Annotated in this window: 49 protein-coding genes (2 of these 49 cut by a window edge); 14 read left to right on the plus strand and 35 right to left on the minus strand. The window is 59.5% G+C overall.

The window, feature by feature from the left end:
* Together rcsC and gyrA are read right to left on the minus strand one after the other, a co-directional pair.
* Positions 1-921, minus strand: the 5' end (the start) of a protein-coding gene (gene rcsC / locus K5R89_RS09770) for a two-component system sensor histidine kinase RcsC (RefSeq protein WP_023290484.1). The gene continues 1,920 nt to the left of window position 1, outside the view; 921 of the gene's 2,841 nt are visible here — the first part of the coding sequence; its start codon is at positions 919-921; the stop codon falls past the left edge of the window.
* Positions 922-1,052: 131 nt separating this feature from the next.
* Complete coding sequence (gene gyrA, locus K5R89_RS09775; protein ID WP_004201688.1) at positions 1,053-3,686, minus strand: DNA topoisomerase (ATP-hydrolyzing) subunit A; 2,634 nt, start codon at positions 3,684-3,686, stop codon at positions 1,053-1,055.
* A gap of 146 nt (positions 3,687-3,832) precedes the next feature.
* Here gyrA and ubiG point away from each other — a divergent pair, with 146 nt between their 5' ends.
* The 4 genes from ubiG (at position 3,833) to yfaE (ending at position 8,677) form a co-directional block, all read left to right on the plus strand.
* Positions 3,833-4,561 (plus strand): bifunctional 2-polyprenyl-6-hydroxyphenol methylase/3-demethylubiquinol 3-O-methyltransferase UbiG, encoded by a 729-nt coding sequence (gene ubiG / locus K5R89_RS09780; RefSeq protein WP_171879157.1) that lies wholly within the window; start codon positions 3,833-3,835, stop codon positions 4,559-4,561.
* A gap of 344 nt (positions 4,562-4,905) precedes the next feature.
* On the plus strand, positions 4,906-7,191 hold the full coding sequence (gene nrdA / locus K5R89_RS09785) for a class 1a ribonucleoside-diphosphate reductase subunit alpha (RefSeq protein ID WP_048297918.1): 2,286 nt from the start codon (positions 4,906-4,908) through the stop codon (positions 7,189-7,191).
* 101 nt (positions 7,192-7,292) lie between these two features.
* Positions 7,293-8,423 carry a class Ia ribonucleoside-diphosphate reductase subunit beta gene (gene nrdB / locus K5R89_RS09790; protein WP_004140835.1) on the plus strand — a complete coding sequence of 377 codons (1,131 nt, stop codon included), beginning with the start codon at positions 7,293-7,295 and terminating at the stop codon, positions 8,421-8,423.
* Positions 8,423-8,677, plus strand: a complete 255-nt coding sequence (gene yfaE / locus K5R89_RS09795) for a class I ribonucleotide reductase maintenance protein YfaE (RefSeq protein WP_004201692.1) — start codon at positions 8,423-8,425, stop codon at positions 8,675-8,677. Before nrdB ends, yfaE begins: the two co-directional genes overlap by 1 nt.
* A 71-nt stretch (positions 8,678-8,748) precedes the next feature.
* Here the strand turns inward: yfaE and glpQ are convergent, their stop codons facing one another.
* Both glpQ and glpT read right to left on the minus strand, forming a co-directional pair.
* On the minus strand, positions 8,749-9,819 hold the full coding sequence (glpQ, locus tag K5R89_RS09800) for a glycerophosphodiester phosphodiesterase (RefSeq protein WP_217259338.1): 1,071 nt from the start codon (positions 9,817-9,819) through the stop codon (positions 8,749-8,751).
* A 9-nt stretch (positions 9,820-9,828) separates the two neighbouring features.
* Positions 9,829-11,175, minus strand: a complete 1,347-nt coding sequence (gene glpT / locus K5R89_RS09805; RefSeq protein ID WP_023290488.1) for a glycerol-3-phosphate transporter — start codon at positions 11,173-11,175, stop codon at positions 9,829-9,831.
* Between the two features lie 272 nt (positions 11,176-11,447).
* On the opposite strand from glpT, the gene glpA reads away from it, so the two are divergent.
* Genes glpA through glpC form a run of 3 tightly spaced genes read left to right on the plus strand, consistent with a single transcriptional unit; the run spans position 11,448 to position 15,494 of the window.
* Entirely contained in the window at positions 11,448-13,070 is a 1,623-nt protein-coding gene (gene glpA / locus K5R89_RS09810) for an anaerobic glycerol-3-phosphate dehydrogenase subunit A (RefSeq protein ID WP_186976759.1), read from the plus strand.
* On the plus strand, positions 13,060-14,319 hold the full coding sequence (gene glpB, locus K5R89_RS09815) for a glycerol-3-phosphate dehydrogenase subunit GlpB (RefSeq protein ID WP_186976760.1): 1,260 nt from the start codon (positions 13,060-13,062) through the stop codon (positions 14,317-14,319). The genes glpA and glpB overlap by 11 nt, the downstream gene beginning before the upstream one ends.
* Entirely contained in the window at positions 14,316-15,494 is a 1,179-nt protein-coding gene (gene glpC, locus K5R89_RS09820) for an anaerobic glycerol-3-phosphate dehydrogenase subunit GlpC (protein ID WP_023290491.1), read from the plus strand. Before glpB ends, glpC begins: the two co-directional genes overlap by 4 nt.
* Before the next feature lie 21 nt (positions 15,495-15,515).
* Here glpC and yfaU read toward each other — a convergent pair whose 3' ends face one another.
* The 7 genes from yfaU to K5R89_RS09855 all read right to left on the minus strand — a co-directional run bounded on the left by yfaU (position 15,516) and on the right by K5R89_RS09855 (position 22,912).
* Positions 15,516-16,319, minus strand: coding sequence for a 2-keto-3-deoxy-L-rhamnonate aldolase (gene yfaU / locus K5R89_RS09825; RefSeq protein ID WP_023290492.1), 804 nt, complete (start codon positions 16,317-16,319; stop codon positions 15,516-15,518).
* A 14-nt stretch (positions 16,320-16,333) separates the two neighbouring features.
* Positions 16,334-17,623 carry an MFS transporter gene (locus K5R89_RS09830; protein ID WP_032453561.1) on the minus strand — a complete coding sequence of 430 codons (1,290 nt, stop codon included), beginning with the start codon at positions 17,621-17,623 and terminating at the stop codon, positions 16,334-16,336.
* Between the two features lie 41 nt (positions 17,624-17,664).
* A complete protein-coding gene (gene rhmD, locus K5R89_RS09835; protein WP_217259339.1) occupies positions 17,665-18,870 on the minus strand; it encodes an L-rhamnonate dehydratase in 1,206 nt (401 codons plus the stop codon).
* Positions 18,871-18,880: 10 nt separating this feature from the next.
* Entirely contained in the window at positions 18,881-19,666 is a 786-nt protein-coding gene (locus K5R89_RS09840; protein WP_023290494.1) for an IclR family transcriptional regulator, read from the minus strand.
* Positions 19,667-19,869: 203 nt separating this feature from the next.
* Positions 19,870-21,066, minus strand: a complete 1,197-nt coding sequence (locus K5R89_RS09845) for a nicotinamide mononucleotide deamidase-related protein YfaY (protein ID WP_217259340.1) — start codon at positions 21,064-21,066, stop codon at positions 19,870-19,872.
* A 102-nt stretch (positions 21,067-21,168) separates the two neighbouring features.
* Positions 21,169-21,711, minus strand: coding sequence for a YfaZ family outer membrane protein (locus K5R89_RS09850; RefSeq protein ID WP_004201712.1), 543 nt, complete (start codon positions 21,709-21,711; stop codon positions 21,169-21,171).
* Positions 21,712-21,994: 283 nt separating this feature from the next.
* Complete coding sequence (locus K5R89_RS09855) at positions 21,995-22,912, minus strand: Rpn family recombination-promoting nuclease/putative transposase (protein ID WP_048336233.1); 918 nt, start codon at positions 22,910-22,912, stop codon at positions 21,995-21,997.
* Between the two features lie 138 nt (positions 22,913-23,050).
* Here K5R89_RS09855 and nudI point away from each other — a divergent pair, with 138 nt between their 5' ends.
* Positions 23,051-23,476: a nucleoside triphosphatase NudI gene (nudI, locus tag K5R89_RS09860; protein ID WP_044524255.1), complete on the plus strand. Its 426-nt coding sequence runs from the start codon at positions 23,051-23,053 to the stop codon at positions 23,474-23,476.
* Here the strand turns inward: nudI and K5R89_RS09865 are convergent.
* Positions 23,468-24,874: a sensor histidine kinase gene (locus K5R89_RS09865; protein WP_102005774.1), complete on the minus strand. Its 1,407-nt coding sequence runs from the start codon at positions 24,872-24,874 to the stop codon at positions 23,468-23,470. The genes nudI and K5R89_RS09865 overlap by 9 nt on opposite strands.
* On the minus strand, positions 24,861-25,538 hold the full coding sequence (gene tctD / locus K5R89_RS09870) for a transcriptional regulator TctD (RefSeq protein WP_032453566.1): 678 nt from the start codon (positions 25,536-25,538) through the stop codon (positions 24,861-24,863). Before tctD ends, K5R89_RS09865 begins: the two co-directional genes overlap by 14 nt.
* A gap of 133 nt (positions 25,539-25,671) precedes the next feature.
* On the opposite strand from tctD, the gene K5R89_RS09875 reads away from it, so the two are divergent.
* Genes K5R89_RS09875 through K5R89_RS09885 form a run of 3 tightly spaced genes read left to right on the plus strand, consistent with a single transcriptional unit; the run spans position 25,672 to position 28,628 of the window.
* On the plus strand, positions 25,672-26,652 hold the full coding sequence (locus K5R89_RS09875; RefSeq protein ID WP_023290500.1) for a tripartite tricarboxylate transporter substrate binding protein: 981 nt from the start codon (positions 25,672-25,674) through the stop codon (positions 26,650-26,652).
* Positions 26,653-26,667: 15 nt separating this feature from the next.
* A complete protein-coding gene (locus K5R89_RS09880; RefSeq protein WP_023290501.1) occupies positions 26,668-27,099 on the plus strand; it encodes a tripartite tricarboxylate transporter TctB family protein in 432 nt (143 codons plus the stop codon).
* Between the two features lie 11 nt (positions 27,100-27,110).
* On the plus strand, positions 27,111-28,628 hold the full coding sequence (locus K5R89_RS09885; protein WP_023290502.1) for a tripartite tricarboxylate transporter permease: 1,518 nt from the start codon (positions 27,111-27,113) through the stop codon (positions 28,626-28,628).
* On the opposite strand, the gene menE is transcribed toward K5R89_RS09885, so the two are convergent.
* From menE to K5R89_RS09920, 7 genes are all read right to left on the minus strand, one after another.
* Positions 28,625-29,986, minus strand: coding sequence for an o-succinylbenzoate--CoA ligase (menE, locus tag K5R89_RS09890; protein WP_217259341.1), 1,362 nt, complete (start codon positions 29,984-29,986; stop codon positions 28,625-28,627). The genes K5R89_RS09885 and menE overlap by 4 nt on opposite strands.
* Positions 29,983-30,948 carry an o-succinylbenzoate synthase gene (gene menC / locus K5R89_RS09895; RefSeq protein WP_117132566.1) on the minus strand — a complete coding sequence of 322 codons (966 nt, stop codon included), beginning with the start codon at positions 30,946-30,948 and terminating at the stop codon, positions 29,983-29,985. The genes menE and menC overlap by 4 nt, the downstream gene beginning before the upstream one ends.
* Positions 30,948-31,805: a 1,4-dihydroxy-2-naphthoyl-CoA synthase gene (menB, locus tag K5R89_RS09900; protein ID WP_004201730.1), complete on the minus strand. Its 858-nt coding sequence runs from the start codon at positions 31,803-31,805 to the stop codon at positions 30,948-30,950. The genes menC and menB overlap by 1 nt, the downstream gene beginning before the upstream one ends.
* A 14-nt stretch (positions 31,806-31,819) precedes the next feature.
* Entirely contained in the window at positions 31,820-32,578 is a 759-nt protein-coding gene (gene menH / locus K5R89_RS09905; protein WP_110237470.1) for a 2-succinyl-6-hydroxy-2,4-cyclohexadiene-1-carboxylate synthase, read from the minus strand.
* Positions 32,575-34,245, minus strand: coding sequence for a 2-succinyl-5-enolpyruvyl-6-hydroxy-3-cyclohexene-1-carboxylic-acid synthase (gene menD / locus K5R89_RS09910; protein ID WP_023290506.1), 1,671 nt, complete (start codon positions 34,243-34,245; stop codon positions 32,575-32,577). Before menD ends, menH begins: the two co-directional genes overlap by 4 nt.
* Before the next feature lie 82 nt (positions 34,246-34,327).
* The gene (gene menF / locus K5R89_RS09915) at positions 34,328-35,617 is read right to left on the minus strand and encodes an isochorismate synthase MenF (RefSeq protein WP_102005772.1); all 1,290 of its coding nucleotides are present in this window, start codon (positions 35,615-35,617) and stop codon (positions 34,328-34,330) included.
* Positions 35,618-35,752: 135 nt separating this feature from the next.
* Positions 35,753-36,214 carry a GNAT family N-acetyltransferase gene (locus K5R89_RS09920; RefSeq protein WP_032428946.1) on the minus strand — a complete coding sequence of 154 codons (462 nt, stop codon included), beginning with the start codon at positions 36,212-36,214 and terminating at the stop codon, positions 35,753-35,755.
* Positions 36,215-36,271: 57 nt separating this feature from the next.
* Here K5R89_RS09920 and rnz point away from each other — a divergent pair, with 57 nt between their 5' ends.
* Positions 36,272-37,192 carry a ribonuclease Z gene (gene rnz / locus K5R89_RS09925; protein ID WP_049013205.1) on the plus strand — a complete coding sequence of 307 codons (921 nt, stop codon included), beginning with the start codon at positions 36,272-36,274 and terminating at the stop codon, positions 37,190-37,192.
* A 56-nt stretch (positions 37,193-37,248) separates the two neighbouring features.
* On the opposite strand, the gene nuoN is transcribed toward rnz, so the two are convergent.
* From nuoN to K5R89_RS09995, 14 genes are all read right to left on the minus strand, one after another.
* Positions 37,249-38,706, minus strand: coding sequence for an NADH-quinone oxidoreductase subunit NuoN (gene nuoN / locus K5R89_RS09930; protein WP_004201737.1), 1,458 nt, complete (start codon positions 38,704-38,706; stop codon positions 37,249-37,251).
* A gap of 6 nt (positions 38,707-38,712) precedes the next feature.
* Entirely contained in the window at positions 38,713-40,242 is a 1,530-nt protein-coding gene (nuoM, locus tag K5R89_RS09935) for an NADH-quinone oxidoreductase subunit M (protein ID WP_048297929.1), read from the minus strand.
* A 298-nt stretch (positions 40,243-40,540) separates the two neighbouring features.
* Positions 40,541-42,382, minus strand: coding sequence for an NADH-quinone oxidoreductase subunit L (nuoL, locus tag K5R89_RS09940; protein ID WP_048297930.1), 1,842 nt, complete (start codon positions 42,380-42,382; stop codon positions 40,541-40,543).
* Positions 42,379-42,681 carry an NADH-quinone oxidoreductase subunit NuoK gene (nuoK, locus tag K5R89_RS09945; protein WP_004865088.1) on the minus strand — a complete coding sequence of 101 codons (303 nt, stop codon included), beginning with the start codon at positions 42,679-42,681 and terminating at the stop codon, positions 42,379-42,381. Before nuoK ends, nuoL begins: the two co-directional genes overlap by 4 nt.
* A complete protein-coding gene (gene nuoJ, locus K5R89_RS09950) occupies positions 42,678-43,232 on the minus strand; it encodes an NADH-quinone oxidoreductase subunit J (RefSeq protein WP_004201743.1) in 555 nt (184 codons plus the stop codon). The genes nuoK and nuoJ overlap by 4 nt, the downstream gene beginning before the upstream one ends.
* Positions 43,233-43,242: 10 nt before the next feature.
* Positions 43,243-43,785 carry an NADH-quinone oxidoreductase subunit NuoI gene (nuoI, locus tag K5R89_RS09955; RefSeq protein WP_002913152.1) on the minus strand — a complete coding sequence of 181 codons (543 nt, stop codon included), beginning with the start codon at positions 43,783-43,785 and terminating at the stop codon, positions 43,243-43,245.
* A gap of 14 nt (positions 43,786-43,799) precedes the next feature.
* The gene (nuoH, locus tag K5R89_RS09960) at positions 43,800-44,777 is read right to left on the minus strand and encodes an NADH-quinone oxidoreductase subunit NuoH (RefSeq protein ID WP_023290510.1); all 978 of its coding nucleotides are present in this window, start codon (positions 44,775-44,777) and stop codon (positions 43,800-43,802) included.
* Positions 44,774-47,500 carry an NADH-quinone oxidoreductase subunit NuoG gene (nuoG, locus tag K5R89_RS09965; RefSeq protein WP_044524268.1) on the minus strand — a complete coding sequence of 909 codons (2,727 nt, stop codon included), beginning with the start codon at positions 47,498-47,500 and terminating at the stop codon, positions 44,774-44,776. Before nuoG ends, nuoH begins: the two co-directional genes overlap by 4 nt.
* Positions 47,501-47,533: 33 nt before the next feature.
* Complete coding sequence (gene nuoF / locus K5R89_RS09970; protein WP_002913158.1) at positions 47,534-48,871, minus strand: NADH-quinone oxidoreductase subunit NuoF; 1,338 nt, start codon at positions 48,869-48,871, stop codon at positions 47,534-47,536.
* On the minus strand, positions 48,868-49,368 hold the full coding sequence (nuoE, locus tag K5R89_RS09975) for an NADH-quinone oxidoreductase subunit NuoE (RefSeq protein WP_002913160.1): 501 nt from the start codon (positions 49,366-49,368) through the stop codon (positions 48,868-48,870). Before nuoE ends, nuoF begins: the two co-directional genes overlap by 4 nt.
* A gap of 2 nt (positions 49,369-49,370) precedes the next feature.
* A complete protein-coding gene (nuoC, locus tag K5R89_RS09980) occupies positions 49,371-51,179 on the minus strand; it encodes an NADH-quinone oxidoreductase subunit C/D (RefSeq protein WP_004201746.1) in 1,809 nt (602 codons plus the stop codon).
* Between the two features lie 87 nt (positions 51,180-51,266).
* Positions 51,267-51,941, minus strand: coding sequence for an NADH-quinone oxidoreductase subunit NuoB (gene nuoB / locus K5R89_RS09985; protein WP_002913178.1), 675 nt, complete (start codon positions 51,939-51,941; stop codon positions 51,267-51,269).
* Positions 51,942-51,956: 15 nt separating this feature from the next.
* Positions 51,957-52,403, minus strand: a complete 447-nt coding sequence (nuoA, locus tag K5R89_RS09990; protein ID WP_002913181.1) for an NADH-quinone oxidoreductase subunit NuoA — start codon at positions 52,401-52,403, stop codon at positions 51,957-51,959.
* Between the two features lie 650 nt (positions 52,404-53,053).
* Positions 53,054-53,980, minus strand: coding sequence for a LysR family transcriptional regulator (locus K5R89_RS09995; protein WP_032453594.1), 927 nt, complete (start codon positions 53,978-53,980; stop codon positions 53,054-53,056).
* Positions 53,981-54,856: 876 nt separating this feature from the next.
* Between K5R89_RS09995 and alaA the strand changes: the two genes are divergently transcribed.
* Entirely contained in the window at positions 54,857-56,074 is a 1,218-nt protein-coding gene (gene alaA, locus K5R89_RS10000; protein ID WP_004201748.1) for an alanine transaminase AlaA, read from the plus strand.
* Positions 56,075-56,155: 81 nt separating this feature from the next.
* Complete coding sequence (gene yfbR / locus K5R89_RS10005) at positions 56,156-56,755, plus strand: 5'-deoxynucleotidase (protein ID WP_002913188.1); 600 nt, start codon at positions 56,156-56,158, stop codon at positions 56,753-56,755.
* A gap of 45 nt (positions 56,756-56,800) precedes the next feature.
* Here yfbR and K5R89_RS10010 read toward each other — a convergent pair whose 3' ends face one another.
* On the minus strand, positions 56,801-57,671 hold the 3' end of the coding sequence (locus tag K5R89_RS10010; RefSeq protein ID WP_044524269.1) for an SLC13 family permease. It continues 962 nt past the right edge of the window; 871 of the gene's 1,833 nt are visible here — the last part of the coding sequence; its start codon lies beyond the right edge, outside the window; it ends in the stop codon at positions 56,801-56,803.

The raw sequence follows: 57,671 nt of genomic DNA on the forward strand, positions 1-57,671 counted from the left end.
CAGCACCTGGTCTACCGAGACGGAATAGACGATGCTCAGGGAGGACGGCGCGAGGCTTTTCTTCAGCACCAGCTCGCGGAAACCCGCGCTGTAGCCAAACCACATTCGCTCCTGCATCCATTTCGCTTCGCTCTGGATTTTGCTTTCCGCGCCGGCCAGGGAGATCAGCGGCTGGCCGTTATCGTCGAAGATAGTCACGCTCATCGGCAGGCTGCCCGGCGTAAAGAAGCTTTCCATGCGGATGGTCTGCTCAACGCCGAGCATCGCCTGCAGGCGATTGGCCATATAGATCGGCGTCAGGGCGTAAAAATAGCCCACCCCGGGGCGCATGCCCTGGCTTATCCAGAACAGGTTGTTGCCGCGCTCGTTTTGCGGCGCATTGCGGTATTGCTCAATGCGTTGATGCAGGACTTTCAGCGCCTGATCGCGCTCAATCGGCACGTCACGCAGGCCAAAGTTGGCCATACAGAGATTATCGCTGCCGATGAGAAAGATGCGGTTAAGGTCATAGGCGGCGGTAAAATTATCCCGCCAGTAGCGCATAAACCACGCCAGCGATTGGAGCGAATTACGCCAGGCGCTACTCATCGCGCTGCAGTCGGAGTCAGGATACAGGGGTTCAAAGCTGGGGATCGCAATATCGCCGCTTTGCCCTTGTGCTACCGCATCCCCTGCCGACAGCCGGTTACCGGCGACGTACTTCAGCTCTTTAATCACATCCGCCGTACGCTGAATGTAGCGCTGGGCCTGATCGGCGTTGAGATTGAGCTCCTGATGGATCTCGGCTTCCCGCTCGTGCAGCGCGTTGACGATATAAAACACAGAGACAAACGCAATCAGCAGCCACAGCAATACCGCCAGCGCTCTGAACAGATAACGGGAAACCTTCAGGGTTGTGTGAAAAGAGGCAAGATATTTCAATGTGGCGATGCTCGGCCGTCAGGGACTCAACAGAATGGGGTTAAAGTAGCGGTAAACCGGCTTTGCCGCAATGTTAATGCAAAAAGGGCCGGGAGAATACCCGGCCCTTTCAGAACATTTACCTGGGACGATTACTCTTCGTCTTCGGCGATGTCGTCATCGGTATCCGCTTCCGGGGCGATATCGTCATCGCCTTCCGCCGCGCTACCGTCGATGGCGTCCAGTTCTTCGTCGTCGACCGGCTCAGCGACGCGCTGCAGCCCCACCACGTTTTCATCTTCCGCGGTGCGGATGAGGATCACGCCCTGGGTGTTACGGCCCACGATGCTCACTTCGGAAACGCGGGTACGCACCAGCGTCCCGGCGTCGGTGATCATCATGATCTGATCGCAATCATCCACCTGTACGGCGCCGACCACGGAACCGTTACGCTCGGTGACTTTGATCGAGATAACGCCCTGGGTGGCACGCGACTTGGTCGGATACTCAGCCGCGGCGGTACGTTTACCGTAACCGTTTTGCGTCACCGTCAGGATCGCGCCTTCGCCGCGCGGAATAATCAGCGAGACGACGCTGTCGTTTTCCGCCAGCTTAATGCCGCGTACACCGGTGGCGGTACGGCCCATGGCGCGAACGGCATCCTCTTTGAAGCGCACGACCTTGCCGGCCGCGGAGAACAGCATCACTTCGTCCTGACCAGAGGTCAGATCGACGCCGATCAGCTCATCGCCCTCGTTCAGGTTCACCGCGATAATGCCGGCGGAACGCGGACGACTGAACTCGGTCAGCGCGGTTTTCTTCACGGTACCGCTGGCGGTGGCCATAAAGACGTTGACGCCCTCTTCATACTCGCGGACCGGCAGGATAGCGGTGATACGCTCATCGGCTTCCAGCGGCAGCAGGTTGACGATCGGACGACCGCGCGCCCCGCGGCTGGCCTCCGGCAGCTGATAGACCTTCATCCAGTACAGACGACCGCGGCTTGAGAAGCAGAGGATGGTGTCATGGGTGTTGGCCACCAGCAGGCGGTCAATAAAGTCTTCTTCTTTAATGCGCGCTGCCGATTTGCCTTTACCGCCACGACGCTGTGCTTCGTAGTCGGTCAGCGGCTGATACTTCACATAGCCCTGATGCGACAGGGTGACCACCACGTCTTCCTGGTTGATCAGATCTTCAATGTTGATATCAGCGCTGTTGGCGGTGATTTCGGTACGACGTTCGTCGCCGAACTGGTCGCGGATCAGCTCCAGCTCTTCGCGAATCACTTCCATCAGACGGTCGGCGCTGCCGAGGATGTGCAGCAGTTCCGCGATCTGCTCCAGCAGCTCTTTATATTCGTCGAGCAGTTTTTCATGCTCAAGGCCGGTCAGTTTCTGCAGACGCAGATCCAGAATCGCCTGGGCCTGCTGCTCGGTCAGGTAGTATTTACCCTCGCGCACGCCGAACTCTGGCTCCAGCCATTCCGGACGCGCGGCGTCATCACCGGCACGCTCCAGCATCGCCGCGACGTTACCGAGATCCCACGCCTGGGCAACCAGCGCTGCTTTCGCTTCAGCCGGGGTCGGCGCGCGACGGATCAGTTCGATAATCGGGTCGATATTGGCCAGCGCCACGGCAAGCGCTTCGAGGATATGCGCGCGGTCACGGGCTTTACGCAGCTCGAAAATGGTGCGACGGGTCACCACTTCGCGGCGGTGGCGCACGAAGGCGGCGATGATGTCTTTCAGGTTCATGATCTTCGGCTGGCCATGGTGCAGCGCAACCATGTTGATGCCGAAGGAGACCTGCAGCTGGGTCTGGGAATAGAGGTTGTTGAGCACCACTTCCCCTACCGCGTCGCGCTTCACTTCAATCACGATGCGCATCCCGTCTTTATCAGACTCGTCACGCAGCGCGCTGATGCCTTCCACGCGTTTTTCTTTTACCAGCTCGGCGATTTTCTCAATCAGGCGCGCTTTGTTCACCTGATAGGGAATTTCATGCACGATGATGGTTTCGCGGCCGGATTTCGCATCCACTTCCACTTCCGCGCGCGCGCGGATGTAGACTTTACCGCGACCGGTGCGGTAGGCCTCTTCAATGCCGCGACGGCCGTTGATAATGGCGGCGGTCGGGAAATCAGGGCCAGGAATATGCGCCATCAGCCCTTCAATGCTGATGTCTTCATCGTCGACATAGGCCAGACAGCCGTTGATCACTTCCGTCAGGTTATGCGGCGGTATGTTGGTGGCCATCCCGACGGCGATCCCGGAGGCGCCGTTTACCAGCAGGTTAGGAATTTTGGTCGGCATGACGTCCGGAATACGCTCCGTGCCGTCATAGTTGTCAACGAAATCGACCGTCTCTTTTTCAAGATCGGCCATCAGCTCATGAGCGATTTTCGCCAGACGAATTTCGGTATAACGCATCGCCGCGGCGGAGTCGCCGTCGATGGAACCAAAGTTACCCTGGCCGTCCACCAGCATGTAACGCAGCGAGAACGGCTGCGCCATACGCACGATGGTGTCGTATACCGCGGAGTCGCCGTGCGGGTGGTATTTACCGATTACGTCACCAACGACACGGGCTGATTTTTTATAGGCTTTGTTCCAGTCATTGCCCAATACGTTCATGGCGTAAAGTACGCGACGGTGTACCGGCTTCAGGCCATCTCGGACATCCGGCAGCGCACGGCCAACAATGACCGACATCGCATAATCCAGATAAGAGTTCTTAAGCTCTTCCTCAATGTTGACCGGTGTAATTTCTCTCGCAAGGTCGCTCATCTAACCGCTATCCCTCTACTGTATCCCGGATTCAAAGGTCGCAAATTATAACACAGCCGCGCTAAGAGAGGTAAAGCAATACGGTTTATTCATGGCGCGCTGCTGATATACTCGCAGGTCTGAACAGAAAAGGAGTAAAAGCGCCCATGAATGCCGAAAAAACGTCGGTAGCCCCTAACGTCGATCATGCTGAAATCGCCAAATTCGAAGCCGTCGCCTCGCGCTGGTGGGATCTGGAGGGCGAGTTCAAACCGCTCCACCGCATTAACCCCCTGCGGCTGGGCTATATCGCCGAACGCTCAGGCGGCCTGTTCGGTAAAAAAGTCCTCGATGTCGGCTGCGGCGGCGGCATCCTCGCCGAGAGCATGGCGCGCGAAGGCGCGACGGTCACCGGGCTGGACATGGGCGCCGAGCCGCTGCAGGTGGCGAAACTGCACGCCCTGGAGAGCGGAATTCAGCTGGAGTATGTTCAGGAAACGGTTGAAGAACATGCCGCGAAGCATCCGCAGCAGTATGACGTCGTCACCTGTATGGAGATGCTGGAGCACGTCCCTGACCCACAGTCGGTCGTCCACGCCTGCGCGCGGCTGGTGAAGCCTGGCGGCCAGGTCTTCTTCTCCACCATCAACCGTAACGGTAAAGCGTGGCTGATGGCGGTGGTCGGCGCGGAATATGTCATGAAGATGGTGCCCAAAGGCACTCATGATGTGAAAAAGTTTATCAAGCCGGCCGAACTGCTGGGCTGGGTAGATCAGACTTCTCTGAAAGAGCAGCATATCATCGGCCTGCATTACAATCCGTTGACCAACACCTTCAAGTTGGCGCCGGGGGTTGATGTTAACTATATGTTGCATACCAGCGCCAAAAAAGCGTGACGTCAGCACCTGCGCTTATGATGATTGCGCGGCATCAAGCCGCGTGATTATTTCTTCCGATGAAGAAATCAGCACTCGATCAAATTTTCATTTTTTTTTCTGTTTTATTGACTTCTTCTCCAGGCCTTATGCGACGTGGACTTGCGGATTATTACCCTTCCGCAACCTCAATTTAACGTCAAAATCAACCCTTGTACTCAAAAGATTCCTTACTAAAATACTCACCATATAGCGTTCCTTTTATCGACAACCCCCTACATATAGTATTTATCCACAGAGTTAGTCACAACGGCCTTCTGTGGATAAACGGGGGATATTTTCTTTCACGGACAGGTAAAATCCACATGAATCAGAGTCTGCTGGTGACAAAGCGCGACGGAACCACCGAGCGCATCAATCTCGACAAAATCCATCGCGTACTGGATTGGGCGGCAGAAGGACTGAATAACGTTTCGATTTCCCAGGTAGAGCTGCGCTCGCATATCCAGTTCTATGACGGCATTAAAACCGCGGACATCCACGAAACCATTATCAAAGCCGCTGCGGATCTGATCTCCCGCGAGGCGCCGGATTACCAGTACCTCGCCGCGCGTCTGGCGATTTTCCATTTGCGTAAAAAAGCCTTCGGCCAGTTTGAGCCGCCGGCGCTTTACGATCACGTGGTGAAGATGGTCGAGAAGGGTAAATACGATCATCATCTGCTGGAAGACTACACGGAAGAAGAGTTCCAGCAGATGGACGGTTTCCTCGACCACTGGCGCGACATGAACTTCTCCTACGCTGCCGTTAAGCAGCTGGAAGGCAAGTATCTGGTACAAAACCGCGTCACCGGCGAAATTTATGAGAGCGCGCAGTTCCTCTATATTCTGGTGGCTGCCTGCCTGTTCTCTAACTACCCGCGCGAAACGCGTCTGGACTACATCAAGCGTTTCTACGACGCGGTGTCGACCTTTAAAATCTCGCTGCCGACGCCGATCATGTCCGGCGTGCGTACCCCAACCCGTCAGTTCAGCTCCTGCGTGCTGATCGAGTGCGGCGACAGCCTGGACTCCATCAACGCTACCTCCAGCGCGATTGTGAAATACGTTTCCCAGCGCGCCGGCATCGGCATCAACGCCGGCCGCATTCGCGCGCTGGGCAGCCCGATCCGCGGCGGCGAAGCCTTCCACACCGGCTGCATTCCGTTCTACAAACATTTCCAGACCGCGGTGAAGTCCTGCTCGCAGGGCGGCGTACGCGGCGGCGCGGCGACCCTCTTCTACCCAATGTGGCATCTGGAAGTGGAAAGCCTGCTGGTGCTGAAAAACAACCGCGGGACCGACGCCAACCGCGTTCGTCACATGGACTACGGGGTGCAGATCAACAAGCTGATGTACACCCGTCTGCTGAAGGGCGGCGACATTACCCTGTTCAGCCCTTCCGACGTCCCGGGCCTGTATGACGCTTTCTTCGCCGATCAGGACGAATTTGAACGCCTGTACACCCAGTACGAGCAGGACGACAGCATTCGTAAGCAGCGCATTAAAGCGGTTGAGCTGTTCTCGCTGATGATGCAGGAGCGCGCCTCCACCGGCCGCATCTACATCCAGAACGTCGACCACTGCAACACCCACAGCCCGTTCGATCCAGTGGTCGCCCCGGTGCGCCAGTCTAACCTGTGCCTGGAGATCGCCCTGCCGACTAAACCGCTGGAAGACGTCAACGACGAAAACGGCGAAATCGCGCTGTGCACCCTGTCGGCCTTTAACCTCGGGGCTATCGACAGCCTCGACGAGCTGGAAGAGCTGGCGGTGCTGGCGGTGCGTGCCCTGGACGCGCTGCTCGACTATCAGGATTACCCCATCCCGGCCGCCAAACGCGGCGCGATGGGCCGCCGTACGCTGGGCATCGGCGTGATCAACTTCGCTTACTATCTGGCGAAGCATGGCAAACGCTACTCCGACGGCAGCGCCAACAACCTGACCCACAAAACGTTCGAAGCGATTCAGTACTACCTGCTGAAGGCCTCCAACGAACTGGCTATCGAACAGGGCGCTTGCCCGTGGTTCAACGAAACCACCTATGCGCAGGGTATCCTGCCGATCGATACCTATAAAAAAGACCTGGACGGCATCGTCAGCGAAGCCCTGCACTACGACTGGGAAGCGCTTCGCGCGTCCATCAAAACCCACGGCCTGCGTAACTCCACGCTCTCCGCGCTGATGCCGTCCGAGACCTCGTCGCAGATCTCCAACGCCACCAACGGCATCGAGCCGCCGCGCGGCCACGTGAGTATCAAAGCGTCGAAGGATGGGATCCTGCGCCAGGTGGTGCCGGACTACGAAAACCTGCAGAACGCCTACGAACTGCTGTGGGAAATGCCGAACAACGACGGCTATCTGCAGCTGGTGGGTATCATGCAGAAGTTTATCGACCAGTCGATCTCTGCGAATACCAACTACGATCCAACGCGCTTCCCTTCCGGAAAAGTGCCGATGCAGCAGTTGCTGAAAGACCTGCTCAACGCCTATAAATTCGGCGTCAAAACGCTGTACTATCACAACACCCGTGATGGCGCTGAAGACGCTCAGGATGACCTGGCCCCGTCCATCCAGGACGACGGCTGCGAAAGCGGCGCTTGTAAGATCTAAGGTATTTTTGCCGGGTGGCGCTACGCTTACCCGGCCTACGATTTTGTAGGCCCGGCCAACGCATCGCCGCCGGGCAATACAGTTCAACAGGACTCACTTCAATGGCATACACCACTTTTTCACAGACGAAAAACGATCAGCTGCTTGAGCCAATGTTTTTTGGCCAGCCGGTTAACGTGGCCCGCTACGATCAGCAAAAATACGATATCTTTGAAAAGCTGATTGAAAAACAGCTCTCCTTCTTCTGGCGCCCGGAAGAGGTTGACGTCTCCCGCGATCGCATTGACTACCAGGCGCTGCCGGAACATGAAAAACACATTTTCATCAGCAACCTGAAGTACCAGACGCTGCTCGACTCCATCCAGGGCCGCAGCCCGAACGTGGCGCTGCTGCCGCTGATCTCCATCCCGGAGCTGGAGACCTGGGTGGAAACCTGGGCCTTCTCCGAGACCATTCACTCGCGCTCGTACACCCATATCATCCGCAACATCGTCAACGACCCGGCGACCGTGTTCGACGATATCGTCACCAATGAGCAGATCCAGAAGCGTGCCGAGGGGATCTCCCACTATTACGATTCGCTGATCGAGATGACCAGCTACTGGCACCTGCTGGGCGAAGGCACCCACACCGTCAACGGCAAGACCGTGACCGTCAATCTGCGCGAGCTGAAAAAGAAACTCTATCTGTGCCTGATGAGCGTCAACGCCCTGGAAGCGATCCGCTTCTACGTCAGCTTCGCCTGCTCCTTCGCCTTTGCCGAGCGCAAACTGATGGAAGGCAACGCCAAAATTATCCGCCTGATCGCCCGCGATGAAGCGCTGCACCTGACCGGCACTCAGCATATGCTGAACCTGCTGCGCTCCGGCAGCGACGATCCGGAAATGGCGGAAATCGCCGAAGAGTGCAAGCAGGAGTGCTATGACCTGTTCGTGCTGGCGGCGCAGCAGGAGAAAGAGTGGGCGGACTATCTGTTCCGCGACGGCTCGATGATTGGCCTGAACAAAGATATTCTCTGCCAGTACGTCGAGTACATCACCAATATCCGCATGCAGGCGGTGGGCCTCGATCTGCCGTTCCAGACCCGCTCCAACCCGATCCCGTGGATCAACACCTGGCTGGTCTCCGACAACGTCCAGGTGGCGCCGCAGGAAGTAGAGGTCAGCTCTTACCTGGTCGGCCAGATCGACTCTGAAGTCGATGCCGACGACCTGAGCAACTTCCAGCTGTAATGAAGCGGATCTTCTTGAAAATCTCTGACACTCGCCTTGAGTGTCAGGATGAACACCCTTCCCTGTTGGCTGCTCTTGAATCGCATAATATCGACGTCGAGTATCAGTGCCGCGCAGGCTATTGCGGCTCCTGCCGCACTCGTCTGGTCTCCGGCCAGGTTGACTGGCTGACCGAGCCGCTGGCCTTTATCCAGCCGGGAGAAATTTTGCCCTGCTGCTGCCGGGCGAAGGGCGATATCGAAATTGAGATGTAAGTTTTGTCGGGCGGCGTAACGCTTATGCGCCCGACAAAACTGCCGTTCACAGGCCGGGTAAACCCGGCTTTTTACTGCTTAGCCTCCAGAAACTGCACCGCTTTATCCGGGAAATCGGTAAACAAGCCATCGACGTCCGCCTGGCGATACAGCAGGTCATAGAGCTGATTGACGTTGCTGGCGTACTCCGGCAGCTGATCCGCGCGCACGGTATACGGATGCACCTGCAGATGGCTGGCGTGCGCCTCCTTGACCATCGCCGTCAGCTTCACCGCCCCCGGCTTTGAGCCTTCCGCCACCAGCATATGATAATCCGGACCAATGCCGTCGGCGTACTGCGCAATCTGCGCCATTGCCCCCGGCTTGAACATCCAGTCATAGCTGTAGTTCACCCACTTGCCGTCAGCCTGCCGCTGCTGGGTTTCATTCCAGTCGGTATAGGCGATAAGCTGCACCAGCTTGAGATCCATGCCCATCTTCGGCTCCAGCTCATGCTTAATACGCTTGAGCTCGTTGGCGTCAAAGCACTGCAGATAGACCTTATCCTGCTTGCTGGTGTAGCCATATTCTTTCAGCACTTTCAGCGTGCTGGCGGCAATATCCTTGCCTTCCTGATGGTGGAACCACGGCGCTTTGATTTCCGGGTAGATGCCAATGTTTTTGCCGGTCGAATGGTTTAACCCCTGGACAAACTCAATCTCTTCTTCGAAGGTATGAATGCGGAAATCGGATTTGCCCATCGGGAAACGCCCGGGATAGGTTTGCACATTCTTGCCATCTTTCGGCTCAAACCCTTCGGTAAACGTCAGCGACTTGATCTCGGCCAGGGTAAAGTCGATGGCGTAAAAACGGCCATCTTGACGCGCCCGCTGCGGGAAGCGCTGGGCCACGTCGGTCACCCGATCCAGATAGTGGTCGTGCAACACCACCAGTCGGTCGTCTTTGGTCATCACCAGGTCTTGCTCAAGGTAATCCGCCCCCTGCGCGTAGGCCATCGCTTTCGCCGGCAGGGTATGTTCAGGCAGATAACCGCTGGCGCCCCGGTGGGCGATAACCATTTTATCCGCCGCTGTCGCACTGAAGCACAGCGCAGAACTGGCCAACATCATGCCGCTCATTAGCGCGGTGAGTTTCATGTTCATCGCCGCTCCTTAGGCTTGCTTCAGCTGTTGATGATGGCGGCGTTCACCGAGCATCACGATAACCAGCAGGACAACCGCCAGCACGCTGCCGCCGATCATCACCATAAAGCCGCCGTCCCAGCCGAAGAAATCGACGGTGTAGCCGACGATGGCGCTCGCGGCCACGGAACCGCCGAGGTAACCGAACAGGCCGGTGAAGCCTGCAGCGGTGCCGGCGGCTTTCTTCGGCGCCAGCTCCAGCGCATGCAGGCCAATCAGCATCACCGGGCCGTAGATCAGGAAGCCGATAATAATCATACAGGCCATATCGACGCCCGGGTTACCCGGCGGGTTCAGCCAGTAGACAACGGTGGCGATGGTGACCAGGGTCATAAAGAACACGCCGGTGGCGCCGCGGTTGCCTTTAAACACTTTATCCGACATCCAGCCGCACAGCAGGGTGCCCGGGATCCCCGCGTACTCGTACAGGAAGTAGGCCCAGGAGGATTTATCCAGCGCGAAGTGCTTCACCTCTTTCAGGTAGGTCGGCGACCAGTCGAGAATGCCGTAGCGCAGCAGATAAACGAAGACGTTGGCGACCGCGATGTACCACAGCAGCTTGTTCGGCAGAATGTACTGCATAAAGATCTGCTTCGCCGTCAGCTCTTGTTCATGCTCTTCGCTGTAATCGTCCGGGTAGTCGTTTTTATACTCTTCGATCGGCGGCAGGCCGCAGGATTGCGGCGTATCGCGCATCATCGCGAAGGCGAAAATCGCCAGCAGAATAGCGCCGAAAGCCGGCATATAGAGCGCCGCATGCCAGTCGTTAAACCAGGCCATACCCAACAGGAACAGCAGCGGCGGAATCCCCCCGCCGACGTTATGCGCGCAGTTCCACACTGAAACAATTCCGCCGCGCTCTTTCTGCGACCACCAGTGGACCATGGTACGGCCGCACGGCGGCCAGCCCATTCCCTGGAACCAGCCGCAGAGGAACAGCAGTACGAACATGATCATGATGCTCGAGGTGGCCCACGGTACGAAGCCCATCACCAGCATCACCAGCGCGGCGAGGATCAGCCCCGCCGGCAGGAAAATGCGCGGATTCGAACGGTCAGAGACCGATCCCATGATGAATTTCGAAAATCCGTAGGCAATGGAGATGCCGGAAAGGGCGAAACCGAGATCGCCGCGGGAGAAACCTTGCTCGATAAGATAGGGCATCGCCAGGGCAAAGTTCTTACGAACCAGATAGTAAGCGGCATAACCAAAGAAGATGCCGATAAAAATCTGCCAGCGTAACCGACGATAGAGCGGGTCGATCTCTGCGGCTGGCAAACGCGCTTTATGCGCGGCAGGTTTAAAAATACTTAACATATCAGCCTCCGTGGCCCTTGCTGTTTTTTACTGACGTCACGACAACAATCCCAGATTAATCACCAACTTCGAATCTGGCCGCGATGGTAGGCAATACGTAGAGCTGATACTGTGAAACATCGCACAATTTGTTACAGAAATATGACAAAAGGTTCCAATGTGAGCACAAAATCACATAATGCGCTCAAATAACGCGCGAATATGCTCGAAATCAAACAATAACCTTATTGATTGTGGCTAAATGGCGGTAAACGAAAGCAGAGGAGCTGAAGATGACGGGACGTCTTGATAGCGAGGTCATCATCATCGGCGGCGGAGCAACCGGCGCCGGCATCGCCCGCGACTGCGCCCGACGCGGATTACGTACAGTGCTCATTGAGCGCCATGATATCGCCACCGGGGCCACCGGCCGTAATCATGGGCTGTTGCACAGCGGCGCCCGCTATGCGGTGACCGACAACGAATCCGCCCGCGAATGCATCAGTGAGAACCGCATCCTGCGCCGCATCGCCCGTCACTGTATCGAACCGGCCGGCGGTCTGTTCATTACCCTGCCTGAAGACGATCTGGCCTGGCAGCAGACCTTTATCGCCGCCTGCCAGCAGGCTGGCATAGAGGCCACGCCGCTTTCTGCGCAGGAGGCGCTGCGCCGCGAGCCCGCCGTCAACCCGACGCTGCTGGGGGCGGTGCAGGTCCCGGATGGCACCATTGACCCGTTTCGCCTCACCGCGGCCAATATGCTCGACGCCCGCGAACACGGCGCGCAGATCCTCACCGGCTGCGAAGTGACAGGCCTGCTGCGCCAGGGCGACCGCGTCTGTGGCGTCCAGGTATACGATCGTCAGCTTCACCAGACCCGCGCCCTGTACGCCGGGGTAGTGGTCAATGCCGCCGGGATCTGGGGGCAGCGCATTGCGGAATATGCCGACCTGTGCATCACCATGTTTCCGGCGAAGGGATCGCTGTTGATCCTTGACCACCGGATTAACAACCTGGTGATCAACCGCTGCCGTAAGCCCGCCGATGCCGATATTCTGGTGCCCGGGGATACCATCTCGCTGATCGGCACCACCTCGATGCATATTCCTTATGACGAAATTGACGACAACCGGGTAACGACCGCGGAAGTCGAAATCCTGCTGCGCGAAGGTGAAAAGCTGGCGCCGGTCATGGGCCGCACCCGGATCCTCCGCGCCTACTCCGGCGTGCGCCCGCTGGTGGCCAGCGACAACGATCCCAGCGGACGCAGCGTCAGCCGCGGCATCGTCCTGCTCGACCATGCTCAGCGCGACGGCATGGAAGGCTTCATTACCATCACCGGCGGCAAGCTGATGACCTATCGCCTGATGGCCGAGTGGGCCACCGACGCCGTCTGTCGTAAGCTGGGCAACACCACCCCCTGTTCCACGGCCGAGAGCCCGCTCCCCGGGTCGCAGGAGCCGACGGAAAGCACCCTGCGAAAAATTATCTCCCTGCCGGGCCCGCTGCGCGGCTCTGCTGTCTACCGCCATGGCGATCGCACGCCGGCCTGGCTTGGCGACAGCCGCCAGCACCGTAGTCTGGTCTGCGAATGCGAAGCCGTCACCGCTGGTGAAGTGAAATACGCGGTGGAAAATCTGGCGGTCCACACCCTGCTCGACCTGCGCCGCCGTACCCGGATTGGCATGGGGACCTGCCAGGGGGAACTCTGCGCCTGCCGCGCCGCCGGTCTGCTGCAGCGCTTTAACGTCACCACCCCCGCGCAGTCGTTGACCCAGCTGTCGGCGTTTCTCAATGAGCGCTGGAAGGGCGTGCAGCCCATCGCCTGGGGCGACGCGCTGCGCGAAAGCGAATTCACCCGCTGGGTCTACCTCGGCCTGTGCGGACTACCACAGGAGCATCAGGATGAAATTTGACTGCGCGATTATCGGCGGCGGACTGGCCGGCCTGCTGTGCGGCCTGACGCTGAATCAGTCCGGCCTGCGCAGCGTTATCATCAGCCGCGGGCAAAGCGCGCTGCATTTTTCCTCCGCGTCGTTAGATCTGCTCTCGGCGCTGCCGAACGGCGATAACGTCACTGACCTCGCGCAAGGTCTGCAGCAGCTCGCTGAACTGCTTCCTGAGCACCCTTATTCCCGGCTCGGCGCCGGGGCGGTGCTCGAATACGCAAAACAAACTGAAGCCCTGCTGGCCGCCTGCGGCGCGGTGATGCAGGGCGACGCGCACCGCCCGCACCGGCGGGTAACGCCGCTGGGGACGCTGCGCGCGGCGTGGCTATCGCCGCAGGAGGTTCCTGTCGCGCCACTCCCCCGACAGGGGGTCTGCCTGGTGGGGATCAGCGGCTTTGCCGATTTTCAGCCGCATCTCGCCGCCGCCGCGCTCGGGCAAACCGGCGTCACCGCCGTGGCGGTGGAAATCGAGTTACCGCTGCTGGATGTTTTACGTGATAACCCCACCGAGTTTCGCGCCGCCAATATCGCCCGCCTCCTCGACGCTGAAAACCACTGGCCTGCCCTGCATGCGGCGCTGCTGCCGCTGGCGCAGCAGCATGAGCTGCTGATCATGCCCGCCTGCTTTGGCCTCGCCGACGATCGCCTGTACCACTGGCTGCAGGCGCGCCTGCCCTGCCCGCTGCGTCTGCTGCCGACGCTGCCGCCTTCGGTTCCCGGGATGCGCCTGCACCGTTTGCTGCAGCGGCAGTTTATTCGCGGCGGCGGCACCTGGCTTGCCGGCGATGAAGTGGTGAACATCAGCCATCGACAGGGCGCCGTCGAGGCCGTCTGGACGCGAAATCACGGCGATATTGCGCTGCGTCCGCGTTTTACCGTGCTGGCCAGCGGCAGCTTTTTCAGTAACGGTCTTGTCGCCACGCGGGATAGCGTGCGCGAACCCATTCTCGGTCTCGATCTACAGCAGACCCTGCCGCGCGACGACTGGTACCAGCGCGACTTCTTTGCCTCCCAGCCGTGGCAGCGCTTCGGGGTGAAAACCGATGCCCTGCTGCGCCCCATGCTGGGCGGGCAGCCGTTCAGCAATCTTTTCGCCATCGGTTCACTGCTCGGCGGGTTCGATGCCATTCAGCTCGGCTGCGGCGGCGGGGTCTGCGCCGTCACCGCACTGCACGCCGCCAGACAGATCCACGCCCTCGCCGGAGGCCGACCATGAACGATACCCGTTTTGAAAGCTGCATTAAGTGCACAGTCTGTACCACCACCTGTCCGGTCAGCCGGGTCAATCCGCGCTATCCCGGGCCGAAACAGGCGGGGCCGGACGGCGAACGCCTGCGCCTGAAGGATGGCGCGCTGTACGATGAGGCGCTCAAGTACTGCATTAACTGCAAGCGCTGTGAGGTCGCCTGCCCGTCGGATGTGAAAATTGGCGATATCATTCAGCGCGCCCGGGCACAGTATGGCCAGCAAAAACCGACCCTGCGCGACGCTATTCTCAGCCATACCGACCTGATGGGCACCCTTTCCACCCCCTTTGCCCCACTGGTAAACGCCACCACCGGCTTAAAACCGGTACGCCGCCTGCTCGACGCGGCGCTCAATATCGATCATCGCCGCACGCTGCCAAAATATGGCTTCGGTACCTTCCGCCGCGCTTACCGCCAGCTCGCGGCCAGACAGGCGCAGTACCCTGAGCAGGTGGCCTTCTTTCATGGTTGCTACGTCAACTATAACCACCCGCAGCTGGGCAAGGATCTGATTCGCGTCGTCAATGCGCTGGGCACCGGCGTGCAGTTGTTATCACGGGAAAAATGCTGCGGCGTGCCGCTGATCGCCAACGGCTTTTTTGACAAAGCGCGTAAGCAGGCGCAGAGCAACGTCGCCGCGATGCGGGAAAACGCGCTGCCGATCATCGCCACCTCCTCGACCTGCACCTTTACGCTGCGCGATGAATACCCGCATCTCCTTGATGTCGACAACAGCGATCTCCGCGACCGGGTGGAGCTGGCCACTCGCTGGATCTGGAAACAACTGGATAGTGGCAAAACGCTGCCGCTGCGCCCGCTGCCGCTGAAGGTGGTCTATCACACGCCGTGCCATATGGAGAAAATGGGCTGGTCGCTGTATACCCTCGAACTGCTGCGGCTGATCCCTGGCCTGCAGCTGGAAGTGCTGGATTCGCAGTGCTGCGGCATCGCCGGCACCTACGGGTTTAAGACTGAGAATTACGCGGTATCCCAGGCTATCGGCGCCCCGCTGTTCCGTCAGATTGAGGAGAGCGGCGCCGACATCGTCGTCACCGACTGCGAGACCTGTAAATGGCAGATAGAAATGTCCACCAGCAAACGCTGCGAACATCCGCTCACGGTGCTGGCGCAGGCGCTCGCCTGAGTCCGGCGCCAGCCTGCGCCGTCAATAGCTCGCTTTCTCCTGCGGCTGAGCGCTGGCGGATTTAAACATTGCCAGCCGGCGGTCCAGCGCCTGGGTGTACAGCATGGTATCGACCCCGACGGCGACGAAATTGGCCCCCCAGGCGAGACATTTTTCCGCCATCGCCGGGTCGACCGCCAGAAATCCGGCCGCCTTTCCCGCCGCGCGAATGCGCCGGATGCTCTGCTCAATCACCCGCTGCACGTCAGGATGGCCAGCATCGTCCGGGTGCCCCAGCGAAGCGGAGAGATCCGCCGGCCCGATAAACACCCCGTCAATGCCCTCCACCTCGAGGATAGCGTCCAGATTTTCCAGCGCGGTTCGGCTCTCCACCTGAATCAGCAGACAGAGTTCGTCATTCGCCTCCGCCATATAATTCTCCACTCTGCCCCAGCGCGCCGCCCGGGCCACGCCGGCGCCAACGCCGCGGCTACCGACAGGAGGATAACGGGTTGCCGAGACGACTTCCCGCGCCTGCTCGGCGGTATCGACCATCGGCACCAGCAACGTTCTGGCGCCAATATCCAGCACCTGTTTTATCAGGCTGCGGCTGCCCTCCACCGGCCGGATCACCGGCTGACTGGCGTAAGGGGCGATGGCCTGGAGCTGATGATAAAGGTCCTGAATAGTGTTCGGGGCATGCTCGCCGTCGATCAGCAGCCAGTCATAACCTGAAGTGGCGGCAATCTCCGCCAGATAGGAGGAAGTCGAGCTCAGCCACAGGCCTATTTGCGTCTCACCGCGTAATAATCCACGTTTGAAGGGGTTTGATAACAGTGCGTTCATAGCGATTCCTTTAATCAATGCTGTACGCCGCCGCGCTGAGGAACCGCGCGGGTGAGGCTTAATGAGAAGATGATGATCACCCCGATGATGGCCACGCCGGCCAGGGTTAACAGTCCAGCGGCGCTGCTGGCGAACAGCGTTTCGGCCTGCACGCGAACGATCGGTGCCAGAAAGCCGCCGATGGCGCCAAACAGGTTAACGAAGCCAATCCCGGCGGCCAGCGCCGTGCCGGAGAGCAGCTGCGTCGGCATCGTCCAGAAGACCGGCTGCACGGCAATCACCCCAACCGCCGCCACGCACAGCGCGATGATAGCCAGCACCGGCGCCACCAGCCCGGAAACCGCAATCCCGACCGCTGCCGCCAGCAGCGTCAGCGCGGCAATATTGCGCCGCTCGCCGGTACGATCGGAGTAGCGAGGGATAAGCCAGGTGCCGAACAGCGCCGCCACCCACGGAATAGCCGTCACCACCGAGGCAATGAAGCCGACTTTGGTGCCCAACAGCGCGGCGACCTGAGTGGGCAGGAAGAAAATCAGGCCATAGACCGCCACCTGAATGGTCATGTAGATCAGCGCCAGCTGCCAGACCCGCCCGTTACGCAGCGCATCGGACAGACGCGAGGTGACCTTTTTCTCCTCCTCTCGCGCCAGCTCGCTTATCAGCGCCTGTTTCTCCGCCGCGCTCAGGAAGCGGGCATGCTGCGGCGAATCGTCCAGCCAGAAGAAGGTGAACGCTCCTGCGGCGACGGCGAGCAGGCCTTCAATCACAAACATCCAGAACCAGCCGGGATGGCCCATAAACCCATGCATCTCCAGCAGCGCGCCGGATAAAGGCGAACCGAGGGTCAGCGCCAGCGGCGCCCCCATATAAAAAAGCCCCATAATGCTGGCGCGGTTTTGCTGGGGAAACCACTGAGACGTGAGGTAGATCATTCCGGGGAAGAAGCCCGCCTCCGCCGCGCCCAGCAGGGTACGTACCAGCAGGAATTTCGCTTCCGTATCCGCCCACGCCATCGCCGCCGACAGCACGCCCCACAGCAGCGTGGTGCAGCCGATCCATTTTCTGGCGCCAAATTTACGCATCAGCAGGTTGGCCGGCACCCCAAGAAAGGCATAGACCACAAAGAAAATCCCCGCCCCCAGCGCATAGGCTTCGTTGCTGAGGCCAGTGTCCAGCTGGTAGGTCTCTTTGGCGAAACCGATATTCGAACGGTCAAGAAACGCCAGCACGTACAGCGCCAGCATAAAGGGGATTAAGCGGGCGCGGTTTTTCTTCACCACGCTCTCCAGCAGAGTGTTGCTCATCATAATATCCTCAGGCGTGGGCCGCCGGGCGGCCCGGGGGATCAGTGTTGATAAGGACGTTTCAGGTTGCAGTCGCGATTGAGCTCGACGCCAAAGCCGGGTTTATCCAGTACCGATTTATGAATGCGCCCCCTCTCCGGCACCGGCTCGCCGAGCAGGATCGGGTCGAACTGCGGACGCAGCGTGGCGCAGTCAGGACTGGTCATCAGAAACTCGCTGAACGGCGTGTTGGTAAAAGTGATCACCGCATGATGTGAGTAAACCGACGAGCCGTGCGGCACCACCAGCTGCCCGCGCGCTTTAGCAATAGCCGCTATCTCCACCAGCGTGGTTAAGCCGCCGCACCAGCCGACGTCGGGCTGCATAATATCGATTCCGGTCTCCGACAGGGTGCGGAAGGACTGCAGGGTGCCGTGGTGCTCGCCGCTGGTCACCATCATCCCGGCCGGCGCCTGGCGCTTCAGCTCGCGATAACCTTCATACTGCTGCGGCGGCAGGCACTCCTCGATCCACTTGAGGTTGTAAGGGGCGCAGGCATGGGCAAGTTTGGTGGCATAGTTAACGTCCTGGCTCATCCAGCAGTCCAGCATTAACCAGAAATCCGGGCCGCATTTTTCGCGCATGTCCGCCACCATGGCGACGTCTTTGCGGATCCCGGCGTCGCCATCGTGCGGCCCCCAGTGGGTGGGCATTTTGCCGCCGATAAAGCCCATCTCCTGCGCCAGATCCGGACGAGCGCCGGTGGCATAGAACTGGATTTCGTCACGCACCGCTCCGCCCAGCAGTTTGTAGACCGGCAGGCCAACCACTTTCCCGAACAGATCCCACAGCGCGAGGTCGACACAGGAGATAGTGTTCATCACCAGACCGCCGGATCCTGCGTAGTAAAGGGTGGCGTTGAGCATCTGGTCGTGGATCAGTTTGATATCGCTGACGCAATTGCCTTCGATAAAGCGGTTGAGATGTTTTTCCACGATAAAGCAGCCCATCTCTCCGGCCGTCGACACGGCAAAGCCGGTCTGCCCGTTGTCGGCTTCCACTTCCACAATCAGCGTGCCCAGCACGTTGATGCCAAACGACTGGCGGGACTGCTCATACTGTTTGTATTTGCTCATCGGGGTGGCGATATGATCGTCAATCCAGTGGTTAGCCCCCTGATCGTGGTAATCGCCGCCGCCGGCGCCCTGCTCTGCGGTGGCGCCGCCGGTAAACCAGGCGCGGACGTGTTTAATTTTCGGTAGGGTCATGGTGTTCTCCTTATGATGAGGCGAGTTGTTCAAAGGGGCTTTTCCACCCCAGCAGTCGTGAAATATCTTTCGCGCAGGCAATCGCCTTACCGGCAAGGTAATCGCGATTGTCTTCATTGATTTGCAGACGGGTACCCACCACCGAGATGGCGGCGGTCAGGTCGTTATTGGCGTTAAAAACCGGGGCGGCCACGCAGCGCACGTCCGGATAGTCCTCGCCATTATCAAAGCTCCAGCCCCGGGCGCGGATCCGCCCCAGCTCCTCCCGCAGCTGTTGAGCATTGCTGATGGTCGTTGGCGTAGCCCGCTCCCACTGCAGTTCATCGATAATCGATGCCTGAACCCCGGCGGGCTGCCAGGCCAGCAGACATTTGCCGATCCCGGAGCGGTAAAGCGACAGGCTCTTTCCTTCGTGCGAACGCACGCTAATGGTGGCGGGTGATTCAATTTTCAGAATGTAGTAGGCGTTACCGTGATCGATAATGCCCAGATGGCAGAGCAGGCCGCACTCATCCATCAGCCGGGTCAGGCGCGGCCGCGCCAGCTCGCGCAGGTCCATTTTGCTTAGCGCCTGCCCGGCCAGCTCCACCAGTTTGGTCCACAGGCAGTAGTTATCCTGATTATCCATACTGATGAAGCGCTGCTTTTTCAGCTCGCCCAGCAGCAGATAAACCGTGCTTTTCGGGATCCCCAGCTCCGCTATTATCGTCGCCGCGCTGCAGGGTCCGATGCGGCCAATTAAATTGAGGATCTCAATCGCGCGGGTCAGCGCCGGGACTTTCGTTGATTCCAACATACTGGACTCCAATCCTGAATACTGGAATCAGTGTTGCGGTTGTCCGGGCGGTAAAGTGTGAGCGACATCGCGGGGCAATCGCTTTCCCGTATGCTGGACCGTTCGCAGCGGAAAATTGCGACTTAACGCACAGAATTTTTTCAGGAGAGTACAACAGGCTGGACAACCGGCGCCGGGGAGAAGCCCGCGCGCCGGGAAACGACTTACATTGAGAGGGAATCCACCACGTTAATCCAGCCATGTTCACTGGCCAGCGGTTGGCCATTCAGCCAGCGACGCAGCAGGTTTAATGCCATCATGGCGCAGACTTCCTGGCGTACCGCCAGGCTGTGGCGGGTGACGCTAAACTTCACCCGCAGCGCGAAGGTGCCGTCGGGGGTGGCCAGGGCCACGTTAAGATGATCGTTTTCCTGGCCGCTCACCGCCAGGGCCAGGCCGGCAAAATGGTTAATGCGCCGCTCGGCCGCCCAGCGGGCCGCCTGCGCCAGCGTCTCCTCCTGCGCCGGGACCACTTCGCTGGCCAGCAGCGGCGCGCCGGCGAGGGACAGCTGGAGCGCCAGCAGACCGCCGGTAAACTGCTCGCTGAGCGTCAGGCTCAGCTGCCGCTCCTGCAGACAGCGTGCAATCTGCGCCGGTAACCCTTCAGTGCCTTCGAAAATCAGGCTGTCGCCAGCCACTTTACGCACTTCCGGCCACAGGGCCAGCATGGCGTCACGCTGCTCAGCCGGTCCGGTCAGCTTCAGCTCAATGATCGGCATCGACGAGCGGTAGCCCATCACCACGCCAGGCGGTAACGTCAGCGGATTGAGGTTTTGCGCCAGCTCGCTTTCCGAGCGGCCAAAAGTGGTCAGCCGCAGGCATACCGGCGGTTCCGGCAGCGTAAAGCGCTGGCGCAGGCGCGGTAAAATCTCCTGCTCGACCATCACTTTGAATTCAGAGGGAACGCCGGGGGTGAAAAACATCAGGCAGCGATTGAGCTGGATGGCAAAGCCGCAGGCCGTGCCCACCGGGTTATTGATCATCTCGGCGCTGGCGGGGATTTCCGCCTGCTTACGGTTGCTTTCCGCCATCGGCCGCCCGCGTTCAGCAAAGAAGCGGGTCATGGTTTCCAGCCACTCCGGATGCAAAATAAGCCCTTCGCCTTTCGCGGTGGCCGCGGCCAGCGCGCTCAGGTCGTCGCTGGTTGGGCCGAGGCCGCCATTGACGATCAGCACATCCGCCTGTTCGCTGCGTTCGCGCAGAATCGCCACCAGCGCATCGAGATCGTCGCCGACGGTATTACGGCGCGTTAATGGTAAACCCTGATTAAAAAAGAAATCCGCCAGCCATGCTGCATTGGTGTCAACGATTTGACCATGCAACACTTCATCGCCAGTGGACAGCATTTCCACATTCAACATTGCTCACTCCTTGCCTGCCAGGTGGCAAATACTATAACGCAAAGCGGGAGGCTGACGAGGAGGAAAATCTGGCGCGGCAAGAAGAGACCGCGCCGGAGGAGATTAGAAGCTGGCGCTGGCGCCGATGTACGGGCCGTCGGCGATGGTGTTATCGCGGTTGCCATCTTTGCCCGCCAGGTTCAGATAGCGATAGCCTGCCTGGATGCTGAGCGGACGCATAATGGTCCAGCTGGCGCCGACGTTGGCTTCCTGATAGCTGTCAATGCCGCTGGAGAGGGAATCTGGAGAGTAGTAGTAGTCGCCATACAGACGGAAGCTGTCGCCGATTTTCCACTGCAGGCCGCCGCCGACCGCGGCCGCATAACCTTCATCACCCTGTTTCGGGTTGGTGTATACCCCTTTACCGCCCACGGTCGCCAGGAACGGCCCCAGCGGAATATTCAGGCCCAGGCCTAAACCCGCGGCGTCGCCGTCGTTATCGCTGTGCAGCCAGTTACCCGAAACAGCCAGACCGGTGGACTCGGTGCCGAAGCCGACCCCAAGGTTGGTGTAATGCTCGCCTGCTTCGCCGGTAACGCTGATCGCATGGGCCGCCGAAGAGACCAGCATGACGCCAGCCAGCGCCATAAAAATGCTTTTTTTCATTATTTACTCTATCCAGAAAATTAAAATCAAAGAAGTCCCGAAAAAACCTGAAAATTCTACTGCGCACTCGTCAGGAATCAATGACCTGGCGAAATGATTTTTCACAAGAGTGTAACCAGTTGCGTCTTTTTACAGCAATACCGCCGCGCATTTGCGAAAGAATGTAAATTTCACCGCATTCATATTCAGTAGAATTATATTTAATTAGGTTGTATTGATTGAATAAATCTATATTTACCTGCGCAGTCGCCGTCGCGCAGGCTGTTTGAAGGAAGCAGAAAAATTAATGGGCGAGCAGGGCCAGGCGCTCCGGCGCAAGCCCCGTCAGCTTCGCCACCAGCGCCAGATCAAGCCCGTTTTCCAGCATCGCCTTGGCAATACGTTGCGCAGCCAATTGTTCTCCCTGTTCAAGACCTTCCTGCAGGCCCTGCTGATGGCCCCGTTGTTCCAGAAACTGGGCAATGTTCATTAGCGTCTCCTTATGCAGCCGTCTGGGGACATTTTGCGCAAGATTACGTAAAAAGGCGACCGGATCGGCGGCATTTCCTGCCTGCAATAAATAGTGAAGCAGCGTCCTGAGCTGTCTGCGGCTAGTGTATCCCAGCGCCAACAGGCTGGCTAGTTGCTCCTGCAGTTCCATCATATCGCGCTGCCGGATATGCTTTTGCAGTAACTCAAGCATCGCGACCCGTCGGTGCTGCATTATTGTATCGTCAGGAAGCACCGTGATATCGATTAAGTGAAAATCCTGATTGTATACTTGCCGCGCGGTTTGCGGATGAGCAAATCCTTCCAGCCAGCACATGGGATACGGCCAGGGCGAGACTTGCCCATGATAAAAAAGCAGCGGGATCACCAATGGCAGTTGCGTATGTCCTTTATCCAGATGGCGCTGCATCGCTGCTATCGCATAACGCATCAGGCGAAATGCCATATGACGGTCCGCAGAGCTTTGATGTTCGATAAGCAGATAGATATATCCGTCCCCCGCCTGGGTTTGCAGCGAGTAAAGAATATCGGAATGGCTGGCGCGCAGGTCTTCATCGATAAAACTTCCGGACTCCAACTGCAGCGTTTGCAGATTGCATAATTCTCGCAAATGTTCAGGAAGGTGAATGTCCAGAAAATCCCGCGCCGTCGCCCGATGCGACAGTAGGTGTTTAAACACGGCGTCATGTGGGGAATGGGTGGTCCTTTCCATGGTGGCTCTCCATACGATAATTTTCGCTTAACTTATCACTCTGTAAAGCCAGCGCCGTATTTCCCTTGCGGTTTGCCGAGGCGCCTCGCAAACTGTTTCCTCGATACCCGGCCCGACTTACTGCGAAGGAGAAAAATCATGCGTCAAAGGACGATTGTTTGCCCGCTAATCCAAAATGATGGCCATTACCTGTTGTGCAAGATGGCTGCTGACCGCGGCGTTTTTCCCGGACAATGGGCCTTGTCCGGCGGCGGCGTGGAGCCGGGGGAAAGTATTGAAGAGGCGCTGCGACGCGAAGTCCGCGAGGAGCTTGGCGAAAAACTGCAGTTGACCCGTATCACGCCATGGAGCTTCCGCGACGATACCCGCGTGAAAACCTATCCCGACGGGCGCCAGGAAACGATCTATATGATCTATCTAATCTTCGACTGCGTTAGCGCCAATCGCGACGTAACGATCAACGAGGAGTTTGACGATTACGCCTGGGTGAAAGCGGATGAGCTTAAAAACTACGATCTCAATGCCGCCACCCGCCTCACCCTGAGCATGAAGGGGCTACTCTGACGCCACGGTCAGCAGGCGCAGCGTCGCCTTCAGTCCGCCCAGGCTTTCGCTGCGCGAAAGCTGCAGGTGGCTACGATGCAAACGTGCAATATCGTTAACCAGCGCCAGGCCCAGCCCGGCGCCGGGAATCGCGCCCGCGTTATCGAGGCGGCGAAACGGCATCAGCGCCTGATTAATCAGGTTTTCCTCGATGCCCGGACCGCTATCTTCCACACTTAGCGTGACGACTTCGCCATCGCGATGCAGGCTAAGCGTGACCGTTCCATATTCCGGGGTATAGCGAATGGCATTGTCGAGCAGGTTAGCGCACAGCTCCCCCAGCAGAACGCTATCGCCTGCCACATGTACCGCCGACTGCTCGCCCTCGTAGCCAAGATCGATATGTTTGCTCCGCGCTTGCGCGATACGTGAAAAGCAGCTGTTGCGCACAATCTCCGGCAAGTTAATCACCGCAAACGCCTGCTCCCGCTGTTTTACCGTCGCCAGCTGCAACAACCGCTCCGTTAACAAGACCGTATCGTCCAGCGTGGCGCGCATCGCCTGCAGACTTTCGCGCCACAGTTGCGGATCGTCGCTGGCCAGGGCTACCGAAGCCTGCGTTTTCAGCACCGCCAGCGGTGTTTTCAGCTGATGGGACGCATCGGCGCTGAAGCGCTCCTGGCGGGAGATCATCACCCGCAGGCGGTCGATGTAGCGGTTGAACGCGACAATCAGCAGCCGCGTTTCCGACCAGGGCAGCAGCTCCGGCAGCGGCGTCAGCAGACCGGGTTCACGGCGCACCATCAGCGCGGAGAGCTGACGCATGGGCCGCAGCACGCGGCGCAGCAGCCAGGCTGCCAGCACCAGCGTCAACAGGACCAGTAACCCCTGCGACACCCAGGATGAGAAGAGTAATTGTCCGGCCAGCCAGCGGCGGGACTGCAGCGTTTCGGCAATATATATCTCCGCCATGCCAACGATGCCGCCTTCGTTGATGGGCTGCAGCAGGCGCGCCACGCGGATTGCCTGACCGCGATATTCGGTATGATAAAACCACGCCAGCGCCGGATAGAGCTGAGTTCGCGAGGTGGAGGGCGGCATCGCGGGCAGATCGTCATAGCCGGAAATGACCTTCCCCTGCGGGTCGAGCACCTTGTAATAGAGACGATCGTTCATATTGAGCTCGAAGCTGTCCAGCACCACCCAGGGCACATTCACCTCCAGTTGCCCTCCGCGAACCACCAGCTGCTCGGCCACCGTCCGCGCCGACGACAGCAGGGTACGATCGTAGGCTTGCGTCGCCGCCTGCAGCGCGCTGACGTAGCTGTTAAACGCGGAGAGTCCCCACAGCAGGACCAGCGGCAGGCCGAGAAACAGCAACAGTTGGGCATAGAGCGATTGCGGCTTACTCCATCTCATGGCGCTCGCACTCAAGCAGATAGCCTAAACCGCGCAGGGTGGTTATACGCACATTGCTCGCCTGAAGTTTCTTGCGCAGACGATGAATATAGAGTTCGATGCTTTCCGGACTGACGTCATCGCTGAGGCTGAACACCTGTTCGAACAGCTGCTGACGGGAAACCGGGCGGGTGCGGCGAAACATCAGCACCTTCAATAGCGCCAGCTCGCGCGGCGTCAGAGACAACATCTGGCCGCGGAGTAAAAAATAGCCTTCGTCACAATACGCCAGCTCGCCAAGCTGCTGCACCTCATGCACCTGCCCTTCGCTGCGCCGGAGCAGCGCCCGCAGGCGGGCGTCGAGCTCTTCCAGCTCAAAGGGCTTAGGTAAATAGTCATCCGCGCCGGCATTTAAGCCCTTCACCCGGTCTGCTACCGCGCTGCGGGCGGTCAGCAACAGCACCGGCAGGGTCTGCCCGCGCTTGCGCAGCCGCTGCACCACTTCAAGGCCATCGAACCCCGGCATACCGATATCCAGCACCGCCAGCGCATATTGCTCGCTTTGCAGCAGATGGTCGGCCGCACGCCCGTCAGCGACGCAATCTACGGCAAAACCGCCCTGCACCAGCGCTTTTTCCAGCCAGTGAGCCAGCTCACGATTATCCTCGGCTAATAAGAGACGCATATCACATCCTGTAACGTTGCTGCTGCATTGAAAGGGAAATGAAAGGTAACTGTTTTAACAATCATGCAACCGAATCGCCATATGTCGGTTCACATAATCAAAAAAACCTGCCCTGTACCTGCTGAGGAAGCCTATGAAAACGCCATTTTTCCGCCATCTGAGCGCCATCGCGCTGTGCCTTTGCACCACATCCGCCTTCGCCGCGGAGGCCCCGTCCCGCACCGAATGTATCGCGCCCGCTAAACCCGGCGGCGGCTTTGACCTGACCTGTAAGCTGATTCAGGTGAGCCTGATGGAAACCGGCGCTATCGAGAAACCGATGCGCGTCACCTATATGCCCGGCGGCGTGGGCGCGGTAGCCTACAACGCCATTGTCGCCCAGCGCCCGGCAGAGCCGGGGACCGTCGTCGCCTTCTCCGGCGGCTCGCTGCTGAACCTGTCGCAGGGTAAATTCGGCCGTTACAGCGTCGATGACGTGCGCTGGCTGGCGAGCGTCGGCACCGACTACGGCATGATCGCCGTGCGCGCCGATTCGCCATGGAAAGATCTGAAGTCGTTTATGACCGCGATGGAGAAAAATCCCTCCAGTATCGTGATTGGCGCCGGGGCCTCCATCGGCAGCCAGGACTGGATGAAAGCGGCGCTGCTGGCGCAAAAAGCCAACGTCGACCCGCATAAAATGCGCTATGTCGCCTTTGAGGGCGGCGGCGAGCCGGTGACCGCGCTGCTCGGTAACCATGTGCAGGCGGTCTCCGGCGATCTCAGCGAGATGGTGCCCTATCTGCAGGGCAATAAAATCCGCGTGCTGGCGGTCTTCTCCAGTGAACGACTGCCGGGCGCGCTCGCCGATGTCCCCACCGCTAAAGAACAGGGCTACGACCTGGTCTGGCCGATTATTCGCGGCTTCTTTATGGGCCCGAAAGTCAGCGACGCCGAGTACCAGTGGTGGGTCGATGAATTCACTAAACTGCAGCAAACCGAAGCGTTCAAAAAGCAACGTGAACTGCGCGGCCTGTTTGAATTCAACATGAACGGCAAGGAGCTCGATACCTACGTTAAGCAGCAGGTCAACGACTATCGCGAACAGGCGAAAGCCTTTGGCCTGGCAAAATAATCCGCGGAGGCGCTAATGAGCGATCGTATTTTTGCCGGAGTGTGGCTGTTGTTATGTATTGGCGGTCTGTTTATCGCCTGGCAGATCCACAGCGAATACGCCTATGAACCCGTCGGCCCGCGTCCCTTCCCGCTCGGGATCATCGGCCTGATGCTGCTGTGCTCGGCGTTAATGTTGCTACGTCGCCCGGACGCCGTCGAGTGGCCGGGACGGCATGTGCTGCAGCGTCTGCTGACCATGGTCGTGGTGCTGGTGGTCTACGCCTGGGGGTTTGAATGGCTCGGTTTTCCGCTGGCCACCGCGCTGCTGACGGCGATCATTGGTCTGCTGTTCGGCGCGACGCTGCCGGCGGCGGGCATTGCCGGCGTCGCGATGGGCGTGTCGTTATGGTACGCCTTCGACACCCTGCTCGATGTCACCCTGCCCCTTGGCATCTGGTTTAATTAACGGAGGCGTTTATGGATACCTGGATCTATCTCTCGCAGGGCTTCGCCGTCGCCATGACGCCGGAGAACCTGCTGATCGCCCTGATCGGCTGCTTTGTCGGGACTATCGTCGGCCTCCTGCCGGGGCTGGGGCCTATCAACGGCGTGGCGATTCTGCTGCCGCTGGCTTTCGCCCTGCATTTACCCGCGGAATCGGCGCTGATCCTGCTGGCGACGGTCTATATCGGTTGCGAATACGGCGGGCGTATTTCATCAATTCTGTTGAACGTGCCCGGCGATGCCGCCGCCATTATGACCGCCCTCGACGGTTATCCGATGGCCCAGCAGGGTCGCGGCGGTGTTGCGCTGTCGATTTCCGCCGTCAGTTCCTTCTTTGGCTCAATGATCGCCATCGGCGGTATTATTTTGTTCGCGCCGCTGCTCGCCCAGTGGTCGCTGGCGTTCGGTCCGGCGGAGTACTTCGCGCTGATGGTCTTCGCCATCGCCTGTCTTGGCAGCATGATGGCGCAGAACCCGCTGAAGTCGTTCCTCGCGGCGTTAATCGGCCTGGGTCTGGCGACGGTAGGGGTGGACGCCAATACCGGGGTTTACCGCTTCACCTTCGACAGCGTCCATCTCTCGGACGGCGTACAGTTTATTGTGGTGGTGATCGGCCTGTTCTCGGTTTCAGAGATCCTGTTGATGCTGGAGAGCACCAGCGGCGGACAAACGCTGGTGCGGAAAACCGGACGGATGCTGTTTAACACCAAAGAGGCCGCGCAGTGCGTCGGCGCGACCCTGCGCTCTTCGGTGGTGGGTTTCTTCGTCGGCATTCTGCCCGGCGCCGGGGCGACCATCGCCAGCGCCATTACCTACATGACGGAGAAAAAACTCAGCGGTAACAGCGATAACTTCGGCAAGGGCGATATTCGCGGCGTGGCGGCGCCGGAAGCGGCCAATAACGCCTCCGCCTGCGGTTCCTTTATTCCCATGCTGACGCTCGGCGTGCCGGGGTCCGGCACCACCGCGGTGATGATGGGCGCGCTGACGCTGTATAACATCACCCCCGGCCCGGCAATGTTCACCGAGCAGCCGGATATCGTCTGGGGGCTGATTGCTGCCCTGCTGATCGCCAACGTGATGCTGCTTATCATGAACATTCCGCTGATCGGCCTGTTCACCCGTATGCTGACCATTCCGCTGTGGTTTCTGGTCCCGGCCATCGCCGCGGTCTCCGCCGTCGGCGTCTACGCGGTACACAGCACCACTTTTGACCTGCTGCTGATGGTGGGGCTCGGGGTGCTCGGCTATATCATGCGCAAAATGCACTTCCCGATGTCGCCGCTGATCCTTGGCTTCGTGCTGGGGGAGATGCTGGAGCAGAACCTGCGTCGCGCGCTGTCGATCAGCAACGGCAATCTGGCGATCCTGTGGCAAAGCGGGGTGACCAAAACGCTGCTGGTGCTGGCTATCGCCGTGCTGGTGGTGCCGCCGCTGCTGCGTCTGCGGCGTAAACAGCGCCAGCGTCGCGCCGAAGCCAATATCGGCTAAGCCGGCGAATTGACCCATTCGCGCAGCGCCCGGCGCGAGATCTTAATCCCACCGTTCTTTAACGTTTCCGGCAGCCGCAGCCAACGCACCGGCTGCTGGAAACGCGCCAGCCGTTCCGCGCTCCATGCCGCCAGCACGCTCATTTCGCAGCCGTCATCGCATTCCACCACCGCTACCGGACGCTGGCCATATTCCGCATCGTCCAGCGGCACGACAAACGCCTGCTGTATCTGCGGATGCGCCCCGATGATCCGTTCCACCTCCTCCGGCTGGATCCCTTCCCCACCGCTGAAAAAGAGATTATCCAGGCGCCCGAGGAGAGTAAGCCGTCCATCGATGATCTCGCCGCGATCGCGGGTGGCAAACCACCCTTCGTCGTTGGTCAATGGCAACAATTGACCGTCGCGCCAGTAGCCCGCGGCCATGCTCGCCGCCCGCAGCCAGACCTCGCCGGCAACGATTTTCATCTCCCGCCCCGGCAACGGCGCGCCCACATCCGCCGCGCCGTCGGCCTCTTTAGCGCAGACGGTGGAAGCGAATTCGGTCAGGCCGTAACCGCAGTAGGTGCGTACCCCCTGCCCCCGCGCCCGCTCGGTCAATTCGACCGGGATCGCCGCGCCGCCGAGCAGCACCGCCTTGAGGGTAAGCGCAGCATCGTCATTCAGCAGGCGCCACAGCTGAGTCGGCACCAGCGAAGCATGGGTACAGCCCTGCAGCATCTGCGCCAGCGGCTGTTTATCGCGCACCGTCAGCCGCGCGCCGGCCAGCAGCCAGCGCCACATAATCCCCTGGCCGGAGACATGAAACAGCGGTAGCGACAGCAGCCAGTCATCTTCTGCGGCAAACGGCATCAGCGCCAGCACGCCGGCGGCGCTGGCCAGATGGGCGCTGGCATGATGCACTGCCGCCTTCGGCAAACCGGTCGACCCCGAGGTCAGCGTCATTGAGGCGAAACGATCCCCACGCCACGGCACAGCATGGGTTCCCGCTGTCGCCTGCAGGGTTAACGCCGGTAAATCCCCCGGCAGCGCATCGCCGTTAAGCACCAGCTGATGCTGGACGGTCAACGCTGGCAGCAGTTCCTGCAGCAACGCCGTCGGCAGCTGCGGATTCAGCGGCAGCACCCGCGCGCCGCACTGCAGCAGCGCCAGCCAGGCCAGCAGCGTCGACGGCTGGTTAAAAGCCTGCAGCGCCACCCCGTGACCTTCGGTTACGCCCTGCGCGGCAAACCCGGCCGCCAGCGCGTCAACGCGGGCGCACAGGTCGCGCCAGGTCAGCGGCTGGTCATTCAGGCGCAGCGCCTGCGCCTCTCCGCGCCGCTGGCGCCAGTGGCGCCAGGGCCAGTCGCGAAAGGTCACAGCAGCGGCTCCAGCGTATCGATGCTAAGCATCGGCAGGGGGCTTTCCGGCCACGCCCGCACCAGCTGGGCGCCCATCAGCGACAGGGTGTCCAGTCCGGGGATGGTCTGCGGCGTCAGCCAGGCGGCAACCCGCGCCAGCTGGGTTAACCCGAGGCTGGACTCGATCGACGAGCTGATCACCGCGCTCAGCCCCAGCGCATGGGCCGCGGCGACCTGCTGCTGAACCCGGTGTAAACTGCCGGTTAGCGTCGGCTTGATCACCACCGCGCGCACGCCAGGCTCGGCGACGAAGCGAAAATCCGCCTCGCGCAGGCTTTCATCCCAGGCGATAGCGATCCCGGTTTCACGGCTAAAGGCCCGCGAGTCCTCCCGCGTTTTACAAGGTTCTTCAAGAAAGGCAATGCGCTGGCGATACGCCGGATCGACATATTTCGCAAACTGCTGCGCTTTCAGCGGCGTCCAGGCCCGGTTGGCATCCAGACGCAGCTGCAGGTCGGGGATGGCTTCCAGCAGCAGATTAACCACCATGCCGTCGCGGACCGCCTCCCAGAGCCCCACTTTCACCTTAGCGACTTTCTCGCCGGGCATCGCCGCCAGTCTGGCGAACAGCTCATCCGGATCGCCGGAGCAGAGCGGCGCCGCGCGATAATCCGCGGCCTGCGGCAGCTCGCCGCTGAGCTCCGCCTGCGCGCAGCTGATGCCAAACGCGACAGAGGGCAGCGCAGGAAGCGCCGGCTCCGCGCCGTCGCGCCAGGCCTGAGCCCAGGGCAGCAGCGCCGCCTGCGCCTCCGCCAGGGTCTCTGCGCTGAATCCCGGCAGGGGAGAAATTTCCCCCCAGCCCTCCCGCTCACCCTCCCGCAGGTGGATGAACAGCCCGTCGCGGGTTTTTAACCGCCGTTCTCGCAGCACCACGCCCGCGTCCATCGGTATCTGCCAGCGGTAAACCTGCGAAACGCGCATTAGGGATTCCGTTTAAATTTGCTGAAGTCCGGCTGACGTTTCTGGTTGAAGGCATTGCGGCCTTCCTGTCCCTCTTCCGTCATGTAGAACAGCATAGTGGCGTTGCCCGCCAGCTCCTGCAGACCGGCCTGGCCGTCGCAGTCGGCGTTCAGCGCCGCTTTCAGGCAGCGCAGCGCCATTGGGCTGTTCTGCAGCATTTCACGACACCAGCGCACCGTCTCTTTTTCCAGATCCGCCAGCGGCACCACGGTGTTCACCAGCCCCATGTCCAGCGCCTGCTGCGCGTCATACTGACGGCAGAGGAACCAGATTTCGCGCGCTTTTTTCTGCCCGACGATGCGCGCCATATAGGAGGCGCCCCAGCCGCCGTCGAAGGAGCCGACTTTCGGCCCGGTCTGACCGAAGATGGCGTTTTCCGCCGCGATGGTCAGATCGCACATCATGTGCAGCACGTGGCCGCCGCCGATAGAGTAGCCGGCCACCATCGCTACCACCGGCTTCGGGCAGGTGCGGATCTGGCGCTGAAAGTCGAGTACGTTGAGATGATGCACGCCGGAGTCGTCCTGATAGCCGCCGTAATCGCCGCGGACTTTCTGATCGCCGCCGGCGCAAAAGGCTTTCTCACCTTCCCCGGTCAGGACAATCACCCCGATATTGTCGTCATAACGAGCATCCGCCAGCGCCTGGATCATCTCTTTGACGGTCAGCGGGCGGAAGGCGTTGCGCACCTGCGGGCGATTGATTGTGATTTTGGCAATGCCGTCGGCCGATTTGTGATAGCGAATATCGGTATAGCCTTCGGAACAATCGTGCCATTCAACAGGGGCATAGAGCATTGCTTCATCAAGAGAGATCATAGAATGTCCTTCAGTTAACTTGCCAGAATCTGCGCCAGACAGGCAATCACCGCCGCCGGGTTGTCCCGGTGCGCGTTGTGTCCGGCATGGTGAATAAGATGGAGATCCGCCGCGAGCGCCTGCGCGATGGCGCGAAACTTCGCGTCGCGCTCGCCGCACAGGTAATGAAAGGGGAAATCGCGCGCCTGCAGGGACGCGCGCAGATCGGCCTGCCCGGCAAGGGAGGTCGCCTGCAGCATCTCGGCCAGCGTCGCGCCGTTGTTCCGGCTGCGTAAGGCGACCAGCGCCGCGCGCTGCCCGGCATCCAGTGAAGCGAAGACCGGCTGCTGATACCAGTCGGCAAAGACCTGCGCCAACGGCTCATGGCGAAAACGTTCCGCCCAGGCGCTGTCGTTGCTGCGCCGCGCCTGCCGCGCTTCGGCATCCTGCAGCCCCGGATGGCCGCCCTCAACGACGAGGCCGCACAGGCCCGCGCGCGGCTGGCAGGCGAAGTTCATCGCCACCCGGCCCCCCAGCGAGTAACCGATCAGCCAGTAGTTAAGTATGTTGTAACTATTAAGCGTAGCCTGCAGCAGAATATTGACCCCGGCAAAGTCCTGCACCGCGATATCCGCCGAGCCGCCGTGGCCCGGCAGATCGAGATACAGCCGCGGCCAGGCGCGAAACGCGTCGCCTACTTCCCGCCACTCATGGCGGTCGCCGGAAAAACCGTGCAGAAAGACCAGCCAGGGATAACCCGGCTGGCCATGTTCGACTGCAGCGCTGAGGGTCACAGGCGACTTACCTGCGCCAGCAGCTGCTGGAGGGTCTGCGTGCCGTCGGTCTCATTGACCGCCAGCTCAATCACCGTCGCCCCTGCCCTGCGCCAGGCGCCGGCCAGCGCCTCATCCAGCGCCTGCCAGTCAGCCGGGCGATGATAGACCAGGCCGAACATCGCCGCCGCGTGGCTGAAATCAACGTCCTGCGGCATTAAGTAGAACTGGCGCCGCTCGTCCTGCGGCGTCGGCAGCATGGAGAAAATCTGCCCGCCGTTGTTGTTCACCACGATCAGCACCAACGGCGCCGACGCCTGGCGCAGCAGGGCCAGCGAGTTGAGATCGTACAGCGCCGAAAGATCGCCGACGATAGCCAGGGTTGGCCGGGCGCTGGCGCGCTGGACGCCGGCGGCGGTGGCGATCAAGCCATCAATGCCGCTGGCGCCGCGGTTGCTGTAAACCGGGTAGCCAGCCGGCAGCTGCGCCAGGGCGTCGATCAGGCGCACCACCAGGCTGTTGCCGACAAACAGTTGCCCCTGTTCCGGCAGGTAGCGCCGAATTCGCTGCGCCAGCTGCGCTTCGCCAAAGGGTTCGTTGCTGGCGACCGCCGCCTCCCACGCCTGTCGCGCCAGCTCAGGAATAGCCGTCGCCCACGGCTGGCGTTTCTCCGCCGGGTGAAGCTCAAGCCAGCGGTCAATGCTGGCGAGCAGACGACGGCCGCGGTGCTGCGCCGGATCGAGACGGCCGGGCAGATTATCCACCAGCCAGTATTCATCAGGCTCGCAGGTGGCCTGCCACTGGAGGACCCGCTTGCCGGTCAGGCTGCTGCCGAGCTGAACCACGATCTGCGCCTGCGCCAGCTCGCTCACCGCTTTGCCGTTGCCCAGCCACAGGTCAGCGCACGGCAGCGGCTGCCCGGTCTGTGACAGGATATCGCCGATCAGCGGCCAGCCGAGGGTTTGCGCCCACTCGGCCACTTTTTTCCCTTCGGCGGCGCTCATTCTGCCCGCCACGACCACGCCGCGCTTTTGCCGCCAGAAGAACCAGTCGCGCTGTTTCTCACTTTCCATCTGCAGCGCCTGACGTAACCAGGGTTTATCGCTCTGCCACCAGTTGCCGAGCTGCTGCTGCCACTCCACGCCGGTATCATCCATATCGCCATACAGCGGTTCGGCGAACGGGCAGTTGATATGCACCCCGCCGGCGTGCAGCTCGCCCAAGGCCTGGTCGAGGGTCGAGACCAGCCAGCGGGCGGAAATATCCTGCGAGGGACGCGGCAGAGAAATCGTCTGCGACGGATGGGAGGCGAACATCCCCGGCTGACGAATCGCCTGATTGGCGCCGCAGTCGATCAGCTCCGGCGGACGGTCGGCGGTCAGGAGAATCAGCTTTTCCCCGGTAAGCCCCGCCTCAATCAGCGCCGGATATAGGTTCGCGGTGGCGGTCCCGGAGGTCACAATAACCGCCACCGGCTGGCGACTGGCTTTCGCCAGACCGAGCGCCAGGTGGCCAAGGCCGCGTTCGTCAAAATGGGTATGATGGATAAAGGCGCGGTTTTCCGCCGCCGCCAGGGTTAAGGGTGTCGAGCGCGAGCCCGGCGCAATGCAGATATGCTGCACGCCGTGGCGCGTTAAAGCTTCCAGGATCACCGCCGCCCAGCGTCGGTTAAATGCGCTTACTGACATGAAATTGTCCGGTATCAAATATTGATGCTAAGTATAGATAAGGCAAAGTGACGGCGTTTTGATATGCATCGTCATTCCCGTCTTATGGACACAGCAGCGAGCGCAGCCCGGCCGCTTTGTTGTCAATCTCCTGCCACTCCTCCTGCGCATCGGAGCCGCTGACGATCCCCGCCCCGGCATACAGTCGCAGAGTGTCGTTGTCCACTTTCGCCGAACGCAGCGCCACGCAAAACTCGCTTTGCGCCAGTGACAGATACCCGGCGGAGCCGGCGTACCATTCACGGGAAAAAGGTTCATGGCGCTGAATGAATGCCAGCGCCGCCCGCCGCGGCAGGCCGGCCACCGCGGCGGTGGGCTGGAGCTGCAGCAGACAGCGGCTGTCGTCAGGCTCCGCCAGCTCGGTCCAGATGCAGCGTCGGAGATGCTGCACCTTGCGCAGCCTCACCACCTGCGGCGGCAGAACGTCCAGCGTCGAGGCCTCACTCTGCAGGCGCTGGCAGATATCCTCCACCACCAGCATGTTTTCCCGCTGATTTTTGTCGTCTTTCATCAACCAGTCGGCCAGCTGCTGCGCCTTCACGTCATCCTGATGATTAGCGACGGTGCCCGCCAGCGCTTCGGTGCGCAGCAGCGCGCCGCGCCGGCGCCACAGCCGCTCCGGCGTGGAGCCGAAAAACGCCTGCCGGGCATTGAACGCCATCAGGAAATGAAAACAGTTAAGATTGCGGCTGCGGCTGGCGGCCATGATGCTCACGGCATCCAGCGGGGCGGCAAACTGCAGGTCGGTTGCCCGCGCCAGCACCACTTTATCCATGTCGCCGGCGGCGATGGCCTGCGTCGCCTGGTCTATCATTGCCTGCCACTGGGGATAATCGGAGGAGTGGCGCTCGCTCAGCAGCGGCGGCACGCCGCCAGGGGTCGCCTGGGCGGTGGTCAGACTGGCGAGAAAATCACGCGCCGTCACGGCATCGTCGCGCAGGGAGAGGTCGCTGTGCAGCACCAGCCGCATCACGGCCCTGCCGCCGCACCGACGCCACTCCAGACGCGGCAGCACCAGCCGGCCCTGCTGCGGGGCAAACGCATTCAGGCCGCAGATGCGCAGATCCTGCCGCCCGGCCTGGTGTAAAAAGCGGTTTGCGGCGTCGAGCGAGGGAAAGCTTTTTACCGCCCCCAGCGCCGCCAGCTCCTCGTCGCCATTGCGCTGCTGCCAGTAGAACTGCGGCCACTGCGGCTGCTGGCCGCACCATAGCAGCGGATCGAAGGCATCATTCAGCGGAAAGGCAATATCGATAATTCGCGTGCCGGGTGAGTCAGGAAAGGGCTCACTCAGGCCGTCACGTAAACGGGCCAGCGCAGTGGAAACAGACAGCACGCAAACCTCCACGGTAGTAAAACCCCACATTATAAGGGGTTCAACGGCGGAATAGCAGTACCCATGACGAGGGAGCGGGTTTTAACTCCCCCGCTCGCCGGCCCGGAACAAGGTTGGGACGCGAGTGTTCAGGGGTCAGAGAGCGCGGCTTTCCCGCGCCATGCCGATGTGCGGAATGCCATCCTCATCATAGACCTCAGTCACTGGCGTAAAACCGAAGTGGGCGTAAAAGGCTTGCAGATGCGCCTGCGCCCCGAGGTAAATCGCCTTTTGCGGCCAGTGCCGCTGACAGCTGGCCAGCGCCTGCGCCATCAGCTGATGGCCGAGCTTTTCGCCGCGCGCGGCGGGGCTGACGATAACCCGGCCAATCACCACCGGATCGTACGTCTCTTCGCTTTTAAGGATCCGCGCATAGGCCACCAGTTCGCCATCGCGCCAGCCGAGCAGATGGCGATTTTCCCCGACCAAATCATCGCCGTCGACATCCTGATAGGCGCACTGCTGCTCCACGACAAAGACTTCGCTGCGCAGCTTCAGCAGCGCATACAGCTGGGGAACGGTAAGTTCACTATGATGGAGATCCTGCCAGGTCATCATCTGCTGCTCCTTATTGATATACTGATACTTTGCGACTCGCCCTGAGGACACTGGACGATGGAATTAACTTTTTTGGGGACATCCGCCGGGGTGCCGACCCGCACGCGTAATATGACGTCGATAATACTCAATTTGCAACAGCCAACCCGCGCCGAAATGTGGTTGTTTGACTGCGGCGAAGGGACCCAGCATCAATTTCTGCATACGCCCCATCATCCAGGCAAACTGAATAAGATCTTTATTACCCATCTGCACGGCGACCATCTGTTCGGCCTGCCCGGCCTGCTGTGCAGCCGCTCGATGCAGGGGAATTCGCTGCCGCTGACGGTCTACGGACCAAAAGGAATAAAGGAATTCATTGACACCGCGCTGCGCCTCAGCGGTTCGTGGACCGACTATCCCCTGACCATCATCGAAGTCGGCCCCGGTCTGGTGTTCGACGAAGAGGGCTATCGGGTCACCGCGTTCCCGCTCAGCCATCCGGTGGAGTGCTACGGGTATCGCATTGAGCAGCATGACAAGCCCGGCGCCCTCGACGCCGCCCAGCTGATTGCCGACGGCGTGCCCCCCGGACCGCTGTTTCACCGGCTTAAGCGCGGTGAACAGGTCACGCTGGCGGATGGCCGGACGATCGACGGCAGCCGCTACCTGGGACCCGCTACGCCGGGTAAAACGCTGGCCATCTTCGGCGATACCGCCCCCTGCCCGCAGGCGCTGGAAATGGCGCGCGGGGTGGATGTGATGGTGCACGAAACCACGCTGGAGCAGGCGATGGCGGAGAAAGCCAATAGCCGCGGCCACTCTTCCAGTCAGCAGACCGCAGCGCTTGCCAAAGAAGCGGGGGTCGGCACGCTAATCGCCACCCACTTTAGCTCACGCTACGATGCCGAAGGCTGCCTGCGGATGCTGGCGGAATGCCGGGAGATTTTCCCGGACACCCTGCTGGCGGAAGACTTTATGGTCTACAGGGTGGCGTAACATTCCGGGCATAAAAAAACCGCCATTCCGGCGGTTTTTTTATTGAGGCAATCAACTTACATCAGCGGCGTCGCCAGCTGCACGATGCTAATCAGCGGCTGCGGCCAGATACCGAGCACCAGCACCAGCAGGGCAGAGATCAGCACCACGATACCGCCCGCGCTGTACTGCCAGTTCGACGGCGCATCACGGTTCAGCTGCTCCGGCGCGCTCAGGTACAAACTCACCGCCACGCGCAGGTAGTAGTAGAGACCGATCGCCGAGCCGACAACCACCGCGGCAACCAGCCACCACAGATGGGCGTGAACACCGACGGCCAGCACGTAGAACTTACCGATAAAGCCGAGCGTCATTGGGATACCGGCCAGGGAGAGCATCATCACCGTCATCACCGCCGACAGGATCGGACGGTGCCAGAACAGACCGCGGTAGGAGAACAGCGAGTCCGCGTCCGGGCCACGGTATGGACTGGACATCAGGCTGACCACGCCGAACGCGCCGAGGCTGCTGAACAGGTAGCCGGCCAGGTAGACGCCAACGGCTTCCATCGACATTTCGCCGCTTTGCAGGGCGATCAGCGCCACCAGCAGATAGCCGAGGTGGGAGATAGAAGAGTAACCGAGCAGACGTTTGATATTGGTCTGGCTCAGCGCCATCAGGTTACCGAAGATGATAGAGGCGAAGGCGATCAGCCCCAGCACCACGCGCACCGCTTCGCTGTTGCCCACCGGCATGTACAGGAACAGACGCATCACCACGCCGAAGATAGCAATCTTGCTGGCGGTCGCCAGGAAGGTGGAGACCGGCGCAGGCGCCCCCTGGTAAACGTCCGGCGTCCACAGGTGGAACGGCACCAGCGACAGTTTAAAGCCAAGACCGACGATCATCAGGCCGAGCCCCGCCAGCAGCAGCGGCTCGTGCAGGGTGTTGTCCGCCAGGCTCTTGCCCAGCGCAAGGAAGGACAGGTTGCCGGAGTTCGCATACACCAGCGCCATACCGAACAGCAGGAAAGAGGAGGCTGCCGCGGAGAGGATGGTGTATTTGATGCTCGCTTCCAGCGAACGCTTCTGGCGGAAGGCGTAGCCGACCAGGCCGAACAGCGGCAAGGAGATCAACTCGATGCCGAGGAACAGCGCCGCCAGATGATTCGCACCGGCCAGCAGAATGCCGCCCAGGGCGGCAATCAACACCAGCAGGTAGAACTCTTCTTTGTTGTCCTTGTAACCCTCAAGCCACGGGTAGGCGAAAGTACAGGTCGCGAGGCTCGCCAGCAGCACCAGCCCGGTATAGAGCATAGCGTAGCCGTCAACGCGGATCAGCGGCGTGACGTCCATCGCCCCGTTCTGGCCGACGAACCAGAGCGAGACCAGCGCGGCGTTAAGCCCGAGAACCGACAGCGTGGCATTGAGAAAATGATTGCGTCGCCACGCAATGGAGAGCATCACAACCACCACCGTCAAGCCGACGATCAGCAGCGGTAGCAGTGCGATCAGTTGTTGTGGAGTTATTGTCATGGCGAATTACGGCCTTGTAGTAGAAACAGAATTAACAAACCACTGCTGAATGTTGCTCATCGCAGCATGCGAGGTGTCGAGGATCGGCTGCGGGAAGAAGCCCAACAGCACCAGCAGCACCACCAGCAGCAGGATGATAGACAGTTCACGCAGGGACATCCCCGGCAGCGCTTTCGCCGCGATTTCGCTTTTCGCTTTACCGAAATAAGCGCGATGCAGCATCGACAGCGAGTAAACGGACGCGAATACCAGACCAAAGGTCGAGATCACGGTGATCACCGGCACCACTTTATAGCTGCCGAACAGGATCATAAATTCGCCGACGAAGTTACCCGTGCCCGGCATCCCCAGGGTGGCGACGGCGAAGAACATCGACATCGCCGGCAGCCATTTGATTTTGCTCCACAGACCGCCCATCTGACGCATGTCACGGGTATGCAGACGTTCGTACAGCTGGCCGCAGAGAATAAACAGACCCGCCGCGGAGAGACCGTGAGCAATCATCTGGATCACCGCCCCCTGATACGCCAGCTGGCTGCCGGTGTAGATAGCAATCAGCACGAAGCCCATGTGGGACACGGAGGTGTAGGCGATAAGACGTTTGATATCCGTCTGTGCAAAGGCCATCCACGCGCCGTAGAAGATCCCGATCACGCCCAGCCACATCGCGATGGGCGCAAACTCGGCGGAGGCGTTCGGGAACAACGGCAGCGCAAAGCGCAGCAGACCGTAGGCCGCGGTTTTCAGCAGGATCCCCGCGAGGTCGACGGAACCGGCGGTCGGCGCCTGGGAGTGGGCGTCCGGCAGCCAGCCGTGCAGCGGCACCACCGGCATTTTCACCGCGAAGGCGATGAAGAAGCCGAGCATCAGCAGGTATTCCACGCCGTGGGACATCGGGGTTTTCAACAGCTCTTCATAGTTGAAAGTCCACACGCCGGTGGCGTTGAAGTGGACGAATGCCAGCGCCAGAATGGCGATCAGCATCACCAGGCCGCTCGCCTGGGTGTAGATGAAGAACTTGGTGGCCGCCGTGATACGCGTTTTACCGTCAGAGGCTTTGTGGCCCCACAGCGCGATCAGGAAGTACATCGGCACCAACATCATTTCCCAGAAGAAGAAGAACAGGAACATGTCGATGGCGAGGAACACGCCGATGACGCCGCCCAGGATCCACATCAGGTTGAGGTGGAAGAATCCCTGGTATTTTTCGATTTCGCGCCAGGAACAGAGCACCGCCAGCACGCCGAGCAGGCCGGTCAGCACCACCATCAGCAGCGACAGGCCGTCGATCGCCAGATGAATGCTAATGCCGAAGCGTGGGATCCACGGCAGCACGAACTCAGACTGCCACTGCGGAATACCCGCGGATTGCGTCAGAGAATAGCCGCCCTGCATCCACAGCTGCAGGCCAAGCGCCAGCGTCAGTCCCATAGTAATCAGCGCGATCCAGCGCGGCACTTTCACGCCAAAGCGTTCGGTCTGCCAGCACAGGAAGCCGCCGATAAAGGGGATTAATATCAACCAAGGCAATAACATGGTGATTTTTATTCCTTATTTAAGTCCGGTTCAGGCTATCTTACTCGTCATAGCGAACTCCGGCTGTGCTCACAATCCTCACGTACTTTAATACGCTCCGGTTGCTCCGCGCAGGCGGCGTCCACGTTGACTTCGTCGATAATGCCTGTCCTTTACGACCTGATTTTCAACGAATTCTCACAGAAAATTCACTTCGGTTTGAGGCTTGTTTTGTCGGGTGGCGCTAACGCTTACCCGACCTACGGTCCCGTAGGCCCGGCAAGCAGCGCGCCGCCGGGCAACACAATGGTTCTCAAACTCAACGCAATACCATCAGCAGCGCCAGCACCACCACCGCGCCGATGCTCATTGACGCCACATACCAGCGCAGATAGCCGTTCTCGCTCACCAGCAGGCCTTTACCTGCGAAGCGGGAGAGGATCGCCGGGATGTTCATCAATGCGTTCAGCGGATCGCTCTTCAGCAGCCAGGCAATGCCGAGGAATGGCTTAACGAAGACTTTGTCGTATAACCAGTCGAAGCCCCAGGCATGGAACCACCAGGTACCGAAGAAGCGGCCAGGCGCGCTGTTGGCGATAGAGGTCACCAGGGTGCGTTTGCCCAGCCACAGCCATGCGGCGATCAGGATGCCGGCAATGGCGATGATCCCGGAGGCAATCTCCAGCGTCATCACGTTGCCGTGCGCCAGTTCAGTGGTCTGCGGCAGGACGCCTTCCAGCGGCGGCACGATCAGCGCGCCAACGAAGGTGGACAGCACCAGCAGCACAATCAGCGGCAGATGATGGGTGATCCCCTTCCCTGCGTGCGCGTGAATTTGCTCTTTACCGTGGAACACGATGAAAATCATGCGGAAGGTGTACAGCGAGGTCATAAAGGCGCCGACCAGGCCCGCCACCATCAGGTTGATATGGCCGTTGGCCATCGCCCCCGCCAGAATCTCATCCTTACTGAAGAAGCCTGCGGTAATGAGCGGCAGAGCGGACAGCGCCGCGCCCCCCACCAGGAAGCAGACGTACACCAGCGGAATAGATTTGCGCAGGCCGCCCATCTTGAAGATGTTCTGTTCGTGATGGCAGGCGAGAATCACCGAACCCGACGACAGGAACAGCAGCGCTTTAAAGAACGCGTGGGTCATCAGATGGAAAATCGCCGCATCCCATGCCTGCACGCCCAGCGCGAGGAACATGTAGCCAATCTGACTCATGGTGGAGTAAGCGAGAACGCGTTTGATGTCGGTCTGCACCAGCGCGGCGAAGCCCGCCAGCACCAGCGTTATCGCCCCGACGATCCCGACCAGATGCAGCACTTCCGGTGTCATCAGGAACAGACCGTGGGTACGGGCGATCAGGTAGACGCCCGCGGTAACCATGGTGGCGGCGTGGATCAGCGCGGAGACTGGCGTCGGACCCGCCATCGCATCGGCAAGCCACGTTTGCAGCGGCAGCTGGGCGGATTTACCGACCGCGCCGCCGAGCAGCATCAGCGTCGCCCACTGCAGCGTGGTGCTGCCGTTAGCGAAGTGCTGCGGCGCCAGCTCAACCATTTCGCGGAAGTTGAGGGTACCCAGTTCGTTATAAAGAATGAACAGCGCGAAGGCGAGGAACACGTCGCCGACGCGGGTCACCACAAACGCTTTCATCGCTGCGGCGCCGTTCTTCGGATCGGTATAGTAGAAACCGATCAGCAGGTAAGAGCAGAGACCCACCCCTTCCCAACCCAGGTACATCAGCAGCAGGTTATCGGCCAGTACCAGAACCACCATGCTGGCGATAAACAGGTTGGTGTAGGCGAAGAAGCGGGAATAGCCCTCTTCACCGCGCATATACCAGGAGGCGAACATATGGATCAGGAAGCCGACGCCGGTCACCACGGAGAGCATGGTCAGCGACAGGCCGTCCAGCACCAGGTTGAAGCCGATGTTGAAATCCCCAACCGACATCCAGGTCCACAGCGGCACGCTGACCGCCTGTTTGCCGTTAGCGAAAAAGTCAACGCCGACGTAGGCGGTGACCAGCGCCGCCAGGCCTACCGAGCCCATGCCAACGGTGGCGGAAAGGTTTTCCGACCAGCGCCCGCGGGAAAAGGCCAGCAGCACAAAGCCAATCAATGGCAAAAGAATGGTTAAGGCAAGCATGTTCATCCACGCAACTCACTTACTGAATCGATGTTCAGGTTCTGGCGGCGACGATGGAGCTGCAGCAGCAGCGCCAGACCGATACTCGCTTCCGCAGCCGCGAGGCTGATAGCGAGGATATACATAATCTGACCATCAGTCTGGCCCCAGTAGCTGCCCGCCACCACAAAGGCCAGCGCGGCGGCGTTAATCATGATTTCCAGGCTGATCAACATAAACAGCAGATTGCGGCGGATCACCAGCCCCGTCAGACCAAGCACAAACAGGATGGCCGCGAGGATCAGTCCATGTGTTAAGGGGATCATGCGTGTTCCTCCGTTTTTCTTTTGTCGCTGTCGTTCACGCGGTTGCTCAGCACCTCGCCGGCGCGCTCTTCGCGGCCGATATGGAAGGCGACCACCAGGCCCGCCAGCAGCAGCATGGAGGCCAGCTCCACCGCCAGGACGTACGGCCCAAACAGCGCAATACCCACTTCTTTGGCGTTGATCGCCGCGCCGTCGATACCCTGGTCGTTAATCCCCAGGATGGCGTAAACGATAACCACCAGCAGCACCGCGGAGAGGATGGCCGGGCCAATCCAGATCCCCGGCTGCAGCCATTTGCGTTCCTGTTCGATTTCGCTGCCGCCCAGGTTGAGCATCATCACCACGAAGACGAACAGCACCATAATGGCCCCGGCGTAGACGATAATCTCCAGCGCCCCGGCGAAGTAAGCGCCCAGCGAGAAGAACACCCCGGCAATCGCTAACAGCGAAATGATCAGGTACAGCAGCGCATGCACCGGATTGGTGTGGGTGACGACCCGCAAGGTTGCGAGGATGGCGATCAGGCCACAGATATAAAAAGCGAATTCCATTGCCCTCTCCTTACGGTAACAGGCTCTTGACGTCGATCGGCTTAGCTTCGTTTTCCGCTTCGCCCTTATCTTTGCCGTCGATTGCCATACCCGCCATCCGGTAGAAGTTATATTCCGGGTATTTGCCCGGACCGGAAATCAGCAGATCCTCTTTTTCGTACACCAGATCCTGACGCTTGTATTCACCCAGCTCAAAGTCCGGGGTCAACTGGATCGCCGTGGTCGGGCACGCTTCTTCGCACAGACCGCAGAAAATGCAGCGTGAGAAGTTGATGCGGAAGAACTCAGGGTACCAGCGGCCGTCTACCGTCTCTGCTTTCTGCAGCGAAATACAGCCCACCGGGCAGGCTACCGCACACAGGTTACAGGCGACGCAGCGCTCTGCACCGTCCGGATCGCGCGTCAGCACGATCCGGCCGCGATAGCGCGGCGGCAGATAGACCGGCTCTTCCGGGTACATCCTGGTTTCACGTTTGGCGAAGGCATGCAGGCCAATCATCCAGATACTGCGGACCTGGGTGCCGAACCCCACCAATAATTCTTTTAAGGTCATGTTCAATTCACCCCTTATTGCGCCTGCCAGAGAATGACAGCCGCCGTTACCAACAAGTTGACCAGCGTTAACGGCAGGCATACCTTCCAGCCAAAGGACATTACCTGGTCATAGCGCGGACGCGGTAATGATGCGCGGATCAAAATGAACATCATCATGAAGAACGCGGTTTTCAGCGCGAACCAGATGAAAGGAGGTAACCACGGGCCATTCCAGCCGCCGAAGAACAGCGTGACGATCAGCGCTGAAACGGTGACGATACCGATGTATTCACCGACGAAGAACAGACCGAACTTCATGCCGGAATATTCAATGTGGTAACCATCGGCCAGCTCCTGCTCCGCTTCCGGCTGGTCGAACGGGTGACGGTGACACACCGCCACGCCGGCGATGGCGAACGTCACGAAGCCGAAGAACTGCGGAATAACGTTCCACAGATGCGCCTGGTTGTTGACGATATCGGTCATGTTGAATGACCCCGCCTGCGCCACCACGCCCATCAGGGAGAGGCCGAGGAACACTTCGTAGCTCAGGGTCTGCGCGGAAGCACGCATCGCCCCCAGCAGGGAGTATTTGTTGTTGCTCGACCAACCGGCGAACAGCACCGCGTATACCGCCAGGCCTGCCATCATCAGGAAGAACAGGATCCCGATGTTCAGATCGGCCACCACCCACGTCGGGCTGACCGGCACAATGGCGAAGGCCAGCAGCAGCGAAGTAAAGGCGATCACCGGCGCCAGAGTAAAGATCACGCGATCCGAGAAGCGCGGAACCCAGTCCTCTTTAAAGAACATTTTGATCATGTCGGCGACCAGCTGCAGCGAACCGCCCCAGCCTACCCGGTTTGGCCCGTAGCGGTTCTGGAACAGACCGAGCAGACGACGCTCGCCGAAGCTCATGAACGCGCCGCAGGTGACCACCACCAGCAGAATGACCACGGCCTTCAGGATGCTTAACAGAATGTCGATAAGATCCGGCGTTAACCAGCTCATGCTTTCGCCTCCTGCAGTGAATCAATACGCGATCCGGTCAGTACCGGCGCAATGCCCGGCATGCCCATCGGTAAGCCAACCTGTCCTGCGGTCAGACCTTCAGAGATAACCAGCGGCAGACGCAGGGTCTGGCCTTCCACGCTAAAGGAGAGCATCGCCCCGGCGTTGACGCCAAGCTTCGCGGCATCCGCCGGGTTCAGCTTGATGTACGGCTCAGGCATCCGGCTCTGGAACACCGGCGCGCGCTGCGACAGCTCATCGCTGCCAAACAGGTGGTAGTACGGCGCGATACGCCATTTCCCGTCTTCCGCCTGGAAGCTGGCCGGCACCGCCGTGAAGTATTCCAGCCCGCTGGCGGACGCTTCAAACAGACGGACGCCCGGATCGCCGTGGCGCAGTTTCCCGCCCACTTCATCCTGGAACTTGTTCCATGCCTGCGGGGAGTTCCAGCCCGGCGCCCAGGCGAACGGGATCTGCGAACGCGGGGCGGACGGCTGGTTGTTCCCTTCCATGGAGAAGGCGAACATGGTGTCTTTATCCTGCGGCTGACGCGGTTCGTGGACGCTGATGTTGGCGCGCATCGCTGTGCGGCCGCTGTAGCGGTGCGGTTCACGCGCCAGCTTCTGACCGCGAATGCGGAAGGTCGCATCCGGCGCGGCGTCTTTAATGCCCGCCAGCTGCGGCAGTGCGGCAATCGCGGCATCGATGACGTGGTCCAGCTGCGTCCAGTCAACCTGACGGTTGTTAACGGTGCTGTGCAGGGAATGCAGCCAGCGCCAGCTTTCCAGCATGACGGTTTTCGCGTCGTAGTAGGCCGGGTCGTAGACCTGGAAGAAGCGCTGAGCGCGGCCTTCGTTGTTGACCACGGTACCGTCGCTTTCCGCAAAGCTTGCCGCGGAGAGCACCAGGTGCGCTTTGTCCATAATCGCCGTGCGCTGATGGTCAACCACCATCACCAGCGGCGCTTTGGAGAGCGCTGCGTCGACGCGGGCGGCGGAAGCATGACGGTGAAGGTCGTTTTCCAGCACGATAACCGCGTCTGCGGCGCCGCTTTCCAGTTCGTCCAGCGCCTCTTCAAGCGAGCCGCCGCCGATCATACCCAGACCGACGCTATTCACCGCGCGGGCAACCATCGTCACGCCGACGTCGGCACCGCGGCCTTTCAGGGCTTTCGCCACGTTAGCGGCGGCCTGGATGATCTCCATGCTGCCGGCGTTGGTCCCGGAAATAATCAGTGGTTTTTTCGCCCCGGCCAGCGCCTGGACGATGACATCGACTTTACCCTGCAGTTCGCGGCTCAGGCCGTCAACCGCCGGCGCGCTGTCGTCCAGCGCATGGGCGATGGCGAAGCCGAGACGCGCCTGATCTTCCACCGGCGCGCGGTAGGTCCACGCGGCGATGTCATCCAGGCGGGTGTCATCGATGTTGGTGACGAATAGCGGGTGTTTGGCGCGCTGGCCGATGTTGAGGATCGCGGCAATCTGCCAGTCGGCCACTTTCTGCGCCGCCGCCATTTCGCGTGCTTTCCCTTTCACCGCCTGACGCACCGCCAGCGCGACGCGCGCGCCGGTCTGGGTAATGTCTTCGCCCAGCACCAGTACCGCGTCGTAGGATTCGATATCGCGCAGGCTTGGGGTGTGGATCCCACCTTCACGCAGCACTTTCAGCATCATCTGCAGGCGCGCTTGTTCGCCTTTGGCGATGCCGGTATAGAAGTTGTCGGCGCCCACCAGCTCGCGCAGCGCGAAGTTGCTTTCAATGCTGGCGCGCGGGGAGCCGATGCCGATCACTTTCTTCGACTGGCGCAGAATATCCGCCGCGCCCTGCATCGCCTGCTCGGCGTTGAGGGTAATCAGATCGTCGCCGCGGCGCTGAACCGGCTGACGCGGACGGTCTTTCAGGTTCACGTAGCCATAGCCGAAACGACCGCGGTCGCAGAGGAAGTAGCGGTTAACGGTCCCGTTATAACGGTTTTCGATACGACGCAGTTCGCCATAGCGTTCGCCCGGACTGATGTTACAGCCGATGGAACACTGCTGGCAGATGCTCGGCGCAAACTGCATGTCCCATTTACGGTTATAGCGCTCGGAGTGGGTTTTATCGGTGAAGACGCCGGTCGGGCAGACTTCCACCAGGTTGCCGGAGAATTCACTCTCCAGGGTGCCATCTTCCGGGCGGCCGAAGTAGACGTTGTCGTGGGCGCCATAGACGCCCAGATCGGTGCCGTCGGCATAATCTTTGTAGTAGCGCACGCAGCGGTAGCAGGCGATGCAGCGGTTCATTTCATGAGAAATAAACGGCCCCAGATCCTGATTGCGGTGGGTACGCTTGGTAAAACGATAGCGGCGGAAGCTATGGCCGGTCATCACCGTCATATCCTGCAGGTGGCAGTTGCCGCCCTCTTCGCAGACCGGGCAGTCGTGCGGGTGGTTGGTCATCAGCCACTCCACCACGCTTTCGCGGAACTGCTTCGCTTCGCCATCGTCGATAGAAATAAAGGTGCCGTCGGATGCCGGAGTCATACAGGACATCACCAGGCGACCACGCGTGTCTTCCGCGTTCTGATATTGCTTCACCGCACACTGGCGGCAAGCACCGACGCTCCCTAGCGCCGGGTGCCAGCAAAAGTAGGGAATATCAAGCCCAAGAGAGAGACAAGCCTCCAGCAGGTTGTCCGCTCCGTTGACCTCGTATTCTTTGCCGTCTACATGAATCGTAGCCATTAGCGTGCTTCCAAAAATAAAAAAACCTTTAGATTACCAGCGCGTCTTAAGCAGGTTCGGCTGAATCCCGTTGATTGCATGGGTATTGCTGAACTGCTGCTTAATGCCAGCCTCGAATTCTTCGCGGAAATATTTAATCGCGCTCTGCAGCGGCTCAACCGCGCCCGGCGCGTGCGCGCAGAAGGTTTTACCCGGGCCCAGGAATCGACACAGTTGCTCAAGGGTTTCGATATCGCCAGGCTGGCCTTCGCCGCGCTCCAGGGCGCGCAGGATCTTCACGCTCCACGGCAGCCCATCGCGGCACGGCGTACACCAGCCGCAGGACTCGCGGGCGAAGAACTCTTCGAGGTTGCGCACTAGCGAGACCATGTTGATCTCGTGGTCAACGGCCATCGCCAGCGAGGTGCCCAGACGGCTGCCCGCTTTACCAATGCTTTCGAACTCCATCGGCAGATCGAGGTGCGCTTCGGTGAGGAAGTCGGTCCCTGCCCCACCCGGCTGCCAGGCTTTAAACTTCAGGCCATCGCGCATGCCGCCGGCGTAATCTTCCAGGATCTCGCGGGCAGTGGTGCCGAACGGCAGCTCCCAGACGCCCGGGTTCTTCACGCGGCCGGAGAAGCCCATCAGCTTGGTGCCGGCATCTTTACTGGTGGAGATGTTCTGGTACCACTCAACGCCGTTGGCCAAAATCGCCGGCACGTTGCACAGGGTTTCCACGTTGTTGACGCAGGTCGGCTTACCCCACACGCCGGAGCTCGCCGGGAACGGCGGCTTGGAGCGCGGGTTAGCGCGGCGACCTTCCAGGGAGTTAATCAGCGCCGTCTCTTCGCCGCAGATATAGCGCCCTGCCCCGGTGTGGACAAACAGCTCGAAGTCAAAACCGGTGCCGAGGATGTTTTTCCCCAGCAGGCCCGCCTCGGTGGCTTCGGCAATCGCGCGGCGCAGATGCTGGGCCGCTTCGATATACTCTCCGCGCAGGAAGATGTAGCCGCGGTAAGCCTTCAGCGCAAACGCGGAGATCAGCATGCCTTCCACCAGCAGGTGCGGCAGCTGCTCCATCAGCAGGCGGTCTTTATAGGTGCCCGGCTCCATTTCATCGGCGTTACACAGCAGGTAACGGATATTCATGGACTCGTCTTTCGGCATCAGGCTCCACTTCAGACCGGTGGAGAAGCCCGCGCCGCCGCGCCCTTTCAGGCCAGCGTCTTTTACCGCCGTGACGATCTCGTCCGGCGCCATGCCGGTCAGCGCTTTTCGCGCCCCTTCATAGCCATTTTTGCTGCGATACTCGTCCAGCCAGACCGGCTGCTTGTCGTCGCGCAGGCGCCAGGTGAGCGGATGCGTTTCCGCAGTACGAATTACGGTTTTCATTTGTACTGCTCCAGCAGGTCAGGAATTGCCTCCGGCGTCAGATGGCTGTGAGTGTCCTCATCAATCATCATGGTCGGTCCCTTGTCGCAGTTGCCCAGGCAGCAGGTCGGCAGCAGGGTAAAGCGGCCATCAAAGGTGGTCTGCCCTGGCTTGATGTTCAGCTTCTTCTCGATGGCGGCCTGAATCCCCTGATAGCCGGTAATGTGGCACACCACGCTGTCGCAGTAGCGGATCACGTGACGGCCAACCGGCTGGCGGAAAATCTGGCTGTAGAACGTCGCCACGCCTTCGACGTCGCTGGCCGGGATGCCCAGCACATCGGCAATGGCGTAGATCGCGCCATCCGGCACCCAGCCGCGCTGTTTCTGAACGATTTTCAGCGCTTCGATGGACGCCGCACGCGGGTCTTCGTAGTGGTGCTTCTCGTGCTCAATAGCCTCACGCTCTGCCGCACTCAGCTCAAAAGCCTCGGTTTGTGGTTGTTGATTCTCGTGCATAATTAGCGGTCCACGTCTGACATAACAAAATCGATACTACCCAGATAGACGATCAGGTCGGATACCAGGCTGCCGCGGATCGCCGACGGGATCTGCTGCAGGTGCGCAAAGCTCGGCGTGCGGACGCGGGTACGGTAGCTCATGGTGCTGCCGTCGCTGGTCAGGTAGTAACTGTTAATCCCCTTGGTCGCCTCAATCATCTGGAAGGATTCGTTGGCCGGCATGACCGGGCCCCACGATACCTGCAGGAAGTGGGTGATCAGGGTTTCGATATGCTGCAGCGTGCGCTCTTTCGGCGGCGGCGTGGTCAGCGGGTGATCCGCTTTGAACGGCCCTTCCGGCATATTGTCGAGGCACTGCTGAAGAATGCGCAGGCTCTGGCGCAGCTCTTCGACTTTCAGCATCACGCGGGTGTAGCAGTCAGAGACGCCGCCCCCGGTCGGGACTTCGAAGTCGAAGTTTTCATAGCCAGAATAAGGACGCCATTTACGCACGTCGAAGCCGATACCGGTGGCGCGCAGGCCTGCGCCGGTGGTGCCCCACTCCAGCGCCTCTTTAGCGGTATAGGCTGCCACGCCGACGGAACGGCCCTTCAGAATGGTGTTGCGCAGGGCGGCTTTTTCATAGGAGTCCAGACGCTTCGGCATCCACTCGAGGAACTCACGCAGCAGACGATCCCAGCCGCGCGGCAGATCGTGCGCGACACCGCCGATGCGGAACCACGCCGGGTGCATACGGAAACCGGTGATCGCTTCCACCAGATCGTAGATTTTCTGCCGATCGGTAAAGGCGAAGAAGACCGGGGTCATCGCGCCGACGTCCTGAATAAAGGTAGAGATATACAGCAGGTGGCTGTTGATGCGGAACAGTTCGGAGAGCATTACGCGGATCACGTTGACGCGATCCGGCACGGTGATCCCGGCCAGTTTTTCCACGGCCAGCACGTACGGCATCTCGTTGACGCAGCCGCCAAGGTATTCGATACGGTCGGTGTACGGGATGTAGCTGTGCCAGGACTGGCGCTCGCCCATCTTCTCGGCGCCGCGGTGGTGGTAACCGATGTCCGGCACGCAGTCGACGATCTCTTCGCCATCCAGCTGCAGAATAATGCGGAACGCACCGTGCGCGGAGGGGTGGTTCGGACCGAGGTTGAGGAACATGAAGTCCTCGTTGTCGGTGCCGCGCTTCATGCCCCACTCTTCCGGTTTGAAAGTCAGCGCTTCCATCTCCAGATCCTGTTTGGCTTTGGTCAGCTCAAACGGATCGAATTCGGTGGCGCGCGCCGGGTAGTCTTTACGCAGCGGGTGGCCTTCCCAGGTCGGCGGCATCATGATGCGACGCAGGTTCGGATGGCCATCGAAGGTAATACCAAACATTTCCCAGGTTTCACGCTCATACCAGTTGGCGTTGGGGAACAGTTTGGTGAAGGTCGGCAGATGCAGATCGTTTTCAGACAGCGCCACCTTGAGCATGATGTCGCGGTTGCGGTCGATGGAAATCAGGTGATAGAAAACGGAAAAATCCGCGGCGGGCAGGCCATCGCGGTGCGTGCGCAGACGTTCGTCCATGCCGTGCAGGTCAAACAGCATCACGTAAGGCTTCGGCAATTTCTTCAGGAAATCACCCACCTCAAGCAGCTGCTCGCGCTTGACCCATACCACCGGTACGCCGGTACGGGTTGGCTGAACGGTAAAGGCATCCGGCCCAAAGCGGTTGCGCAGTTCGCCGATCACCGGGTCATCAAGGTGATCGCGGGTTTGCCAGGCTGGTGCGGCGTCATGCGCGGTTAAATCGGTCATATTGTTCACCATTGCAAAAGGTCCGTGGTGACTGCCGGGCGAGACTTCGCGCTGTTGTAGATTGATTTGCGAAGTGGTTCTCCCGCCCGCAGGCGCAAATTAAATCTCGTCCGGCGTCCGCAGATTGGTCACTGCAATACGTTCGCCGCGTTTACGCTCGCGTTCCGACTGCATATTGGCGCGATAGACGCCCTGATCGCCAACCACCCATGAGAGCGGACGACGTTCTTTACCAATGGACTCCTGCAGCAGCATCAGCGCCTGCATATAGGCCTCCGGACGCGGCGGGCAGCCCGGGATGTACACATCGACCGGAATAAACTTATCCACGCCCTGGACGACGGAATAGATGTCGTACATGCCGCCGGAGTTCGCGCAGGCGCCCATGGAGATCACCCACTTCGGCTCCAGCATCTGATCATAGAGACGCTGAATAACCGGCGCCATTTTGGTGAAGCAGGTTCCGGCGACCACCATCAGGTCCGCCTGACGCGGAGAGGCGCGCAGAACTTCGGCCCCAAAGCGCGCAACGTCATGCACCGCAGTGAATGACGTCACCATTTCCACATAACAGCAAGAAAGGCCGAAGTTATACGGCCAAATTGAGTTCTTACGGCCCCAGTTCACCATGTCATGCAGCGCGTGTTCGAGTTTCCCCATATACACGCTTTTGTTGACTTCCTGCTCCAGGGGGTCGGTAACGATCTCCTGTTTCTGCAGGGGGTAACGGTCGTTCTCACCGTTAGGATCTATGCGGGTGAGCGTATAATCCATCTTATTGCCTCGCTTTTACTGCATATGACGGTTAGTGGGACTGTCTGTTTCCGGGTTAACCAGCGTGCGACGGGAACGCGCGGGCGTCCAGTCCAGTGCGCCGATGCGAACGAGATAAACCAGACCAGCCAGTAGCACTAAAATGAAAATTGCGGCTTCCACAAAGCCGACCCAGCCGCTCTCGCGGATGGAGGTCGACCATGCGTAGAGATACAGGGCTTCCACGTCGAAGATCACGAAGAACATGGCAACCAGATAAAACTTCGCAGAAAGACGTAAGCGGGCCGAACCAACGGAGTCGATCCCCGATTCAAACGGCGTGTTTTTGCTACGCGCGCGCGCGCGACCGCCAAGGTACCAGCCGCCGACGAGCATCAGGCAGCACAGACCGATAGCGATGATGAGAAATATAGCGAATGCCCAGTGATGAGCGATGACTTCAGTGGATGTTGACATACGCATTGCTTAACCAAAAAAGTGTAGCGCCAAAACCCTCTGCTCTTACTGGCAGATGAACGCCACAGCGTTTCACGGGAGGAATAAAAAATAACCGTGCAAAAAAGCGTCCCTGGAAGATGTGAGAAGCCCAGATGCCGTGGCTTTTTACCCCTTTCTTTAACCTTTTGTCAACTTTAACAAAAGTTTTCATAACATTAATTTACATTGGAATCTTTTCATTAACATTAAATGCCCTTTTATGCGAAATAACCTTGCATACTGTTCGGTTTTAGTGTTGTTGAATCGTGTCCGTTTCCGTCGTAAATCAAAAATCCCTGCTATTTTGACAGGATTTAGCCTCGATTCCTCCCCCCAAAGAGGGGTATTTTCTTGATCTGCGACACGGTTTTGTTAATTACCCCAGGAAATCGGCAACAATCCATCCGGTTTTTTAACATTAGCAGGAAGTGTTGAAAGTGCAGGAAAAAGTCGACAAGGTGAGCGCCCGGTCACGCCAATATGCTGATTTTTCTGCAAAGAAATAAAAAAAAGATTCAAAACATCAATAAGAGTGCAAAAAAAAGAGCCACCAGACGAGAAACCCACCCCTGAGGCTCTTTTTGGACACTTACATTCTGTTACCAGTTTTTGTGATCTTTGTTAGCAAAATAACCTCACAAAATGAAGGTGCTTCCTCCCTCTTCCGGAGTAAGGGCCGGCCCCGCGCGCCAGGGATCGCTCTCCTGGCTCAGGGACTGAAAAATCGCCTGCGGTAGTTCGCTCACCGTCTGCGGATTGCAGCTGACCACGTACCGGGTATCCGGCAGTACCGGCAGGCCATCGCTAATGCCGGCCACGCGCAAATCCGGGCTCATCATTTCGACCGGACGCGCGGTGACCCCCAGCCCGGCTTTCACTGCCGCTTTCACCCCGGAGAGCGACGAGGCGCCGTGGGCCAGATGCCAGGAGACGCGGGCAGCCTCCAGCGCGGCGATGATGTCCTCACGGAACGGGCCAGGCTCTTCGAGCAGGATCAGGGGGATCGATTCCCCTTTCGCCAGCACGTAGTCCGCCGCACAGTACCAGAGGGTAGGCGACGTTCTCAGCGTAAAAGCGGTAAAACCGGGAAGCTGATGGGTGGTTAATGCCAGATCGACCTCTCCCCCGCTCAGCATCGCCATGATGACGGCGTGGGGATGGACTTTAATCTCCAGCGTCATTCTGGGATAGAAGCAGCCGATGCGGTTTAACAGAAACGGCAGGATAGTATCAGCGGTTTCTTCCGACGCGCCGATAGTCAGTCCCCCCTGCAGACTGCCATACATCAGCGACATGCAGGCTTCATCGTTAAAGCGCAGGATTTTGCGGGCATAGCCCAGCAGCTGGATGCCCTGCTCGGTCAGCAGTTTATTGCGTCCGTGACGAGCGAAAAGCTCCTTGCCAACCAGCTGCTCCAGGCGTTGCATTTGCTGGCTGACCGCGGACTGGGTACGGCACACTGCAGCGGCGGCGGCGGCGAAGGTGTTCAAATCAGCGACGGCTACAAAGGTGCGCAGCAGATCGAGATCGAGGTTGAGTATCGGACGTGTTGTATTAATCATCTTTCTTCACTTACAGGTGGCTAACGCTGACCTGCCTTGTTGATGCTTTACGCCAGGTTTCCGGCTATTCCCTGAGCCTTGTGCTCACCGTCAGATGGCGGATAAACAACTGGACGAACGTTATTACATGCCAAAGTACTCATCTGAGCAAATGCGCAGAACACCGGAGTAATATATTGTTCGTATTCCTCATTATTATTAATTACCACGGCCAGCAAGGCGTCATACGTCGCCCCGGGAAATCGCACAGTGGTGGTGAGAAAGCCTCTCTTTCGCCGGACTTCTTTTTGGCGAAAAACGAACAATAAAATTCTGTAATAACAATATATTAGATACCAATTCAGCCGTAAATCATACCGACTACCACTGATATTAACGGCGATATTCTAACCGATTCCCATCCTTTTTATAAGCCTTAATAAGGATTAACTGAGTTAATTTTAAATTTTTTTCAACATTTTATATAAATTAACAAACCTCAGATTATTACCTGTCAAAAATAATAATAATGCGCTTGCGCACAGTTTTTTATTAAAATTACTTAACATCAAGATTACAAATCAACCGCTATTACATTAAGGATAGCGTTTTTTTGCGGCCATCCATTCTTCAGCCCCCCCGTTTACCCGACAAACAAACCAGATAAATGATGGTAAAAAAGGCACTACCTCAACATAGACGACCGAAAAAATGCCATGAAAAGGCATAAACCACAGGAAAAATCAGCAAGCAGCAGATAAATCAATTACGCTTAAAATCCTGCGTTAGCAAAATCTTCTCCTGCAAAGCCTTCAAAACAGCGGGGAGGCGGAGTACATTGTTCCGTGCTGACTTCCACGGCAGGGAGTGGCGATAACAGCTAAAAGGTCAAGATTCATGTCCCCCATCGAAAAATCCAGCAAGTTAGAGAACGTCTGTTATGACATCCGCGGCCCGGTTCTGAAAGAAGCGAAACGTCTTGAAGAAGAAGGCAATAAGGTTCTGAAACTGAACATCGGCAACCCGGCGCCCTTCGGCTTCGAAGCCCCTGACGAGATCCTCGTCGACGTCATCCGCAATCTGCCTACCGCCCAGGGTTACTGCGATTCGAAAGGATTGTACTCGGCGCGTAAAGCCATCATGCAGCATTACCAGGCGCGGGGAATGCGCGATGTCACCGTGGAAGATATTTACATCGGCAACGGCGTGTCCGAACTGATTGTCCAGGCGATGCAGGCGCTGTTAAACAGCGGCGATGAGATGCTGGTTCCCGCCCCGGACTACCCGCTGTGGACGGCGGCGGTGTCCCTTTCCAGCGGTAAAGCGGTGCACTATCTGTGTGACGAATCCTCTGACTGGTTCCCGGATCTTGACGATATCCGCGCTAAAATTACGCCTCGCACCCGCGGGATCGTGATCATCAACCCCAACAACCCCACCGGCGCGGTCTATTCCAAAGAGCTGCTGCAGGAGATCGTGGAGATCGCCCGCCAGCACAACCTGATTATTTTCGCCGATGAGATCTACGACAAGATCCTCTACGACGAAGCCCAGCATCACTCCATTGCCGCTCTGGCGCCCGATCTGCTGACGGTGACCTTCAACGGACTGTCGAAAACTTACCGCGTCGCCGGCTTCCGTCAGGGCTGGATGGTGCTGAATGGCCCGAAAAAACATGCGAAAGGCTATATCGAAGGACTGGAAATGCTGGCGTCAATGCGTCTGTGCGCCAACGTGCCGGCCCAGCATGCTATCCAGACGGCGCTGGGCGGCTACCAGAGTATCAGCGAATTCATCATTCCCGGCGGGCGTCTGTATGAACAACGCAACCGCGCCTGGGAGTTGATCAACGATATTCCGGGCGTCTCCTGCATGAAGCCAAAAGGCGCGCTGTACATGTTCCCGAAAATCGACGCCAAACGCTTCAATATTCACGATGACCAGAAAATGGTGCTCGATTTCCTGCTGCAGGAGAAAGTGCTGCTGGTGCAGGGTACTGCCTTTAACTGGCCGTGGCCGGATCACGTACGCATTGTGACCCTGCCTCGCGAAGACGACCTGGAGATGGCGATCTCCCGCTTCGGCCGCTTCCTCTCCGGCTACCATCAGCTGTAATCGTGCCGCCGCCGGCATTTGCATCCGGCGGCGATCCCTGCGCACAATGGAACCCGATGTTGTCACTGATTAAGGGTTCCTATGAGTCAGAGTCATTTCTTTGCCCACCTCTCCCGTCTGAAACTGATTAACCGCTGGCCGCTGATGCGCAACGTGCGCACTGAAAATGTCTCCGAGCACAGCCTGCAGGTGGCGATGGTCGCCCACGCGCTGGCGGCGATCAAAAACCGCAAATTCGGCGGCCAGGTCAACGCCGAGCGTATCGCCTTGTTAGCGATGTACCATGACGCCTCGGAAGTCTTAACTGGCGATCTCCCTACTCCGGTGAAATATTTCAATTCGCAGATTGCCCAGGAATATAAGGCGATTGAGAAAATCGCCCAGCAGAAGCTGGTGGATATGGTGCCTGACGAGCTGCGCGATATTTTCGAACCGCTGATTGACGAGCATCACTACAGTGAGGAAGAGCAGTCGATCGTCAAACAGGCTGACGCCCTCTGCGCCTACCTGAAATGCCTCGAAGAGCTGTCGGCGGGCAACAACGAATTTCTGCTGGCCAAAGGCCGTCTGGAAAAAACGCTGGCGTCGCGGCGCAGCGCGGAGATGGATTACTTTATGCAGGTGTTTGTCCCGAGCTTCCAGCTGTCGCTGGATGAAATCAGCCAGGATTCGCCGCTGTAATTTTTCAGGCCGGGCCGCGGTCGCCCCCTACCCGGCCTGCATACCTTAAAACGGGAAGAGCACCGGGATCAGCAGGACGCAGACCACCATTACCAGCACGGTAAAGGGCACGCCAATCTTTACAAAGTCGCTGAAGGAATACTTACCCGGGCCAAGCACCAGGGTGTTGACCGGCGAGGAGACCGGGGTCATAAACGCCGCCGAAGCCGCCATCGCCACCACCATGGCAAAGGGATAGGGCGACACGCCCATCGACTTCGCCGCCGCTAAGGCAATAGGCGCCATCAGCACTGCGGTGGCCGTGTTAGAGATAAACAGGCCTATCGCCGCGCACATCACAAACAGGCAGCCGAGCATCAGATAAGGCCCCTCGCCTCCGGCAACGTCCATCAGTCCCTTGACCACCAGATCCACCCCACCGGTTTTCTGCAAGGCCAGGGCAAACGGCATCATCCCGACAATCAGAATAATGCTCGGCCAGTGGATCGCCTTGTAGGCGCTTTCGGCGTTGATGCAGCGGAATTTGCCCATCAGCAGACAGGCGATGATCGCGGCGATAGGGTTGGGGATTTCATCCGTCAGCATCAGGGCCACCATCAGCACCAGACAGAAAATCGCGTGCGGAGCCTGGCTGTGGGCCGGCGAAGCGTCATCGACCTCAACCGGCATATTGAGCACCACGAAATCCCGACCGCGCTTCGCCAGCAGGGCAATTTGCCGCCAGTTGCCGACCACCAGCAGGATATCGCCGAGCTGCAGCGGCTCATCGACCACGGAACCATCCATCGCTTTGCCATCGCGCTTCATGCCGACGATATTGAGACCAAACCGGGTGCGGAAGGCTATCTCACGCACCGTTTTGCCTATCATCTCTGAATCCGGGATCAGCGCCACCTCCGCCATCCCCACATCCAGC

It is taken from the genome of Klebsiella sp. TF21-TM (assembly GCF_019753495.1).
Classification (GTDB): domain Bacteria; phylum Pseudomonadota; class Gammaproteobacteria; order Enterobacterales; family Enterobacteriaceae; genus Klebsiella; species Klebsiella quasipneumoniae.

What these genes read in the sequence shown, in the direction of transcription:
- K5R89_RS09850 (WP_004201712.1), bottom strand. Translation starts at nt 21,711, where the DNA reads ATGAAAAAAAGCATTTTTATGGCGCTGGCTGGCGTCATGCTGGTCTCT.
- glpQ (WP_217259338.1), bottom strand. Translation starts at nt 9,819, where the DNA reads ATGAACATGAAACTCACCGCGCTAATGAGCGGCATGATGTTGGCCAGT.
- yfaU (WP_023290492.1), bottom strand. Translation starts at nt 16,319, where the DNA reads ATGAACGCACTGTTATCAAACCCCTTCAAACGTGGATTATTACGCGGT.
- glpC (WP_023290491.1), top strand. Translation starts at nt 14,316, where the DNA reads ATGAACGATACCCGTTTTGAAAGCTGCATTAAGTGCACAGTCTGTACC.
- K5R89_RS09875 (WP_023290500.1), top strand. Translation starts at nt 25,672, where the DNA reads ATGAAAACGCCATTTTTCCGCCATCTGAGCGCCATCGCGCTGTGCCTT.
- K5R89_RS09855 (WP_048336233.1), bottom strand. Translation starts at nt 22,912, where the DNA reads ATGGAAAGGACCACCCATTCCCCACATGACGCCGTGTTTAAACACCTA.
- yfaE (WP_004201692.1), top strand. Translation starts at nt 8,423, where the DNA reads ATGAAGCGGATCTTCTTGAAAATCTCTGACACTCGCCTTGAGTGTCAG.
- K5R89_RS09920 (WP_032428946.1), bottom strand. Translation starts at nt 36,214, where the DNA reads ATGATGACCTGGCAGGATCTCCATCATAGTGAACTTACCGTTCCCCAG.
- alaA (WP_004201748.1), top strand. Translation starts at nt 54,857, where the DNA reads ATGTCCCCCATCGAAAAATCCAGCAAGTTAGAGAACGTCTGTTATGAC.
- K5R89_RS09830 (WP_032453561.1), bottom strand. Translation starts at nt 17,623, where the DNA reads ATGAGCAACACTCTGCTGGAGAGCGTGGTGAAGAAAAACCGCGCCCGC.
- nudI (WP_044524255.1), top strand. Translation starts at nt 23,051, where the DNA reads ATGCGTCAAAGGACGATTGTTTGCCCGCTAATCCAAAATGATGGCCAT.
- nuoB (WP_002913178.1), bottom strand. Translation starts at nt 51,941, where the DNA reads ATGGATTATACGCTCACCCGCATAGATCCTAACGGTGAGAACGACCGT.
- nuoM (WP_048297929.1), bottom strand. Translation starts at nt 40,242, where the DNA reads ATGTTATTGCCTTGGTTGATATTAATCCCCTTTATCGGCGGCTTCCTG.
- menB (WP_004201730.1), bottom strand. Translation starts at nt 31,805, where the DNA reads ATGATCTCTCTTGATGAAGCAATGCTCTATGCCCCTGTTGAATGGCAC.
- nuoE (WP_002913160.1), bottom strand. Translation starts at nt 49,368, where the DNA reads ATGCACGAGAATCAACAACCACAAACCGAGGCTTTTGAGCTGAGTGCG.
- K5R89_RS09885 (WP_023290502.1), top strand. Translation starts at nt 27,111, where the DNA reads ATGGATACCTGGATCTATCTCTCGCAGGGCTTCGCCGTCGCCATGACG.
- K5R89_RS09865 (WP_102005774.1), bottom strand. Translation starts at nt 24,874, where the DNA reads ATGAGATGGAGTAAGCCGCAATCGCTCTATGCCCAACTGTTGCTGTTT.
- K5R89_RS09995 (WP_032453594.1), bottom strand. Translation starts at nt 53,980, where the DNA reads ATGATTAATACAACACGTCCGATACTCAACCTCGATCTCGATCTGCTG.
- nuoG (WP_044524268.1), bottom strand. Translation starts at nt 47,500, where the DNA reads ATGGCTACGATTCATGTAGACGGCAAAGAATACGAGGTCAACGGAGCG.
- tctD (WP_032453566.1), bottom strand. Translation starts at nt 25,538, where the DNA reads ATGCGTCTCTTATTAGCCGAGGATAATCGTGAGCTGGCTCACTGGCTG.
- rnz (WP_049013205.1), top strand. Translation starts at nt 36,272, where the DNA reads ATGGAATTAACTTTTTTGGGGACATCCGCCGGGGTGCCGACCCGCACG.
- ubiG (WP_171879157.1), top strand. Translation starts at nt 3,833, where the DNA reads ATGAATGCCGAAAAAACGTCGGTAGCCCCTAACGTCGATCATGCTGAA.
- nrdB (WP_004140835.1), top strand. Translation starts at nt 7,293, where the DNA reads ATGGCATACACCACTTTTTCACAGACGAAAAACGATCAGCTGCTTGAG.
- nuoI (WP_002913152.1), bottom strand. Translation starts at nt 43,785, where the DNA reads ATGACCTTAAAAGAATTATTGGTGGGGTTCGGCACCCAGGTCCGCAGT.
- nuoJ (WP_004201743.1), bottom strand. Translation starts at nt 43,232, where the DNA reads ATGGAATTCGCTTTTTATATCTGTGGCCTGATCGCCATCCTCGCAACC.
- nuoA (WP_002913181.1), bottom strand. Translation starts at nt 52,403, where the DNA reads ATGCGTATGTCAACATCCACTGAAGTCATCGCTCATCACTGGGCATTC.
- menC (WP_117132566.1), bottom strand. Translation starts at nt 30,948, where the DNA reads ATGCGCGTTTCGCAGGTTTACCGCTGGCAGATACCGATGGACGCGGGC.
- K5R89_RS09845 (WP_217259340.1), bottom strand. Translation starts at nt 21,066, where the DNA reads ATGTTGAATGTGGAAATGCTGTCCACTGGCGATGAAGTGTTGCATGGT.
- nuoC (WP_004201746.1), bottom strand. Translation starts at nt 51,179, where the DNA reads ATGGTGAACAATATGACCGATTTAACCGCGCATGACGCCGCACCAGCC.
- nrdA (WP_048297918.1), top strand. Translation starts at nt 4,906, where the DNA reads ATGAATCAGAGTCTGCTGGTGACAAAGCGCGACGGAACCACCGAGCGC.
- nuoN (WP_004201737.1), bottom strand. Translation starts at nt 38,706, where the DNA reads ATGACAATAACTCCACAACAACTGATCGCACTGCTACCGCTGCTGATC.
- K5R89_RS09880 (WP_023290501.1), top strand. Translation starts at nt 26,668, where the DNA reads ATGAGCGATCGTATTTTTGCCGGAGTGTGGCTGTTGTTATGTATTGGC.
- glpA (WP_186976759.1), top strand. Translation starts at nt 11,448, where the DNA reads ATGACGGGACGTCTTGATAGCGAGGTCATCATCATCGGCGGCGGAGCA.
- nuoK (WP_004865088.1), bottom strand. Translation starts at nt 42,681, where the DNA reads ATGATCCCCTTAACACATGGACTGATCCTCGCGGCCATCCTGTTTGTG.
- glpT (WP_023290488.1), bottom strand. Translation starts at nt 11,175, where the DNA reads ATGTTAAGTATTTTTAAACCTGCCGCGCATAAAGCGCGTTTGCCAGCC.
- yfbR (WP_002913188.1), top strand. Translation starts at nt 56,156, where the DNA reads ATGAGTCAGAGTCATTTCTTTGCCCACCTCTCCCGTCTGAAACTGATT.
- nuoH (WP_023290510.1), bottom strand. Translation starts at nt 44,777, where the DNA reads ATGAGCTGGTTAACGCCGGATCTTATCGACATTCTGTTAAGCATCCTG.
- glpB (WP_186976760.1), top strand. Translation starts at nt 13,060, where the DNA reads ATGAAATTTGACTGCGCGATTATCGGCGGCGGACTGGCCGGCCTGCTG.
- nuoF (WP_002913158.1), bottom strand. Translation starts at nt 48,871, where the DNA reads ATGAAAACCGTAATTCGTACTGCGGAAACGCATCCGCTCACCTGGCGC.
- nuoL (WP_048297930.1), bottom strand. Translation starts at nt 42,382, where the DNA reads ATGAACATGCTTGCCTTAACCATTCTTTTGCCATTGATTGGCTTTGTG.
- menD (WP_023290506.1), bottom strand. Translation starts at nt 34,245, where the DNA reads ATGTCAGTAAGCGCATTTAACCGACGCTGGGCGGCGGTGATCCTGGAA.
- K5R89_RS09840 (WP_023290494.1), bottom strand. Translation starts at nt 19,666, where the DNA reads ATGTTGGAATCAACGAAAGTCCCGGCGCTGACCCGCGCGATTGAGATC.
- rhmD (WP_217259339.1), bottom strand. Translation starts at nt 18,870, where the DNA reads ATGACCCTACCGAAAATTAAACACGTCCGCGCCTGGTTTACCGGCGGC.
- gyrA (WP_004201688.1), bottom strand. Translation starts at nt 3,686, where the DNA reads ATGAGCGACCTTGCGAGAGAAATTACACCGGTCAACATTGAGGAAGAG.